This window comes from Bradyrhizobium sp. Kon37, from assembly GCF_055807535.1.
Genome location: NZ_JBVVOY010000001.1, coordinates 109,732 through 164,547, shown reverse-complemented (window position 1 = coordinate 164,547; position 54,816 = coordinate 109,732). Strand labels below are relative to the sequence as shown.

Here is a 54,816-nt window from a genome sequence, read left to right as displayed (position 1 = left end):
CGGTGCAGCGGATTCCGGATTCTTCGAGGATCTCGCGGCGCACCGCGTCCTCGATGGTTTCGGCCGCCTCGACGAAGCCGGCGAGGCACGAATACATGCCGGACGGAAACTGCTTCTGGCGGCCGAGCAGGCACTTTTCGCCGGAGGCGACGTGCATGATCACGACAGGGTCGGTGCGCGGGAAATGCTCGGCCTTGCAACTCGGGCACTCCCGCTTCCAGCCGCCTTCCTTCATCCCGGTCCGGGTGCCGCAATTGGCGCAATAACCATGGCGCTGATGCCAGCTCACCATCGACTTCGCCATCGCGATCGCCGACAGCTCCTGTGGCGGCACCGCGCCCTGCATCGCCATGCCGCGCAGCTCGTTGAGGGCGTAGTCTTCGCGCCCGATCAGCTTCTCGGACGCGGCCTGCGACAGGCCCATCCCGAACATCGCGGCGCCGTCGCGCAAGCCTAAGAAGATCGTGCCGGGATTGGCGCCGCATTTCAGCGCCTCGTCGATTCCGAGCAGCGCGCGCACTTTGTCGCCTTCGCGCTTCACCAGTAGCGAGTCGCGGTAGACCACATAGGCGCGCGAGGTCGGCTTCTGCTCCAGCGCGAACAGCTTTTCGTCATCGCGGCGCAGATGCGCGGCGCGGTCGAGAATGTTGGTGACGAAGGCCGGCTGCCCCAGCGGAAACGAGTCGAATGCTGACATGTCTTGTTCTTTCAACCCAACCAGATCTTGCGGCGAAGCGCGCTGATGAAAGTCTGCACCTCGGTGGCGTCGTGCGCCAAGGGCTGCATCACGCCCCAGACCGGCCGCGGCCAGGCGGCGTCACTGGTGCGGCGCGCGATGACGTGGACGTGAAGCTGCGGCACGAGGTTGCCGAGTGCCGCGATGTTGAGCTTGTCGCATCCGGTGATCTCCTTCAGCGCGCGCGAGACGCGGGAGATCTCCGTCATCAACTGCGCCTGCTGCACCTCGTCGAGATCAATGATCTCGACCGCATCCGCGCGTCGCGGCACCAGCAGCAGCCACGGATAATGCGCGTCCTTGATGACCAGCACCTTGGACAGCGGCAAATCGCCGATGTCGATAGTGTCCTCTTTCAGGCGGGAGTGCAGCGACCAGGCGGGTTCGGACATGAAGGTTTCCGGATGGCCCATTGGGAATCGGGCATGGCGGGGCGGAACCCCTGAATATTTGCGCCGACCATACGATACGGAATCTGATTGGGGAAGGATGGCGCTCCGCAGAGGCGGCATACGCGATCGTCGTCCTGGACAAGCGCAGCGCAGATCCAGGACCCATTACCACAGGATTGGGTTTGGCGAAGATTCGGGGTTACCGACTTCGTGCCACAAACTTCTCCTTGGGGTAATGGGTCCTGGCTTTCGCCAGGACGACGGTGGGGGCTTAGGCCTCCGCCAGCACCCGCGCATTGGCGCGGACCGAGGCTTCGCTGACGCGGATGCCGAGACCGGGGCCGTCGGGCACCACGACGTGGCCGCCGCGATTGGCGACGCGCTCTTCCAGCACGTCCTCGGTCAGCACATGATGCGGCATGTAGAATTCGCAGCCGAGCGAGATACCGGGCGTTGCCGCGATCAGCTGCGTGCCGGCGGCGAGCCCGATGCCGCCCTCCCACAGCGTGCCGCCATAGCCGGGCAGGCCGGCGATGTCGGCGATCGCCATGATCGCTTGCGCCTCGAACAGGCCGCCGGCCTTCATCAGCTTGATCGAGACGGCATCTGCCGCCTCGCGGCGCACCACCTCCATCATGTCGCGGCGGTCGAAGCAGCTTTCGTCCGCGAGCACGGGTGTCTCAAGCGCCGCCGTGAGCTGCGCCATCACGTCGAGAAATTTGCGCGGCACCGGCTGCTCGATGAAGGTCGGTGCAAACTGCTCGACGTCGCGCAGGATCTTGATGGCGCCGAATGGCGCTAAGGCCTGGTTGTAGTCGACGCGAAGGTCGACCTTGTCGCCGAACTCGTTGCGGATCGCTGCGAGATGATCGAGATCCTCGCGATGCGGCTTCACGCCGGTCTTGACCTTGTAGATGACATTGCCGTCCGGAACCATCTTCCGCATGCGTTCGAGATCGGCGGCGAAATCCGGATCGGCGATCGAGAACGACAGCGGGATCGTGTCGCGCACGCGGCCGCCGAGCAGGTCGGCGACCGAAAGTCCCGACGATTTGCCGACGATGTCGAGCAGCGCCATTTCGATCGCGACCTTGGCTTCGGCATGTCCGACCAGCGCGCGATCAAGCTCGGCCATCAGCGCGCGGATGCGGCGCACCGGCTTGCCGAGCACGATCGGCCGCAAATAGATGTCGAGCGCGGAGAAGGCCGCTTCCGGCGTTCCCGTGAACACTTCCCACGGTGCGGCCTCGCCCCAGCCGATCACGCCGTCGCTGGAAGTGAGCTCGATCAGCACGCGCTTCACCGTGCCCTTGACGTTACCGACGCCTTGCAGGCGCGCCATCTTGATCGGGCTCTCGATCAGGAACAGCCTGATGCGTTCGACGGTTGCTTCGGTCATGTCAGGCCCCCATTGACGTGCCAGACCTGGCCGGTGACGTAGGATGCTTTCGCGGACGCCAGGAAGGCGATGATCTCGGCCACTTCCTCCGGCCGCCCGCGGCGGCCCATCGGGATCAGCGCCTCGGTCGCGGCGATCTGTTCGGGTGAAAGCCGGCTTTCGCTGGGCTTGTCCTTGACGATGAGGCCCGGCGCGACTGCGTTGACGGTGATGCCCTCCTTGGCGAGCTCGACTGCGGTGAGCCGTACCAGCGCTTCGAGCGCGGAGCGGCTCGCGGCCGTCGCTGCGAAGGGCGCGAACTCCGGCCGGATCGCGTGCGCGACGAAGGACGACACCGCCACGATCCGCGAATCTCGCCCTGCACGCAGCAGCGGGAGCGCCGCGTCCACCAACCGCGTGAACGCCAGCGCCGATTCGTCCATCGCCTTGCGGAACTCATCCGCCGGCGTACCGATGGCGCTGCCGCGGCGGGCATGGCCGCCGACGAGGATCAATCCATCGAGTCGGCCGAAGGCGCTTTGCGTAGCGGCGACGGCGTCGGTGACCGCGGCCTCCTCGGCGAGGTCGCCGAGGCATTTCGCGACGATCGCGCCTTGCGCTTCGGCTTCCGCTGCGGTGGCGTCGAGACCGGCTGCGTTGGAGCGCGTGTGCAGCAGCAGCGCGGTGCCGGGCTCCGCGAGCAGTTTTGCAGTGGCGCGGCCGATGCCGCTGGCGGCGCCGGTGACAAGATAGACGCGGTTGATTTCAGGCATCACGGTACTGCGTTGGTCGGCGGCAATGCGCCGGTGCGGTGGAAATGGCTGAGGAAGGCGCGCGTCGCTGCTTCCTGCGGATTGTCGATCACCTGCCGCGCCGGGCCTTCCTCGACCACGACGCCGTCGCGCATGAAGATCAGACGGTCGGCGACTTCGCGGGCAAAGGCGATCTCGTGGGTCACGATCACCATGGTCATGCCCTCCGACGCCAGCTGCTGGATCACGGCCAGCACCTCGCCGACAAGCTCGGGATCGAGCGCGGAGGTGGCCTCGTCGAACAGCATCACGTCCGGCTCCATGGCCAGTGCGCGGGCAATCGCGACGCGCTGCTTCTGTCCGCCGGAGAGCGTTGCCGGATATTGGTCGGCCTTCTCTGCAAGGCCCACCTTGGCGAGCTGCGCGCGCGCGAGCGTCGCGGCGTCCGCCTTGGCCATGCGCCGCACGGTGACCGGCCCCTCCATCACGTTCTGGAGCGTCGTCATGTGCGGGAACAGATTAAAATGCTGGAACACCATGCCGGTGGTGGCGCGGAATCTGGCCAGCGTCTTCACATCGGGAAGCTTCGTACCCTCGCCGAACGAAAAGCTCGTGTCGCCAACGCGGACGCTGCCGCCGTCGGGCGTCACCAGGAGGTTGATGCAGCGGAGCAGCGTCGACTTGCCGGAGCCGGATGGGCCGATCAGCGCCACGACGCCGCCCTTGGTGACGTCGAGGCTGATGTTCTTCAAGACCTCGTTGCTGCCAAAGCTCTTGCGCAGGGCACGGATCTCGATCTTGGAAGAGGTGTCGCTCATTCGCCGACCGCCAGTCGCTTCTCGCCGCGCCGGACCATGATGGTCAGGGGAATCAGGATCGCCGCATAGGCGACCGCGACGGCGGTGTAGGTTTCCAGCGGACGGTAGCTGTCATGGGCGGCGACCTGGCTCTGGTAGACGAGGTCCGGCACGGCCAGCACCGAGACTAGCGAGGTGTTCTTGAACTGGATGATCGACTGGTTCATCAGCGCCGGGATCATGCGCTTGATCGCCTGCGGCAGCACGATGCGCCGCATGCTCTGGCCCGGCGTCATGCCGAGCGCGGCGCCGGCTTCGGACTGGCCGCGATCGATCGAGATGATGCCGCCGCGGATGATCTCCGAATAGAACGAGCCGCCATACAGCGAGAGCGCCAGCGCCGAGGCCGTGATCGGCGTCATCTCGACACCCGCCAGGATCGGCAGCGCGTAATAGAACCAGATCAGCTGCACCAGGATCGGCGTGCAGCGGAACGCCTCGATGAACGTGAGCGCGAGCAGGCGCACCGCGCGAAATCGCGACAGGGTGCCGAACGCGCCGAACAGGCCGAAGACGAGGCCGAGCACGACGATGACCACGGTAAAGCCAACGGTAACGCCGAGCCCGTTGAGAAAGAGCCAGCGATAGCTCCAGAGGATGCCGAAGTCCCACTGATACATGCGTGCTTAACTCATACCCGAAACTTGTCGTCATGCCCGGGCTTGTCCCGGGCATCCACGTTCTTGGTGGCGCGGGTCAGACGTGGATGGCCGGGACAAGCCCGGCCATGACGTGCGGAGACTCAGGCGCTCATCACACCTTACAACGAAACGCCCGGCGGAATGTCCGCCTCGGTCACGCCCACCAGCTCCATGTTGGTGATGATCGCGTTGCGGATGAAGCCGAGGCCCTTGTTGAAGTCGATCCAGGTGTTGACGTAGTCGCGCCAGGTCTTGTCGGTCTCGCGGCGGAAGCCGGCGTTCGACGTGGTGGCGAAGATCGGCGTCGGCAGCACGAACTGGCCGAGCGAAGGGTTTTTCTTCAGCACGGTCAGCGACAGCATGGTGATCAGGCACTGCGCGTCGACGCGGCCGGTCTGCAGCGCGGCGGTGGCGTCGTCAGCGGTCTTCAACCGCGAGATCTGCGCCTTCGGCGTCAGGCGGCTGACGACCTGGTCGTGCGAGGAGCCCTGGTCGACCGCGATCTTGACGTCGGGCGAGTTCAACTCGGCCCAGCTCTTCGGCTTGAAGTCCTTCTTGCAGAGGATGCCGAAGGCGTTGTTGAAGACCGGCACCGAGAAGTCGACCACCAGCGCGCGCTTCGGGGTCGGGTTGAGGCCGAAGAAGATGTCGATCTTGTTGGACTGCAGGTCGAGCACCGAATTGCCCCAAGTGGTCTCGGTGATCTCGAGCTCGGCCTCCATGTCCTCGGCAAGCGCCTTGGCGATGTCGACGTAAAAGCCCTTCCACTGGCCGGTCGAAAGATCCTTCATGTAATAGGGTGCGCCGCCGCCGACCGCGCCGATCCGCATCTTCTTGGTGCGGCGGATGCGGGCGAAGGTCGATTCGTTGGTATCGGCGGTCTGCGCCACGGCCGGGGAGGCCAGCGTCGCCGCAGCCATCGCGCCAAGTCCGACAATCGATGCAACATCACGACGTGTAACCATTGGGATCAATCGCTTTTCTGTTGGAAGGAGTTCCGGCAGCGTTCTTACCAAGGCGCCTCCGGCAGTGAAAGCACAGCCTATCGGCTGTGCAGAGCGGGAATTGCCCGGATGCTGGGCAAGCCACTACGAAGCCCAGCCCGTTCAAGCCGATACCCGCTTGCTTTCCGGGCCTTTTGGCCCCAAATAGGGACCGGGAGATTGGCGGTGGACGAGCCACTCGCCAACCGGGTCAGGTCCGGAAGGAAGCAGCCCTAACGAGGTCCGGATCGGGTCGCTCGTCAGTCTCCTACCTGTTTTTCCGAGCGAATTGCGCCGGCGGCTCGGGCCGCCAGCGCGCTCCTTTCCGCAAAGCCGGCCGAAAGACACTTCATTGCGGATCGACCGATGACCGACGCTGGCGCCCCTCCCAACCCTGATAGCGCCGGCCAGGCCAGCACGCCCTACCGGGTGCTGGCGCGGAAATACCGTCCCTCCAGCTTCGACGATCTGATCGGCCAGGAAGCCGTCGTCCGCACCGTCTCCAATGCATTCGAGACCGGCCGCATTCCGCAGGCGTGGATCCTCACCGGCGTCCGCGGCGTCGGCAAGACCACCACCGCGCGCATTCTTGCCCGTGCGCTCAACTACGAGATGCCGGATGGCTCGGTGAAGGGCCCGACGGTCCAGATGCCGACGCTCGGCGTGCATTGCCAGGCGATCATGGAAAGCCGGCACATGGACGTGCTGGAGATGGACGCGGCCTCGCATACCGGCGTCGACGACGTCCGTCAGATCAATGACAGCGTCCGCTACGCCCCGGCCAGCGCCCGCTACAAGGTCTACATCATCGACGAAGTCCACATGCTGTCGACGGCGGCGTTCAACGCCTTCCTGAAGACGCTGGAGGAACCGCCGGAGCACGCCAAATTCGTGTTCGCCACGACGGAGATCCGCAAGGTTCCGGTCACGGTGCTGTCGCGCTGCCAACGTTTTGACCTGCGCCGCGTCGAGGCCGACGTGCTGATGAAGCATCTCGCCAACATCGCGGCCAAGGAAAACGTCGAGATCGAGCCTGAAGCGCTCGGCATCATCGCGCGCGCCGCGGAAGGCTCGGTGCGCGATTCGCTCTCGCTGCTCGATCAGGCGATCGCGCATGCGGCGGGCACCGTGAAGGCCGATGCCGTCAGGCAGATGCTGGGGCTTGCCGACCGCACCCGTGTCATCGATCTTTTCGATTCTCTGGCGCGTGGCGACATCGCGTCCGCATTCAAGGAGTTCCGTGACCAGTACGACGTCGGCGCCGATCCGATCGTGGTGCTCTCGGATCTCGCCGAGTTCGTCAATTTCGTCACCCGCGTGAAGATCGTGCCGGCGACCGCCGACAACGTCGCCTATGGCGAGACCGAGCGCGTGCGCGCGCGGGATTTCGCCTCGAAGATCTCGATGCGCGTGCTGTCGCGGATGTGGCAGATGCTGCTCAAGGGCATCACCGAGGTGCAGGCCGCGACGCGGCCCGCCGCGGCCGCCGAGATGGTGCTGGTGCGCATCGCCTATGTCGCCGACCTGCCGACGCCGGACGAAGCGATCAAGATGCTGGAGCAGAACGGCGGGGGTTCGCCGGTCGTGAGCGGTGGCAGTGCCGCGCGCAACGCGCCGGCGGGGCCGACGGCGTCCGCGGCTCCGGTTCGCATGCCGACATCGTCGCCGTCCTCGTTCGGCGGCGGTGGTGCCCGTCCGCAGATGGCAACGCCCGCGCCGGATCCGCAAGCTGCTGCGCCTGTATTGCGCGTCACGAGCTTCACCCAGCTCGTCGCGCTGGCCGGGCAGAAGCGCGACCTCCTCACCAAGGGCGCGCTCGAAGGCGACATGCGCCTCGTTCGCTTCGAGGAGGGCCGGCTCGAAGTCGCGCTCGAGCCCAACGCCTCCAAGACCATGATTTCCGATCTCGCGCGCAAATTCGAGCTCTGGACCGGGCGCCGCTGGACCGTGATCGTGTCCAACGAGCCGGGCCAGCCGACGCTGCGCTCGGTGAGCCAGGCGGCCAAGCAGGAACATGCGCGCACCGCCGAGGCCGATCCGCGCGTGCGCGAGGTGCTGTCGCGTTTTCCGGGTGCGAAGGTCGTCGAGGTCCGCAGGCTTGCCCCCGAGGCGCCGGAATCCGATATTAACGCCGACTATGGCAGTGACGATCCGCCCGACGGTTCCGACGGCGACGATCTCTAGAGCCAATTTTCCAAGGACAGCACCGATGGTCGATATTTTCGGCATGATGAAGCAGGCGCAGCAGCTGCAATCCAAGATGCAGGAGATGCAGGACCAGCTCGCCAACGTCGAGGTCGAGGGCATCTCCGGCGGCGGTCTCGTCGCCGTGCGCATGACCGCGAAGATGGACGTCAAGGGCGTCAAGATCGATCCTTCGCTGATGAAGGCGGAAGAGCGCGAGGTGCTCGAGGATCTGCTCGTCACCGCGTTCGGCGAGGCCCGCCGCAAGGCGGAAGCCGCCATGCAGGAGAAGATGCAGTCGCTCACCGGCGGGCTCGGCCTGCCGCCCGGGCTGTCGGGGCTGTTCGGCCAGTAATATGGGCGCTGTTGCGGGTCCTGAGATCGAGCGGCTGGTCCAGCTTCTCGCGCGGCTGCCGGGCCTCGGCCCGCGCTCGGCGCGGCGCGCGGCGCTGCATCTGATCAAGAAGCGCGAAGCGCTGATGATGCCGCTGTCCTCGGCCATGCAGGTCGCGCTCGAGAAGGTCCAGGTCTGCAAGACCTGCGGCAACATCGACACGCAAAGTCCCTGCACGGTCTGCACCGATCCGAAGCGCGATCCCTCGATGATCGTCGTCGTCGCCGACGTTGCCGATCTCTGGGCGCTGGAGCGGGCCAATGCCACTCAAGGGCGTTATCACGTGCTGGGCGCGACATTGTCGCCGCTCGACGGCGTCGGCCCGCAGGACCTCACCATCGAGGCGCTGGTCGCGCGCGCGCATGAGGCGCAGGTGAATGAGGTCATCCTGGCGCTGAATGCCACCGTCGACGGCCAGACCACGGCACACTACATCACCGACCTGCTTCAGGACGCCAACGTAAAAGTAACCCGGCTCGCTCATGGTGTGCCGGTCGGCGGCGAGCTTGATTATCTCGATGAAGGTACGCTATCGGCCGCGATGCGGCAGCGCACCCTGTTCTAGCCATCCAGACTTACGGAACGGACGACATGACGAAACTTTTCGCCACACGATGGGCTTTGGTCGCGACGCTGACGATGCTGGCGACGCCGGCCATCTCCGCGCAGCAGGACGACGGGGCTCCGCCGCCGTCGAAGCCCGGCAAGCCGATCAATGCCGGCGAGGTGCTCTCGGGCGAGCTGAACACGATGAAAGTGCGCGACGTCAAGAACGTCGGCAAGCGGGTTGCGACCTACCAGATCACCTCCGAGCCGCGCCGGCTGCCGCCGCCGAACGGGCTGTGCAATCTCGAGACCGGCCCCGAAACCTTCCAGCTCGTTCCCAGCGGCGACGCGCAGGCCGCACAGTTGAAGACGTTCGCCGGCAAGGAGATCTCGGTCAAGGTCGACGAGATCGCCTGCGCCAGCGACCCCGGCCAGATGAGCGAGGCCGTGATCACGAAGTGGAGCCTGATCAAGAAGCAGTAGGGGGGCAGCAGATTGGGATGCCGTAGGGTGGGCAAAGCGAAGCGTGCCCACCACCTCCTCTAACTGTTAGCGCGATGGTGGGCACGGCGCGTCGCGCCTTTGCCCACCCTACGGCAGTGTCAAACCCTCACCGGCCCCAGCGCATCGAAATGCCCGCGCTTCTGCAGCCAGGCCAGCAGCACCAGGCTCGGGATCGCCACCAGCATGCAGATCACGAAGAACAGCGGCCAGCCGGTGGTATCAGCCACGAAGCCAGCGCCTGACGAGAGATAGGTCCGCCCCACCGCGGCAAGTGCTGTGAGCAGCGCATATTGCGTCGCCGTGTGCAGCGGGTTCTGGCAGAGCGCCGAAAGATAGGCGACGAAGATCACCGTGCCGATGGCGCTAGTGAAGTTCTCACAGGTGATGGCGAAGGCGAGCGCCCATTGGCTGGTGCCGACGAAGGCCAGCCAGGAGAAGGAGAGGTTCGCGAGCGCCTGCACCACGCCGCCGATCCAGAGGCTGGTCGCAAGCGAATAGCGCCGGGCGACGAAGCCGCCGGCAAAGCCGCCGATCAGCGTCGCAGCGAGGCCCACCCCCTTCACGATCGCCGCATAGTCGTTGCGGGAGAAGCCGAGGTCGATCACGAACGGTGCGGTCATCGTGCCGGAGAAGGCGTCGGTGAATTTGAACAGCACGACGAAGGCGAGTGCCGCAAGCGCGTCCTTGCGCGTCAGGAATTCCGAGAAGGCGCCGACCGCCGCGTGCAGCACGCGCGCGAACGCGGTCTGCGTCTGCGTCGCGGCTTCCGCCCGCAATGACTGCTCGGGCTCGGTCGCGACCAGCGCCGTGATCGTCCCGATCAGCACCATCGCCGCCATCACCACATAACCCCACATCCATGCGGACGTGCGGGTGATGCCGGTGCTCTCGAAGCCCGAGACGATGAACAGCGCGCCGGCGGTCGAGACCAGCATGCCGATGCGATAGGCCGCGACATAGGACGCCATGCCGGCGGCCTGCTCGCTTTCCGGCAGGCTCTCGACGCGGAAGGCATCGACCACGATGTCCTGCGTCGACGAGGCCGTCGCCACCAGCAATGCGCCGAGCGCGACGTAGAACGGCGAGCGGGCGGGATCGGTCAGCGCCAGCAGCAGGATCGCGATGATCAGCAGCAATTGCGAGAACAGCAGCCAGCCGCGCCGCCGCCCGAACGCTCGCGTGAACAGCGGCACATGCATTGCATCGACCAGCGGCGCCCACAGGAATTTCAGCGTGTAGGGCGTGCCGACCAGCGCAAACAGCCCGATGGTCTTGAGATCGACGCCCGATTCCCGCATCCACACCAGCAGCGTCGAGCCCGACAGCGCCAGCGGCAGCCCGGACGAGAAGCCGAGGAACAGCACGATCAGCACCCGCGGCTGCAGGTAAACGGCAAGGCTGTCACGCCAGGAGGTGGGGGCCGTGCCGGAGCCGGCAGGGGAGGTCGCGTCGGGTGCGGTCATGGCGGGGTGTTAGCAGATTCTGGGAGCGCTGCCTCTTCTCCCTCTCCCCGTTCTGACGGGGAGAGGGTCGGGGTGAGGGGCCTCTCTCCACAAATGAGATGGTTGTGAGACCTGTACCCCCTCACCCGGATCGCAAGGGCGATCCGACCTCTCCCCGCAAGCGGGGCGAGGTAAGGAAAGTCACTCCCCCGCCTGGAGCTTCCGCGGGAACAGCTCGGCAGCGCCGGTCGCGACCAGATGCGGTGCTTCCGGCGCATCGCTCTTGCTGAAATCGAGCTCTTCGATGCGCCCGGCGCGCTTCTCGATCTTGTCGGCGGAGATCAGTACCTGCCGCACGTCTTCGTTGGCGTCGGCAAAGTGCTTCTGCAGCTTGAGCACGCGATCGCGCAGGCGGCCGAGGTCGTCGCCGAGCTTGATCACCTCGGTGCGGATCTGGTCGGCGGCGTCGCGCATGCGCGCGTCCTTCATGATCTGCTGCATCACCTGGATCGCCAGCATCAAAAGCGACGGCGACACCAGCACGACGCGGGCGCGATACGCCTTCTGGATCACGTCGTCGAAACCGTCGTGGATTTCGGCGTAGACCGATTCCGACGGCACGAACATCAGCGCCATGTCCTGGGTCTCGCCGGCGACGAGATATTTTTCGGCGATGTCGCTGACATGCTTCATGACGTCGCCGCGCAGCCGCTGCGTGGCGATCCGCTTTTCCTCGTCGCTGCGCGCGTCATGCAGCGCGGTCATCGCCTCCAGCGGAAATTTCGCGTCGATGCAGAGCGGCCGCTGGTCGGGCAGGAACACGACGCAGTCCGGACGCTTGCCGGTCGAGAGCGTGAACTGGAACTCGTAGGCGCCCTTCGGCAGACCGTCCTGGACGATCGCCTCCATCCGCGCCTGACCGAAGGCGCCGCGCGACTGCTTGTTGGCGAGCACGTCGCGCAGGGTCGTCACCTGCGTGGTGAGGTCGGTGAGGTTCTTGTGCGCGCTGTCGATGATGCCGAGCCGCTCGTGCAGCGCGCGCAGGCTCTCCATGGTGTTGCGGGTGGTGTGCTCCATGGACTGGCCGACGCGGTGGGTCACCGAATCCAGCCGCTCGTTGACCGCGCGTGCCATGTCGGCCTGGCGGCCGGCCAGCGTCTGGGTCATGGCGTCGACCCGCCCCGAAGCCTCGCTCTGGGCATGCAGCATCTGGCTGATGCGCTCCTCGAGTTCGTCGGCGCGGATGGCGTTGGCCATCGCGAGTTCCGCCCCGCGCCGCCCGGAGCGCGCGATCACGACGGCGATCACCACCATCAGGATGAGGACCAGGGCGCCGAAGCCGATCAGCGCGTCCACGGTGCGCACCGACCAGTCGCCGAGCATGAAAATGATCTCGTTCATGCCCCTGCTTCTAGCCGATTCGCTCGGCGGCACGAACGAATAGCGAACATTTAGGGTAAATGCCCCGTTAATTTTTATGGTTAACGAAACCCGAAGTTTTATGGTTAGCGGAGGGTTAACGGGGTTCCCGGCCGGATTGACCGCATCGAACGCCCGGCTTAAATCGCGGCCATGGCCCTCAGAGAAATCATCATCCTGCCCGACAAGCAGCTGCGTCTGGTCTCCAAGCCGATCGAGAAGGTCACGCCGGAGATCCGCAAGCTTGCCGACGACATGTTCGAGACCATGTACGACGCGCCCGGCATCGGGCTCGCGGCGATCCAGATCGCGCAGCCGCTGCGGCTGATCACCATGGACCTCGCCAAGCCCGACCAGGACGGCGAGACCAAGCCCGAGCCGCGCGTCTTCATCAATCCGGAAATCCTCTCCTCCTCGGAGGACCTGTCGGTCTACGAGGAAGGCTGCCTGTCGATCCCCGAATATTACGAGGAGGTCGAGCGTCCCGCGAAGGTGCGGGTGCGCTACATGGATCTGGACGGCAAGGTGCACGAGGAGGACGCGGAAGGCCTCTACGCCACCTGCATCCAGCACGAGATCGACCATCTCAACGGCGTGCTGTTCGTCGACTATCTGTCAAAGCTCAAGCGCGACCGCGTGCTGAAGAAGTTCGAGAAAGCCGCCAAGCGCGCGGAGTGAGTAGGGTTCTCTCTCGTCGTCATGGCCGGGCTTGACCCGGCCATCCACGCCTTGCTTGCTTTGTCGCCAAGACCGTGGATGCCCGGGATAAGCCCGGGCATGACGGAGAAACCATCCTTACCGAGCGCCGCCACATGCCCCTCCGCCTGATCTTCATGGGCACGCCCGATTTCTCCGTGCCGACGCTGCTCGAGCTCGTCGCGCATGGCCACGAGATCGCGGCCGTGTATACGCGCGCGCCCAAGCCCGGCGGCCGGCGCGGCCTGCAATTGCAGCCGACCCCGGTGGAAGAGGCCGCGCGAAAGCTTGGCGTGCCCGTGCTGACGCCGAAGACGCTGAAGACGCCGGAGGCGCTGGAAGAATTTCGCGCCTTCGACGCTGATGCGGCCGTCGTCGTCGCCTATGGCATGATCCTGCCGCAGGCGATCCTCGATGCGCCAAAGCTCGGCTGCTATAATCTGCACGCCTCGCTGCTGCCACGCTGGCGCGGCGCCGCTCCCATCAACCGCGCGATCATGGCCGGCGATGCCGAGAGCGGCGTGATGGTGATGAAGATGGATGTCGGGTTGGACACCGGCGACGTCGCCATGGCGGAACGGCTCGCGATCACGGACAATATGACCGCGCTCGATCTGCACGATCGTCTGTCCCGGCTCGGTGCCGATCTGATGGTGCGCGCCATGGCCGCGCTCGCCCGCGGCGGGCTTCAGCTCAAGCAGCAGAGTGAGGACGGCGTCACCTATGCCGCCAAGATCGACAAGGCCGAAGCGCGGATCGACTGGACCAGGCCCGCGCGCGAGGTGCTGCGCCATATCCACGGCCTGTCGCCGTTTCCCGGCGCCTGGGCCGAGCTTGAGAATGCGCGGGTAAAAATCCTGCGCTGCGAGCTGGCGAAAGGCGCGGGCGCACCCGGCGAGGTGCTCGACGATCACCTCACCATCGCCTGCGGCGAGGGCGCAATCCGCCTTCTCGAGCTCCAGCGCGAAGGCAAGGCGCGCATGCAGGCCGCGGACTTCCTGCGCGGCGTGCCGTTGAAGCCCGGCGCCAAATTCACCTGACGCTGTCATACCCCGCGAAGGCGGGGTATCCAGTACGCCGAGGCTTCTCGGTCGAATGGATAGGCTGCGGAGTACTGGATCGCCCGGTCGAGCCGGGCGATGACAGCGAAACTGGACAAGATGCCCCGCTACAAGCTCATCATCGAATATGACGGCGCGCCGTTCTTCGGCTGGCAGGTGCAGGAGACGCTGCCCTCGGTGCAAGGCGCGCTGGAAGCTGCCGTCAAGGCGATGATCGGCGCCGATGCACGCGTGCACGGCGCGGGCCGCACCGATGCCGGCGTGCATGCGCGTGGCCAGGTCGCGCATGTCGATATCGACAAGCAGTTTCCGCCGGGCCGCTTTCGCGACGGCTTGAACGCGCATTTGCGCCCGCATCCGATCGCTGTGCTCGAGGCGGACATCGTGCCTGATAGTTTCGAGGCGCGCTTCTCGGCCATCAAGCGCCACTATCGCTACCGCATCGTCAACACCCGCGCCAATCTCGCGCTCGACGCCGGCCATGCCTGGCGCGTGCCGCGCCGGCTCGACGCCAATGCGATGCATGCGGCGGCACAACGTCTGCTCGGCAAGCACGATTTCACCACCTTCCGCGACACCGAGTGCCAGGCCAAATCGCCGGAGAAAACTCTCGATCAGCTCGACGTGCTGCGTGATGGGCGCGAGATCACGATTCTCACCTCGGCACGCTCGTTCCTGCACAGCCAGGTGCGCTCGATGGTGGGATCGCTGATGTGGGTCGGCGAAGGCCGCTGGACTGCCGACGATCTCTCCGCAGCGCTCGCCGCGCGCAACCGCGCCGCCTGCGGCATCGTCGCCCCGCCGGACGGGCTGTATCTGATGCAGGTGGATTACTAGAGATTGATGCCGCCACAGGCGTCATGGCCGGGCTTGTCCCGGCCATCCACGTGCGTCAACATGCGACCATGCATGGGGGATGGGTGTACATCCTGGCGAGCGCGGCCAACGGCATTTTGTATGTCGGTGTGACGAATGACATTATTCGTCGCGTGTACGAGCATCGAAATGGACTCGTGCCAGGCTTCACCAAGAAGTACGGCGTCAAGCTGCTCGTCTATTTCGAGCGCTATGAGGACATCCAAACCGCAATCCAGCGCGAGCACAACATCAAGCATTGGTCGCGGACGTGGAAGGTGAGATTGATCCTGAAGGACAATCCCGAATGGAAGGATCTGTACGATACGATTGTCCAGTAAGGCGGGCCTGAGCTCCCGCCACTGCCGTCATGGCCGGGCTTGTCCCGGCCATCCACGAACTTTGTTTCGCGGTCGCAAAGAACGTGGATGCCCGGGACAAGCCCGGGCATGACGGCGGAGTGATTGGCGGCAGCGAGATAGCCTCACAGCCTACCCAAAATACCTCGCCAAAATCCCGCGATACACCTTCGTCAGCTGCTCCAGATCCCTGACCGGCACGCGTTCGTCGACCTGGTGCATGGTCTGGCCGACCAGGCCGAATTCGATCACCGGGCAATAGCTCGAGATGAAGCGTGCGTCCGAGGTGCCGCCTGAGGTCGACAGCTCCGGCTTGCGGCCCGTCACCTCCTCGATCGCGGACACCGCGAGCTCGGTGAACGGGCCGGGCTTGGTCACGAACACGTTCGAGTTCGAGGGCTCCCAGACGATGCGGGCGCGGATGCGGTTGCCGCAGGCTTTGGTCAGCCGCGTCTCGACCAGCTCGCGCAGGCTCGCCTGGGTGTGGTTGTCGTTGTAGCGGATATTGAATTTTGCGCGGGCTTGTCCCGGGATGACGTTGTTGGCGGTGTTGCCGACGTCGACCGAGGTGAATTCGAGATTGGAGGCCTGGAACTGCGCGCTGCCATGGTCGAGCGGCTCGTCCGAGATGGCCACGATCAGCCGGGCGATATCAGGCACCGGATTGGCGGCGCGGTGCGGGTAAGCGACGTGGCCCTGCACGCCGTCGACATACAGCGTGCCGGATTGCGAGCCGCGGCGGCCGACCTTGATGGTGTCCCCGAGCGCCTCGACATTGGAGGGCTCGCCGAGCACGCAATGGTCGAATGTCTCGCCGCGCTCGGCCGCCCACTTCAAGAGCTTGATGGTGCCGTTGATGGAGACGTCTTCCTCGTCGCCGGTGATCAGAAAGGAGATCGAGCCTTTGCCATCGGCGCGCGGCTTGCCGTCGTTGGCGGCAAGATGCTCCAGCACCGCGGCGACCGAGCAGGCGATGCCGCCCTTCATGTCGACCGCGCCGCGGCCATGCAGAAAGCCGTCCTTCACCTCGCCCGAGAACGCGCCGACGCTCCAGGCGCTCTCGTCGCCCGGCGGCACCACGTCGGTGTGGCCGGCAAAAGTGATGTGCGGCCCGTCAGTGCCGATCCGCGCATAGAGATTGTCGACGTCGGCGGTGCCGGGCTCACTGAAGGTGACGCGGTGGCATGTGAAGCCTGCCGCGTTGAGGGCTTTTTCAAGCACGCCCAGCGCACCGGCATCTTCAGGGGTTACCGAGGGGCAGCGGATGAGATCGCGGGCAATCGAGAGAGCATCGGTCATACGCCCCGCTTAACATGCATGCCGCCGGGTGGGCTAGCACTGGGCGGGACAAATTCGATCTCGCTCTGCTGGTCCCAGCTTTTCGCCGCAGGCGAGGCGGGCGCGGAGCCATCTTCAACCTCGGCCAACGGATCGGCGCCGAACCGGTTGTCGCCGGAGGTGCCGGGCACAATGAACATTTCCACGAGGCCCCAAAACCACGGAATGTGCACGGCCCAGGCGAGGGCAATAACCCAGTTTGATTCGGTCGGCAGCAGGTCCGAGAACTGGTCGAACAACGCGGGCACGAGGAAGAACGGAACCAGCCACCAGCCGCTCCGGTCGCGATCGTGCAGCCGCTTGGTCGCGGTTGCGAGATAGATCCACAGGAATAGCGAGCTGCCGAGCACCTTGAGGATGAGGGTCGGACGATCAGTCGTTACCAGCAGACGGTAGGCCCTGGGATCGACCACGTTGAAGATGTCGTCGACACCGAAATCGAAGTCGAGCTTGAAGTTGAAAGCGAAAGTTGCGGCCCCGTTCTGCACCTTGATGGCCTGGTCGATCATCCCGAGCATGCAAACCAGCACCATCACGATCAACAGCGCCTGCCACAGCAGTGCGCGGTTGATGCGGCCGTCGAAGCGGAACAGATACCAGGCCCAGTCCATGCCAAAGGCTCCGGGCGGAAGAGGTCGCCCGGATGTTGGTCGTGCTGGAAGGAGGATGGGTTCGATGGACCCTCGGTGTCGTCCCGGCGAAGGCCGGGACCCATACCGCGGAATCTCTCGATTGTGGATGGTCGGCGTACCGGACGACCAGTCTTCGCCAAACCGCCGCTTGGGGTTATGGGTCCCGGCCTTCGCCGGGACGACGTCGGAGAGGTAGACGTACGCGCGGATCAGTCCCGCAGCAGCTCGTTGATGCTGGTCTTGGAGCGCGTGCGCTCGTCGACGCGCTTGACGATGACGGCGCAGGCGGTGCTCGGGCCGATCTGGCCGTTCTTCATGGGCTTGCCGGGCAGCGCGCCGGGAACGACGACCGAATATTCCGGCACCTCGCCGATGAAGATCTCGCCGGTGTCGCGATCGACGATCTTGGTCGAGGCACCCAGGAACACCCCCATCGACAGCACCGCGCCCTTGCGCACGATCACGCCTTCGGCGACCTCTGAACGCGCGCCGATGAAGCAATCGTCCTCGATGATCACAGGCTCGGCCTGCAGCGGCTCGAGCACGCCGCCGATGCCGACGCCGCCGGAGATGTGCACGCGCTTGCCGATCTGCGCGCAGGAGCCGACCGTCGACCAGGTGTCGATCATGGTGGATTCATCGACATAGGCGCCGAGATTGACGAAGGACGGCATCAGCACGACGTTGCGGGCGATGAAGGCCGAGCGGCGCACGATGGAGCCGGGGACGGCGCGGAAACCGGCGTCGCGAAAGCGGTTCTCACCCCAGCCGTCGAACTTCGAGGGCACCTTGTCCCACCAGGCCGCCTTGCCGGGGCCGCCGGGAATGGCGCCCATGTCGTTGAGGCGGAACGAGAGCAGCACCGCCTTCTTCAGCCATTGATTAACCTTCCACTTGCCGTCGGTCCCGCGCTCGGCAACGCGGGCCTCACCCTTGTCCAGAATCTCCAGCGCGTGATCCACGGCGTCGCGGACCTCGCCCCTGGTCGAGGTCGAGACGCCGTCGCGCGCGTCGAAGGCGCCGTTGATGGTGGATTCGAGGGCGGACAGGGACATTTGGCGATCCTTGAGCGGTATTTGCGGGAATTTGGATCGCTTTTTCGGGACTTGGAGCGAGAGAGTCAAGAACGCAGTCGGCCATGTCCCGGCGCGTTCGGATGCGCCCGGGACATGGCCAGCGGCTATTTTGATGTGCCCGCGAGATCGATGCCGTTCACGATACCCTCGCAGAGGCCGGCGAGCTCATTTCCGAGTTCAGTCAAGGCCGGCGAGCGGTAGCGCGCGAAGGCGATAGCCGGATCAAGCCATCGCAGTTCGGCTTGACCGTCGGGAAAGCCGATCACGGCGAACTTCAGGGGGGCCTCGAGCAGCGCCGCACTATCGGCGGTCAGCAGGCGCGACATCAGCCGTGGGTGGAAAAAAAGGAGCTGACGCGCGGGGCCGATGGCGAAGCCGCCACGACTGAGCAGCATTTGCGGGTCGATCTCGTGCAGGATCCAGAGGTCTGCCGCGATAATTCCCTGCTTCAAGCGGGCGACCACCTCTTCGACGGTCAGCGAAGATGAGACCGACCGTTGAAACGAGCTTGCGGCCGAACCGCATCCGGAGAACGCCACGGATTGCAGTGTTTGCGACATCGGATCAGCCTTCGTTCAGCCTTGGTGCCCTGCTCGCATCGAACGCTTCGAGCGTCCGTGCAGAGTAGACCAACGAAGCACCCGCACCGATCGCAATTGCAACGCCGAGGGCCTCCGCGAGCTCCTCGCGGCTTGCGCCGTAACGTGCGGCGGCGTCGGCGTGAACCGCAATACACCCGTCGCAGCGGGCGGTCACGGCCGCCGCCAGTGCGATCAACTCGCGCGTCTTGTCGTCCAGCTTTCCTGTCTGGGCGCCAGCCGCCCCAAGTTCGCGATAGCCCTTCAGCGTCGCCGGGCTTAGGGCGCCAATGTCGCCGATCCGCGCCAGCAAGTCGCTGCGATAGGCGCTCCAATCCATCATCATTGTCTCTCTCCTCGAACGGCAGGGGTTGCCGAGCTCGAGAGATAGACGTGCGGTCTCGCCGGAGCCATCAGCTATGGGCGTATGGCCGCCATACAGCTTGCCGAAGCGTCAGGCGAATTGACGGAATTCTCCAGCGATGAAGTCCACCACGGCGCGAACCCGCCGGACCTTGCCGGCGTCGCGATGAAATCCCAGCCACAGCTCGCGGCTCGGGACGGGCGCCGGCGTCTTGATGGAACGAAGCGCGGGATAGGCTGAGGCCAGGCGCGTTGGCAAGCAAACCAGCCCCGCGCCGGCGGCGGCTGCCGCGGCCTGACCATCGCGGCTGTTGCTGCAGAATCCAACATGTGCCAGCGGCAGATAGCGACGCAGCCATTTCGTCTCCGCAACGCTTTCGGCGAGCGCCGCGTTCATCGTGATGAGCGCAGCGTCGGCGCCACCGCCCGAAAAATCGGGCGGTCCCTTTACCTTGAGATACGCAGCAGCAGCATAAAGCTCGAACGGAATGCTGCCGATCTTCCGCTGCATCAGTCCGTCCTGCTGGAAGCGCCCGAAGCGCAGGGCGACATCTATCTCCCGCCGCGTGAGGCTCAGGGCCTCGGCGTCAGTAACCAGCTCGACGGTGACGGTCGGATGCGCCGCGCAGAACTTCGCCAGCAAAGGCGAGAGGATCCGTGCCCCGAGCCATTCGGGCGAGGTCACGCGCACCGTTCCGGTCAGTCCAGCGCTGCTGCCGACTGCGATCCGCTGCGCTGCCAGCGCTGCGTCCTCCATCCTCTCGGCATAATCAAGGATTTGTCGTCCGGTGTCGGAGAGTCGAAGTCCGGACGGAAGGCGGTCGAACAGGATCGCACCGAGCTTGCTTTCGAACAGCTCGAGGCGCCGGCTCATTGTCGGCTGCGTGGTGCCCAGCTTTCGTGCGGCACCCGAGAGGCTTTTTTCGCGAGCCAGGTACAGGAAGTAGCGCAGATCTTCCCATTCGATCGCAGCCAAATCTGTCGGCTTCTGGGGCACGGTCGCTCCTGCGTTGCTGCGGGGCTCAGCCGATCGCGAGCGACTGCAAAAACCCCGCCAGATCATCCGTGACGTGGTCGACATGGGCGGCGTCACGGCCCGCCAGCTCCCAGTCCTCGCGCACGACCTCTTTCGTCCCGTCCGGTATCACCAGCACGGTAGTCATGCCGAGCTCGTGCGGAACGGTGAGGTTGCGGGCGAGGTCCTCGAACATCGCGGCGCGGGTCGGATCGACCGCATGGTCGGCGAGAAACTTTCGGTAGGTCTGCGGCGCCGGCTTCGGCTCGAAGTCGGCGGCGATGATGTCGAACACGCCGTCGAAATGCCCAGCAAAGCCGAGCCGCGCCAGCACCGCATCGACATGATCGACCGAGCCGTTGGTCAGGATCAGCTTTCGCCCCGGCAGTTTTGCAATGGCCTCGCCCAGCGCCGGGTTCGGCTCCAGCGGCGAGTGATCGATCTTGTGGACGTAGGCGAGATAGTCGTCAGCGCGGACGCCATGCAGGGTCATCATGCCGCGCATGGTGGTGCCGAAGCGCTGGTAATAATCCTTCTGGATCTTGCGGGCTTCCACCGGTGTCAGGTTCAGCCAGTTGCAAACGAACTCGGTGATCCGCGCATCGACCTGCTGCCACAGATTGATGTGGTGCGGATAGAGCGTGTTGTCGAGGTCGAACACCCAGGTGTCGATGTGGGCGAAGGCGCGGGGAGATTTCATTTTCACTCTCTGTCCGTTGACCGCGGCGGCGCCCCACCCTCAATCGTCGTCCTGGCGAAAGCCAGGACCCATACGCCGTGACCGATCATTGGGCCACCCTGGTTGTCGTTCTTCGCCAAACCCAATCCCGGGGTAATGGGTCCTGGCTTTCGCCAGGACGACAGCGGAATGCATCGCACCGGTACGATCACGACACCACCATCACGGCATCGCAAACCGCAGCGTTTTGCCGCCGCTCGACATGTCCACCGCGCCAAAGCCCGTCGCCGCGAATCCGCGCGCGCCGCAGTCGGTCTGCTCGTTGGTTTCGAACTTGGTCTCGCGCGTGCAAAGCTGCTTGTCGCCGCCCCAGTTCAGCGGCTTGTCCTTCAGCTTGACGATTCGGTTGTCAGCGTCGATGGCTTCCGCGAAGCTGAAGATCTGCTTCGGCTGACCGCTCACATCAGGGTGCAGGCAGGTCTTGGGGTCGATGCGATACCAGCCGCGGCTCGTCACCGCCTTGCCGTCGTCGGTGGCGACCGCCGCCATCACCTTGTGCGTGGTGTCGTTGCACCAGGTCAGGCCGGTCGCAGACGGCGTCTGCACGGCATCGACCATGGTCTTGAAGAAGTTCGGCGACGACAGGATGTCGGACGACAATCCGCGGCTCTTCAGGAAAGCGGCCAGCGCGCCTTGCGTCTTCGGTCCGTCGACGCCGTCGATCGGCGCGGCGTCGTAACCTGCGATCACCAAGAGCCGCTGGATGCCGGCAAGGCGGGCCTGCTCGTCGTCATATTCGGAGTCCTCGGCGAGATAGGCGACGAAATTGCCGTCCGCGCCTTGTGTCGGCGTGATCTGGGTGAAGGCGGCCTGGGTCTGGCCGCTGCGGCACTGTCGCGCGGCCGCGATGACGAAATTGTCCTGCGCGACGCACAGCGTGTCGCTGCCGCTCTGCGGGATCGGGGATGCGCCGTAGACGCCGAGCGCGCGGGCGTTGAGCAGGATGCGGTCGGCGGAGAGCGTGCCCTGCACCACCACGCGACAGGTCGCGGGGTCGATCCTGAACCAGCCGCGCGTCGCGGTCGCCGCCTTGTCGTCGATACCGATCGCGGCCTCGACGACATAGGACATGCGATTGCAGATTTTCAGGTCGGCGAAAGTCGGTGCGGAGGAGAACACGAACGAGATGGCCGCGGCAGGGAGCGTCATCAGGAAACGGGTCAAGGTCGAGCGGCGGTGTCGCCGAGTCCTCAACTCGTCATGCCCGGGCTTGTCCCGGGCATCCACGTTCTTGGCGCGGGATAAAAGATCGTGGATGGCCGGGACAAGCCCGGCCATGACGGCTTTCTTTGGCCCGCTCTTCATCACTTGTGGATCAGCGTGCCCGTGCCGGTGTTGGTGAAGAGCTCGAGCAACACCGCGTGCTGCATCTTGCCGTCGATGATGACGACGCCCTCCACGCCCTGTTCGAGCGCGTAGATGCAGGTCTCGACCTTCGGGATCATGCCGCCGGAAATGGTGCCGTCGGCGATCAGCTTTCGTGCGTCCTTGACCGAGAGCTGCGGGATCAGCTTCTTGGACTTGTCGAGCACGCCCGGCACGTCGGTGAGCAGCAGCAGCCGCTTTGCCTTCAGCGCGCCGGCCACGGCACCTGCGAATGTGTCGGCGTTGACGTTCAGCGTCTGGCCCTCTTTCGAGGTCGCGAGCGGCGCGAGCACGGGGATCAGCTCGTAGCCGATCAGCTGGTTGAGCAGCGTGAGGTCGACCTTCTCGGGATCGCCGACGAAGCCGAGATCGACCGCCTTCTCGATGTGCGAGTCCGGATCCATGATGGTGCGCGTCGTCTTCGACGCCTTCACCATGTTGGCGTCCTTGCCTGATAGCCCCACTGCCTTGCCGCCGGCCTCGTTGATGTAGCCGACGATCTGCTTGTTGACGGAGCCGGCGAGCACCATCTCGACGATCTCGATGGTCGCGGCATCGGTGATGCGCAGGCCGGCTGCGAATTCCGAGACGATGCCGAGGCGCTTGAGCATGGTCGCGATCTGCGGGCCGCCGCCATGCACCACCACCGGATTGATCGCGGTCTGCTCGAGCAGCACGATGTCGCGGGCAAAATTCTTCGCGGTCTCCTCGTCGCCCATGGCATGGCCGCCATACTTGATGACTATGGTTTCCTCGTCATACTGCTGCATGTGCGGCAGCGCTTCGGACAGGATGCGGGCCTGGTCGAGCGGGGAGATTTCGGTCATGAGGCGGATCTCGCTGGCGGGATACTCGGGCCGCGTTCTATCCGATTGGCGGGCGGGGCGCAAAGTGTGGCTGGCATGCCGCTGAGTAGCCCGGATGGAGCGAAGCGTAATCCGGGTTGGTGCGGCGGGTGCGGTCCCGGATTGCGCTTCGCTCCATCCGGGCTACGGACTGCGCTTCTCCACCACCGCCGCGAGCGTCACCGCCAGCCAGCTCAAGATCATCACCGATCCACCGGTCGGCGCCGCGTAGGGAAACAGCGAATGGCCGGCATATTGCCGCAAGGTCAGGTCCCCCGCGAACAGCGCCGCGCCAGCTGCGAAGCCGGACGCGGCGACGATGCCAATTCCGCCGTGCAGAAGGCCGCGGCCGAGCAGGGCGACGGCCGCTAGCACGGCCGTTGCATGAAACAGCAGCATGGCGCTTGCGGCGGCGAGCCGGCTCGCGTCGCCGCCATGCGCGGAAGCCGCGGCCAGCGCGACGCCGGCGGCGCCCATCAGACCGGCAAGCCCGATCAGCAGGCGGAACGCCGCCATCACGAGGTCCGCTCTTCCAGCAGCTTTGCGATCGCGGCGCGCAGCTCGGCCATGCCGGTTGCGCTGCGCGACGAGGTCGCGAGCACGTTCGGGAACGCGGCCGGACGCTTGGCGAGCGCGGCCTCGGTCTCGGCGATGCGCGATTGGAGCTCGGCGGCCTTGATCTGGTCGGCCTTGGTCAGCACGAGCTGGTAGCTGACCGCGGAGCGATCGAGAGTCTTCAGGACTTCGAGATCGACGTCCTTGAGGCCGTGCCGCGCGTCGACCAGCACGTAGACGCGCGCGAGGCTGGCGCGTCCGAGCAGGAATTTGTGGATCAGCTCGGTCCAGGACGCGACCTGACTCTTCGGCGCCTTGGCATAGCCATAGCCGGGCATGTCGACGAGGCGCAGCTCGCCTTTGCCGGGGACCTCGAAGAAGATCAGCTCCTGGGTGCGGCCCGGCGTATGCGAGGTGCGCGCGAGCGCGTTGCGGCCGGTCAGCGCGTTGATCAGGCTGGACTTGCCGACATTGGAGCGGCCGGCAAAGGCGATCTCCAGCCCCGCCATCGGCGGCAGCGTTTCAGTCGAGGGCGAAGCCCAGATAAACTGCCAGTCGCGCGTGAACAGCTTTCGCCCGACCTCGATCAGCTTCGCATCTTTGTCGTCGGTCATGCGAAGGCCTCACCTCTCGTCATGGCCGGGCTTGTCCCGGCCATCCACGTCTATCCACACAGTATCCTCCAAAACGTGGATGCCCGGGACAAGCCCGGGCATGACGATGTGGAGGCATTTGCGCCCGGCAATGGCGACCGCTACGTCGCCTTCTTCGCGAACGTGGCCTTGAGATTGTCGAACAGCTCCACCTTCACGCCGTTGCGGCGCATGATGAAACTCTGCTGCAGCACCGAGAGCGTGTTGTTCCAGGCCCAGTAGATCACGAGGCCCGCCGGGAAGCCCGCCAGCATGAAGGTGAAGATCAGCGGCATCCAGTTGAAGATCATCTGCTGGGTCGGATCCGGCGGAGTCGGGTTCAGCTTCATCTGGAACCACATCGTGATGCCCATGATGATCGGCCAGATGCCGAGCGCGAGGTAATGGCCGAACAGCGGCAGCGTGGTCGGGTCGAACGGGATCAGCCCGAACAAGGTGAACAGATTGGTCGGGTCCGGCGCGGACAGATCCTTGATCCAGCCGAAGAACGGCGCGTGCCGCATCTCGATGGTGACGAACAGCACCTTGTAGAGCGAGAAGAACACCGGGATCTGGATCACCACCGGAAGACAGCCGGCGACCGGATTGATCTTCTCCTTGCGGTAGATCTCCATCATCTCCTGCTGCTGCTTCACCTTGTCGTCGGGGAAGCGCTCCTTCAGAGCCTGGAGCTGCGGCTGGACCGACTTCATCTTCGCCATCGAGGCGTAGGACTTGTTCGCCAAGGGGAAGAACAACAGCTTCACGATCACGGTCACGAGCAGGATCGAGATGCCGAAATTGCCGAAGAAGCGGTAGAAGAAGTCGAGGCCCAGGAACATCGGCTTGGTGATGAAGTAGAACCAGCCCCAGTCGATCAGCAGGTCGAAATGGTTGAGGCCGAGCTCCTTGTTGTAGCCGCCATGGCCGGCGAGCGGGAAGTTGATGCCGACCACGCCGGCTTCCTTGGCGCCCGCGAACAGCCGCGCGTTCGTTGTCGTCGTGCCACCGATCGGGACCGTCTGCTCGCTTTGCAGATAGTCGGTCTGGTATCGGATCTGGGTGCCGGGTTCGGCGACGAAACGGGCCTTGAGCGTTGCCGACGTGTCGGGAAGGAGCGCAGACGCCCAATATTTGTCGGTAATACCGAGCCAGGCATTGGTGACGTTGTTGAATTCGAACCCGTGTCCGCCGTTGCCGATCGCGGGCGCTTCGCCGACAGCCTTATAGGCCTTCTCCTGCAAGCCCTGCTCGCCCAGGTAACCGATCAGGCCTTCATGCAGGATGTAGTAGCCCGAGACCTGCGGCGTGCCGTGGCGCGAGATCAGTGCGAAGGGAAAGAGTTTGACCGGCGCGTTGCCGACATTGGTCACCTCGTCCTTGATGCTGAAGAGGTAGTGGTCGTCGATCGTGACGGTGCGGCGGAAGGTGAGGCCTTCGCCATTGTCGTATTTCAGCATGACCGGCGTGGACGGCGTCAGGCTGTTGGTGCCCTCCTGCTGCCAATCGGTGGTCCGGTCGGGCACCTTTGCGCCAGCTGTTCCGGCCACCCAGCCAAATTCGGCGTAATAGGGCTCTGCGGTGCCCGACGGCGAATAGAGAATGATCGGCGGTGACTTCGGGTCGACCGTTTCGCGAAACTGCACCAGCGCAAGATCGTCGATGCGCGCGCCCTTCAAGGCAATGCTGCCGGTCAAGCGGGGCGTATCGATCTTGACGCGCGGAGAGGCGGCAATCGCCGCCTCACGGCTGACGGTCGGCTGGGCCGGTTGATTGGCGATCTGGGGAGCGGAGGGCGCGCCTGCGCTGCCGGGCTGCGGCGTGGCGCTCGGCGTCCCGGAAGCCGTCGGCTGCGGCGTGGACTTATGCAGCTCGGCCTGCGTCTGTTGCAGGGCGCGTTGCTTCTCCATCGCCGGCATGTTGTAGAAATATTGCCAGGCGATCAGCACGAAGCCCGACAGGATGACGGCGAGGATGGTATTGCGGTTGTCGGTCATCATTCTCTCGTCATCAATCCGGTTTGCGGCTGGTCGCAGGAGCGGGGCCGGGCTTTGAGCCGTCGGTTCTTGAGTCGGTTTTTGGGCTGCTTTTTGGGCCGCGTCCCTTGTGCGTATGCCGCGTGGGCTTCGCGAACGCTATGCGCAGATCGTCGAGCATGGTGGCGAAGTCGCGCGAGAGCGCGTCCCTTCGGCCGACCAGCACATAATCATGATGGGGCTGCATCGACACCGGATCGAGCCGCTTCACCAGTTCGCGAAGCCGGCGCCGGATGCGATTGCGCTGGGGGGCGTTGCCGTTCTTTTTGGTGACGGTGAAGCCGATCCGGATCGGGCCGCTGTCCTCACGGTCAAGGCTTCGGCGGTCAAGGCTTTGCAGGACGAACGCGGGGCTATTCACCCGCGCGCCATTGGCAACGGCGAGGAAATCCGCCCGCTGCCTCAGCCGATCCATGATGAAATCCCAAAAAGGGGGTCCGGCTCAGGCGCTCAGACGCTTGCGGCCGCGGGCGCGGCGGGCGGCGAGCACCTTGCGGCCGCCGGCCGTGGCGAGACGGGCACGGAAGCCGTGACGGCGCTTGCGCACCAGTTTGCTGGGTTGATAAGTCCGCTTCACGGGTTTTTCTCCGCTGACCGGGCAATTTGCCTGTAGAATTGATGATAAAGTCCGGAAGATGCTGCCCAAAATGGGCCTTTTTCGGCCCCAAGAGAGCCGCTCCCGGCGGTCACACCGGGTCATCGCGGACAATTGGCCGGCTTATAAGCGAGCGCCTTCTTTTCGTCAACGCCGCACAAGCGCTCAATTCCGGCGAATATCGCTGTTTGTGCGGGGTTTTTAACCCTTGAGGTGGCGACTCGCCAAATCTGCGCTTACATCCGACCTTGGCAGATTGACGATCTGTAATTTGACCGCGCTGGGGGCGGGCCGCATCTTGATACGCGCCAAGACCCTTCACCCGGCGACATCTTTCATCCGGTAAAGGCAGCGAGGGCGAATTTCGTGGCAGCGACAGACCTCCAGCCGATCCAGGATGGGGATCAGCGGGACCCGCCGGCGGCGCTGCCGCGGGGGACGCGCGGGCTTGGGCTGTCCGGCAAGCTGCTGCTGCTCACCGTTCCCCTGGTGATGATCGCGGCCATCCTGCTCTACGTGCCCGCCATCGCCAATTTCTGGGTCAACCGGCTCAACGACCGCGTCGCCGCGGCCAACACGGCGGCGCTGGTGCTCGATGCGGCGCCGCTCGGCATGGTCCCCGACTCGCTGTCGCGCGAGATCCTGAAGAGCATCAATGCCCGCGCCGTCGCCATCAAGATGGGCCAGCAGCGCCGTCTGCTCGCCAGCGACAATCTGCCGGCCGCGATCGAGCACGACATCGACCTGCGCGACATGACGGCGTGGGAGGCGATCACCGGCTCGTTCCGGATGATGCTGGAGACCGGCAACCAGGCCATCCGAATCGTCGGGCCCGGCGTCGGCACCGCCCAGTTCATGGAGATCGTCACCGACGAGCTGCCGCTGCGGCAATCGATGTACCGCTTCTCCCGCAACGTCGTGGTGGTCGCGCTGATCATCGCGGTGCTGACCGCCGGCCTCGTCTATCTCGCCATGCATTATCTCTTCGTGCGCCCGATGCGGCGGCTGACCGCGAGCCTGGTCGGCTTCCACGAAAATCCCGAGAGTTCGGCGGGGATCATCGTGCCGAGCCAGCGCAGCGACGAGATAGGCGTTGCCGAGCGCGAATTGTCGGACATGCAGCGCGACCTGATGTCGATGCTGCATCAGAAGAGCCGGCTCGCCGCCCTCGGCCTCGCGGTGTCCAAGATCAATCACGATCTGCGCAATCTGCTGGCCTCGGCGCAACTCCTGTCGGACCAGCTCGCCAGCGTGCCGGATCCGCGGGTGCAGCGCTTTGCGCCAAAGCTCGTGCGCTCGCTCGAGCGCGCCATCGCCTTCTGCCAGTCGACATTGTCCTACGGCCGCGCCCAGGAAGCCGCGCCCGACCGGCGCATGATCATGATCGAGCCGGTGGTGCTGGAGGTGCGCGAGACCGCCGGCCTTGCCTCCGACGCTTCGATCTCCTGGGTCGCCGCAATCGAGCGCGGGCTCGCGGTCGACGCCGATCCCGACCAGCTGTTTCGCGTGCTGCTCAACCTGGTCCGCAACGCCGCCCAGGCGCTGGAAAGCCATGCGTCGGCCGAGGGCGGCGCGCAGCAGATCCGGATCACGGGAAAACGCGAGGGCGCGGTCGCCATCCTCGAGGTCTCCGACACCGGCCCCGGCGTGCCCCAGAGGACCCGCGATCACCTGTTCGAGGCGTTCCAGACCTCCGGCCGCCCCGGCGGCAGCGGCCTCGGCCTTGCCATCGCCGCCGAGCTGGTCCGCGCCCATGGCGGCGACATCCATCTGGTCGAAGGCACCATCGGTGCCACCTTCCGGATCGTCATCCCCGACCGCCCCGTGGAACTGCTCTCCGTCCGCAACGAGCGGGCGCGGGCATAGAGCATGATCCGGAAAAGTGCGAAGCAGTTTTCCGAAAAGATCATGCTCAAACCAATAGTCGGCTCGCGGTTGGGTGCGGAAACTCTCATTTCCCAGCAAAATCTCCCCAATCCGGACCTTGCCAATCGGGGCAAGAGCGGTTAGTCAGAGCGCTCTTTCGCACCCCTCCGGCGTCGCCGGGGGCTGCCTGCGGGCCACGCCCGCACTGTCAGCGAAAAACGCGCCCGTAGCTCAGCTGGATAGAGCATCAGACTACGAATCTGAGGGTCGGACGTTCGAATCGTTCCGGGCGCGCCATTTCGAATACGCGATCAAAACCGATCTTCCCCATCCGGTCGTTTCGTCCGCAGGCGGCGCACGCCGTTTCCGGCGCGCTCGCGATGACAATCAATTGCGCTGTTCGGGATTCCGCGTGCCGTAACAAAGCCCGATCTAGCGCCGCGCAACATCACGCGCCGTCGGATCCGAACCGAGCCCCTTGCTCGTCAGCAAACGGTTGAACTGATCGGCTGAAAAAAGCTGCCCGTTCGGAGCCGTGATCGAAACCACATAACCATTCACCGCGTGTTTGCGGGCCAGGATCACCGCAACGATCGCGCTGTCACGGAAATCCACGGTACGGCAGTCGTCTTTAATAGCTTCGATGATAAATGTCATTTGGCCCATGACCACAATTGGCACGCGCCAATTGCGCGCCCGGCAACTCAACCTCGTATCGGTGAAAATGATATTGCCGACAAGCCAGCTATTGACCCGATGGAACAGCGACCATACCCATATTGGGGGAAACAGCAGACCGGTCCTGCCTCGCGCGCGGTGCGCCACGGATACATAGAACCGGCTTGTGGGCGTCGAACCGGACATCCGTAGAAGCGGGCACTGGCCATGGTTGGTACGACTGAAGGCGAGGACATCGCGGCGGATTTGATCCGAACCGTCTCTCGCCACTCGTTAGCCTACATGCTGTGCGCAGCCAGCGAAATGTTCCGCCACTACGATTTCGATCCGCTGGACTTGATGATCATTCATGCGGTCTTGAACGCCAACGTTCTCAAGATCATGAAGAACCCCGAACTGGACCGGCAATTTGGCAGTATCCAGGCGGTTGAGCCGGATAAGATCAAGCAGGGCGTTTCCCGTGCCGCCCTGTCCCGCTTTTTCGGTCTGCCGATCGAAACCGTCCGGCGGCGCGCCGATCGCTTGAAGAAGCAAGGCATTTTCCGCGAGACCGACCAGGGACTGATCGTAACCGAAGCCAACCAGTTCAAGTTCGGCAACAATCACGAGCTGCAGAGAACCAACATGCTCCTGGTGCGGAAATTCCTCCGTGACCTGACGGAAGCGGGCGTTGAGCTTCCCGGCGGGATTTGACGGACCATTGCCTTGAGCCTCCGAACCGCGACCGCACCGAGCGCAGCATTCATGCGCTCTTCGGCCGAAAGGCGACGATGGATCCGGTTGGCTCGTCTTCGCGCATTGCCGCCTCGACGGCCTTCGCCAACGCAGCCTGGTCGAATGGCTTTGATAAACGCGGCAGGCTGGATCGTTCGTCGCTGGGAATCTCTGCGTATCCCGTGCTCAGGAGGATGACTGTCCCGGGGCGCTCCGCGGCGACAGCGCTGGCCAGCTGCAGTCCAGTCATCCCAGGCATGGCATAGTCGGTCACGACCAGGTCGACGGTACGGGTGCGGCGGAGCAAAGCCAGTGCCTCGTCGCCCGAGCGCGCCTCGACCACGATGTGCCCAAGATCGTCCAACATCGCTGCCGTGTTCTCGAGCACCAGGAGGTCGTCGTCGACGACAAGCACGGAAAGCTGTCGGCTGGCCCGCGGTACCGGCGCCGGAGCTTCCGCGCGCGGGTCTGGCACCGCGGTCTCCCCGGCCATCGGCAGCCAGATTTCGGCGGTCGTGCCCTCTCCTGGAAGGCTCCTCAGAGCGAGCTTGCCGCCGGACTGCTCGGCAAGTCCGTGAACCATAGACAGGCCGAGCCCGGTGCCTTTGCCGACGCCCTTGGTCGTAAAGAACGGCTCCTGGGCGTGCCTGAGGGTCTCGTCATCCATGCCGCAGCCGGTGTCGCTCACCGAGAGCGCAACGTAGTCGCTCGTCCGAAGGCCGCCATCGCCCCGCTCTTCGCGAGCGGCAATGGTAATCAGGCCACCGCCCGGCATCGCATCACGGGCGTTGACCGCCAGGTTGAGGACAGCCAGTTCGAGCTGGTTCGCGTCGACCCTCACCTTCGGCAGGTCCATCGGAAACAGCGTCTCGACACGAATTCCGGGCTCGAATTTCAGCAATGAGGCCATGCCGTGCACCAATTCGCGGATATCGACGACCGCCGGCCTGAGATCCTGTTTACGCGCAAACGCGAGCATACGCTGGGTCAGGGACGCGCCCCGCTGCGCGCCCAGCATCGCGTTGTCCACCAGGCGCTGGACCTTCGCATCGCCCGGCGGCAGGCGCCTCTTCAGAAGTTCGAGGCTGCCGATAACGGCTGCGAGCAGGTTGTTGAAGTCGTGGGCCACGCCGCCGGTAAGCTGGCCGATGGTTTCCATCTTCTGCGACATCATCAGTGCTTCGCGCGCCCGATCCAGCGCATCCTGGGCCCGTCGCTTTTCGCTGACGTCGCGCAGGATCTTCGCAAAGCCGGCGATCGCGCCGCTCTCGTTCCGTACCGCAACGATCGTTGCTTCCGCCCAGAAGCGGCTGCCGTCCTTGCGGACACGCCAGCCTTCGATTGCCGACTTCCCCTCCCGCTCGGCTTCGACAAGGGCGTGCGCGGGGGTCCCGGCCGCGCAATCTTCCTCGGTATGAAAGATCGTGTAGCTCGACCCTACGATGTCATCGCCATAGCCCATCAGCCGGTGCGCGCCGAGATTCCAGTTGCCCACGCGCCCGTCCGGATCGAGCATGAAGATCGCGTGGTCGACGATACCTTCGACAAGGAGCCGAAAGCGTTCTTCGCTGCGCCTCAGGGCGTCGGCCTCGCGTTGAGCGCGCTCCGCGGAAGCCCTGTCATAGACGGCAGCCGCGATTCCGATGCTCAGGATCACAATGGTGATGCCGGCGAGCAGGAACGCGAGCGGCGCCTGACCGACGCTGAGATGTCCTGCCTGCCGGGCCATGGTGTTCGTCGGCAGGAACATGGCGCCTTCCATCGCGGCGTAGTGCATGCCGGAGACCGCAAGGCCCATCACCAGGCCTGCGAACAGCCGCTGGACCGCGTTGGTGTTGCGAAAGGCGAGCCAGAGCGCCACGACCGAGGCGCTGATCGCGATCAGGATCGAGAGCACAACCCATCGGGGCTCGTACTCCATGAGGGCCGCCATTCGCATCGCGGCCATGCCTGTATAGTGCATGCCGGAGATACCAAGTCCCATCGCGAAGCCGGAGGCGAGCAGCGCCCGTGGGCGTCGTCCGACGACGGCAAAGGCGGCAGCGGCGACGACGATCGGAATGACAAGCGAGAGGAGAGTCAGGAATGGATCGTACGAGATCTCGATTCCAGGCAGGCTGAAGGCCAGCATGCCGACGAAATGCATGGACCAGATACCGCCGCCCATGGCGATTGCAGCGGCTACCAGCCAGGATCGGCGGGCCCTTCCCGAAGCAGCTCGCATTCGGGTCGCCAGGTCCAATGCCGTATAGGAGGCGAGTGCCGCGATCAGAATCGATAACGCGACCAGAACGGGATCGTGAAAAGCCGCATGATGATGCATTTCGGCCGACGCTAGCCGAACTTACGTTCGCGTTCGCGGTCCCGCAAATTGTCCTCCCCCGACGACGCCGAATCATCCTCGGCACCAAGATCGTTTCCGCCTGACAGGACCGCGCCGATGACCGGCCGCGGCATCCCTACCCCGTCAGACGAGAATCAGTTGAGAATGGTACCGCCGCGAGCCTGCATCGCAAAGATGGCAGCAAGTCGGCTGGTTCCCGCGCAAAGTGCATGACGATCAGACGCCCGTCATGCGCGAGGGCAATTTCACGCGCTGCTACGCCGGCACGAGCGTGGTGCCCTATCAACGGTAAGATCCAGGCACGCTCGGCCGGCGTGTGAGGTGCAGCACGCGAGATCACCTGTAATCTGCTTCACACGCAAACGCGCTCAATCACGCTAGATGGAAAAGGTCGCGCCTCCGCGCGGCCTGTTCGGAGCTGGCGATGATGGCTGCACTGGCAAAGGCGATATCCCGCGCGACGACAACCAACGTTGACGTCGAAACTCTGAAAGTCCTCGTGATCTTTTCGGGCGCGGGCTTGCTGCTCTCTCTCGTGGTCGCAATGATCTACGGACAGGCTGCCAGCGCCGCCTTGTTTTGAAAGCGCGCTTCGCCAAGCCGACGGTTCACCTCAGCGCCACCCAAGCGCCGGCGCCACATGCGTGAGGATCGCCTCGATGGCGTGCGCGCAATAGTCGACACCGAGCTGGTTCGGGATCGTCAACAGCAACGTGTCGGCCTCGGCGATCGCCTCGTCCGCCCGGAGCTGCTCGATCAGCACATCCGGCTCCGCCGCATAGGAGCGGCCGAAGATCGCACGGGTGCGCGGGTCGATGAAGCCGACCTGGTCCTCGCTGCCGCGCTCGCCGCCGAAATAGGCCCGGTCGCGATCGTCGATCAGCGCGAAGATGCTGCGGCTGACGGACACGCGGGGCTCGCGCGGGTGGCCGGCCTCTTTCCAGGCTGCGCGATAGGTGCGGATCTGCGCGGCCTGCTGCACATGGAAGGCTTCGCCGGTTTCGTCGTTCTTCAGGGTCGAGCTCTGCAGATTCATGCCGTGCTTGGCGGCCCAGACCGCCGTCGCGTTCGAGCCGGCACCCCACCAGATCCGTTCGCGCAGGCCTTCCGCATGCGGCTCGAGCCGCAGGAGGCCCGGCGGATTTGGGAACATCGGCTGCGGGTTGGGTTTTGCAAAACCTTCGCCGCGCAAGATGTCGAGAAAGACCTCGGCATGACGCCGGCCCATGTCGGCATCACTCTCGCCGTCGGCCGGTTGGAAACCGAAATAGCGCCAGCCGTCGATCACCTGCTCGGGCGAGCCGCGGCTGATGCCGAGCTGGAGGCGCCCGCCGGCGATGAGATCGGCAGAGCCTGCGTCCTCCGCCATGTAGAGCGGATTCTCGTAGCGCATGTCGATCACGGCCGTGCCGATCTCGATCTTGCTGGTCCTGGCGCCGACGGCCGCGAGCAGCGGAAAGGGTGAGGCAAGCTGCCGCGCGAAATGGTGCACGCGAAAATAGGCGCCGTCAGCGCCGAGCTCTTCCGCCGCAACCGCAAGCTCGATCGATTGCAGCAGCGTGTCCGCGGCCGAGCGGGTCTGCGATTGCGGCGAGGGCGTCCAGTGCCCGAAGGAGAGGAATCCGATCTTTTTCATGGAGGCAACATATGGATGATGGGAAGAGTTTGCGACACCTCGGATCGAGGAAAAAAATGGCAACATGGGAAGGCGTGTACGCGTAAGTGCCGTTCCTCGAGGGGGAAGCGGACCGAAGCAGGCAACGCTGCAAGCGCCCCTTTTCACCCAACTGAGACAGCTGCGCCGCAGGATTATTGCGATGCAGAGCGCGCGGATGTAAAAGGACTGCGGCGGCAAGATCGTCTGAAACGCCAGCTGCGCTACGCCCCTCTCCAGCATGCGGTACCTGATCCCATGACAAAAGCGCGCGCCGTACCCATGCCCAGCAGCAGCGTGCTTGCGCCGCTTTACGCGGGCGCGGACCTTTTGGACGCCTTTGCAATTCAACTGCCGGCGGGCGCCAGCGATGATGTAGAGGTGCTGGCACGCGCCGCGCTCGAGCGACAGGCGTGGTGGATTCGTGCGCTCACGCGTGTCCGCGACGTGGTGATGGCGACATTCGCTGTCAAATCGTCGCGCGCCGTCGGTCTTGCCGCGGCGGCGCGTGGGCCGGTTATCGGCTTCTTCCCTGTGCTGTCAAAGACTGCGACGGAGTTGGTCGTGGGCGCGGATGACCGGCATCTCGACTTCCGCGTCACCATTCAACTTCGCGCCGATGCAGCAAATGGGCGCGAGCTGGTCGCGGGCACGGTGGTGCATTGCCATAACCGACTGGGGCGCATCTATCTTGCGACGATAGCACCGTTTCATCGCGTGATTGTGCCGGCCAGTTTGGAACAGGCGGCAAGAGCAATGAAGAATTGAGCATGCTTTGGTGGTCGTGACCGGCTGCGGTCGACGAACGAGCCGGCTTCTGGCCCTCGCTGACTTGCCGCGCGCAATTTGTCGAGGGCCGCTTGTGACCCGCAGCTGACCTCAAGTGTTTCTGGAGAGCTTGGCAAAACAATGCAAGGCGCCAACTCGCGCCAGCTATTTCCGGCTTAGCAGGAAGGGCCAGCCCGTATGGCTGGCCCTTAAGGATATTATGTAAGCCGTCAGTAACGAGAAGCCGACGCGGCACCCCAATTGAACCGGTAGTTCAGGCCGGCCTTGATGGTGTGCTCGTCATTGCGGAAGCCAACGGCGGTAACAACACCACCGGCGCTGGTGAAGAGAGCGTTCCGCGTGCCAAAGTCGTAGTACTGGTATTCGACCTTGCCCGACCAGTTCTGGGCGAACATGTATTCGAGACCACCGCCCACGGTGTAGCCGTCGCGACCACCACCGTTGTTGGTGAAGGTGCCGCCGCCAAAGCCGTTAGTAAGGCGGGAGTCAGCCCAGGCATAACCACCTTTGACGTACAGCAGCGCCGGACCCCAGGTGTAGCCGAGGCGACCGGTGACCGAACCGAGCCCACGGTTGACGAAGGCATTGTCATTGGTGTCGAGGAAGCTGTAGTTCGCTTCAATGCCCAGCACCCAGTTCGGCGAGAACTGATGGTCGTAACCGACCTGCACGCCGCCCATGAACACACCGTCGTTGCTGCTGGTGCCGGTGAAGCCGGGGGCCAGAATGTTGTTGCTGCCACCGAATGCGCCGCCGACGTGACCGCCGATGTAAAAGCCGGTCCAGTTGTAAATCGGCGAGGCCTCGATCGGTGGGGCTTTGGTGTAAGGACGCGCGGCCATATCAGCCGCAGATGCTGTACCCGCTAGGGCAGCGAAAGCGACAGTAGCGAGAAGGAACTTTTTCATTTCGAGTCTCTCAGGTTTAAATAACGTGTGCCAAACGCTACCCCAACTCACTGAATTTGCTGTAGCGCGCCAGACACACGTGGCCGATCTGCTTGAGGAGCGCTCTGGTCATTTGTTAATTGAGGAACCATGTTGCCCGGAACCGGGCGTCTGAGCTACGAGTTCCGTGGTCCGCCATCGCGAAGGACTTATCATTGTGCATTCCAAAGCCCCGGCATGATCCAGAACTTGTTGTGCAGTTCATACTGGAAGCTCATCGCCCCGGGATGTCGCATCTTGTCCGCTAGCTGACTTGCCGCACGCAGCCGGTGGGGACCCCTGATGACCCATTGCGGACTTCCGAATGCCGGCCGATGGTGTCGCATGACAAGCCGTCCACCTGTGCTGATAGTCTTTGGCGGCCTTCCCGGCACGGGCAAGACAACAGTTTCTCGGGAGCTGACCAGACGTCTCGCGGCCACGTACCTTCGTATCGATGCCGTTGAGCAGACGCTACGGACCGCAGGTCATACGGTCGGCGCGATGGGCTATGTGGTAGCCGCCGCACTCGCGGCTGAAAATCTCGAGCTTGGTCGCATCGTTGTTATAGACTGCGTTAATCCAGTCCTGGCAAGCCGTGTCGGATGGCGACAGATCGCCGCTCAGAAGGTGGCATGCGTCGTTGAGATCGAAGTGGTTTGCAGCGACCCGATCTTGCATCGACAACGAGTGGAAACGCGCACCTCAGACATCAGCGGCCTCAAGCTGCCAACGTGGGCTGAGGTAGTGAACCGAGACTATGAACCGTGGGATCGAGAACACCTGGTGCTCGATACGGCCGTTAGCTCGCTCGATCACCTGCTCGAACAGGCGGAGACGTATGTTCGCGCCCAGACTGGTGAGTCTCCTCTTGGCCCATAGCTGACCTGCCGCGAGCAGCCGGTGCAGGACCGCTTGTGACCCAAAGCGGTCTTCGACACTTCTGTGCTAAGGTCGTCTCACAGACCTTCGATCCGGCTTGGATTTCGTTGATTTTGGACCCTGCGGCTATGACAGACGATAAAATCCAAAGGGGAGTTCTCAAGATCAACGCGCTTGGCAAAGCGGCGCGTGAGCCTCCGCCGATCACACGAGTGCCGATGCGCTCGGGGGAGGAACTTGATCCCGTGGCTCGTCAAATATCATTGGATCGCCACCTCATGCAGAGATTTTGAGAAGTTATGGGGTGCGGGGACGAGGAGCGCGCGCGGGCGATGGTCGATGAAGTCCGGCTTATCGCCCAAACAATCGACCCGAGCATCAGCTACGCCGAGGGTGCCCGTGTAACTGTCTGCTTGATGCAGATCGATCACGATCAAGACAAGGATGGATAGGCCCGGTGCTGTCCGGTTGTGGCCCAAACCGGACGGATGAGCTTACCCGCATTTGGGCCCCATTGTGGGAGTTCACTTGCGCGGTTCTCCTATCAATGGATGCGCAAATGAGAATTGCGGTAACGCTGTTGCTTGCAATCGTGCCTTGGTCGGCTTCGGCAGAGATAGGGCAAAACGAGAAGCTGCGCGAGATCATTACCAATCTCAAAGCTTGTGTCCGAACGCACGCACCTGAGGTTCAGGAGCCCGCCGACAAGGTAAGCGGCAATGCCCTCGACTACTTCATCAAAGTGTGTAGTCCTCCCCTAGCTGATCTTGACCCAGCAAAAGTGGGCGCTGCCCCTCCTGGCGTACTTCGAGTGACGATTACAGAAGAGTGGAACACCATCGCGGGAGAGACACGCACACGCTGAGGGTCAACGGCTTCGCTCTTGAATGTCGCCTTTTGGCCCGTAGCTGACTCACAAAGTCGGACTGGCCATATCCGGTTTCGCGGACAGAGCGGACACCGCCTACCCCGCGATCGGCTTTACGACTACGCTCCCCGGCGCATCAGGGTGCACCGATGCCTGCTGTGTTGAATGGATTCAGTCGGGAGACCGATCGCTTCGAGCCTGCGCGCGGGACGCGGTGTGAAGCTCGAGGAAATCGATACGGAGTAGCGGTTGGGGCTCGCCCTGCCACGCGTGCCGCGACAATGGCATCTTGCGCCTGTTTTGCCCGACGAGTCAATATTTCGTTAAAAGCTAATTTTCGTTTTCCGTTGTCTCATCCGGCGGATTCAACGGATTCGTCAACCGCCTAAGCCATTGATCCCGCTTATGCCGGCTACTGTGCATGGGGTTGTTTTGAGTGTTTTTGTTTGAGGGCACACAGTGCGAGGCTGAACCGGACCTGGTCCGGCTCGCCCGCTACTTCATCACCCGCAGATTCTTGGTCGTGAACCGCTGCGTCTTGCCGCCGGGACGAACCGGCCGCCGCGTGCCGGCGGCCTTGCCGGTGCCGGGTGGCTGGTGCGCGGGGACCAGCTGGTCGGGGCGCGAGCCGATCAGATCGGCGCGGCCCATCTCTTTCAGCGCTTCACGCAGCACCGGCCAATTGTCGGGGTCGTGGTAGCGCAGGAACGCCTTGTGCAAGCGGCGCTGGCGCAGGCCCTTGATCGCCTCGACCTTGTCGCTGCCGCCGCGCCGCACGCCGCGCAGCGGGTTGACGCCGGTGTGGTACATCGCGGTCGCGGTCGCCATCGGCGAGGGCAGGAAGGTCTGCACTTGATCCGCGCGGTAGCGGTTCTTCTTCAGCCACAGCGCGAGGTTCATCATGTCCTCGTCGGTCGTGCCCGGATGCGCCGCGATGAAATACGGGATCAGATAATATTTCTTGCCGGCCTGTTCGGCCGCAGCATCGAACATCCGCTTGAACTGGTTGTAGGCGCCGATGCCGGGCTTCATCATCTTGTCGAGCGGCCCGCGCTCCGTATGTTCAGGCGCGATCTTCAAATAGCCGCCGACGTGATGGGTGACGAGCTCCTTGATGTATTCGGGGCTCTCGACCGCGAGGTCGTAGCGCACGCCGGAGGCGACCATCACCTTCTTGATGCCCTTGGTCTCGCGCACCTTGCGATAGAGCCGAATCAGATCGTCATGCGAGGTGTTGAGGTTCGGGCAGATCTCCGGGAAGACGCAGGAGGGCCGCCGGCACGCGGCCTCGACCTTCGGGTCCTTGCATGCCATCCGGTACATGTTGGCGGTGGGACCGCCGATGTCCGAGATCACGCCGGTGAAGCCGGGCGTCTTGTCGCGGATCTTCTCGATCTCGCGCAGGATCGAGCCCTCGGAGCGGTTCTGGATGATGCGGCCCTCGTGCTCGGTGATCGAGCAGAAGGTGCAGCCGCCGAAACAGCCGCGCATGATCGTCACCGAGAACTTGATCATGTCCCACGCCGGGATCTTCGCGTCGCCGTAGGACGGATGCGGAGCGCGCGCGTAGGGAAGATCGTAGACCGCGTCCATCTCCTCGCTGGTCAGCGGGATCGGCGGCGGGTTGAGCCAGAGATCGCGGTCGCCGTGACGCTGCACCAGCGGCCTCGCATTGCCCGGATTGCTCTCACGGTGCAGCACGCGTGACGCGCGGGCATAGGCCTCCTTGTCCTGCTCGACCTGCTCCAAAGCGGGCAGCCGGATCACCGTCAAGCCTTTCGTCCGCGATGCGCCCTCGTCGGCGGAGTCGATATCGTCGGCGTGCAGTTCGACGTAGTCCTCAGGCACGCGGCGGAACAGCGCGACGCCCCTGATGTCGTCGAGTTCGCGCGGCGCCTCGCCGGCGGCAAGACGGTTCGCCACTTCGACGACGGCGCGCTCGGCATTGCCGTAGAGCAGCAGGTCCGCCTTGGCGTCGGCCAGCACCGAGCGGCGCACCTTGTCGGACCAGTAATCGTAATGCGCGATCCGGCGCAGCGAGGCCTCGATGCCGCCGAGCACGACCGGGACGCCCTTGAACGCTTCGCGGCAACGCTGGGCGTAGACGACGGTGCAGCGGTCCGGCCGCTTGCCGCCTTCGCCGCCCGCGGTATAGGCATCGTCGCTGCGGATGCGGCGGTCCGCGGTGTAGCGGTTCACCATCGAATCCATGTTGCCGCCGGTGACACCGAAGAACACCTTGGGCTTACCGAGTGCCTTGAACGGTTCGGCCGAATGCCAGTCCGGCTGCGAGATGATGCCGACGCGAAAACCCTGCGCCTCCAGCAGGCGGCCGATGATGGCCATGCCGAAGCTGGGATGGTCGACATAGGCATCGCCCGTCACCAGGACGATGTCGCAGGCGTCCCAGCCGAGCGCATCCATCTCGGCGCGGCTCATCGGGAGGAATGGCGCCGGCTTGTGCGGGCGTGCCTGCGCCATCAGGGGCTTTTCGGCGGCGATGATCTGGATGTCCATGGTGCATACGCATAGGACTCCAGGGCGGCGAATACAACCGACGGGCCCATGAAAGATCCGGTTCCGTGGCCGGCCGCCCGGGCGTGCGACCGCGTTAACCGTTCGCGGGCGCCGCCATCAGCTGTGTATACCTTCTCGGATCACGCGCAGGAACCAACTGCCCTCGCGAACATTCTGATGCAGGGTTTGCGCCGGCCCGGCTGGCGCGCGCTCGCGCCCGGGGTTTAGTATCGCCTCGATGTTCGCCTCTGGCGGATGGGGGAGCCGTGAGTACAGTCATAGAGAACTTGCTGCTTCGAAAGCAGAAGCTGGTTGAGCAGCTCGAGAAGGCGCCCACGGTCGAGGACCGCGACAAGATCGAGCACCAGCTCGAACAGATCAACACCGCGCTGGATTTTCTGGACAGGCCCGGCACGAAAGGCGCGCGGTAGCAGCGCTCAAACGATCTGCAGCGCTTTGGCGTAGACCACGCCCGAATTGGTGATGTGCGTGGTCATCAGCGTCGCGAAGGCGGCGAACTCGCCGCGCGCGAACAGATCGAGCAGCTTGCGATGCTCGTCGAAGGATGTGCGCGTGCGCACGTCGATCGGCGAAGTCAAATTGGTGCGGAGTGCAGCGACGCGGCTGGATGCGAGCTGATAGGATTCTGCGAGATAGCGGTTGCCGCAATGGGCGAACAGCGCCTCGTGGAAAGCGGCATCGGCACGCCCGTAGGCGATATTGTCCCTGGCCGCAATCGCCGGCTCCATTGCCGCGATCGCCTCGCTCATCGTCGCGGTCGCACCGGCGCGATCATGGTGGAAGGCGAGCTCGGCGGCCTTGGGCTCCAGCGCGATTCGGAACGTGCAGAGCGCGGTGATGTCTTCGGCGCTTGGCGTAAAGACAAAACTGCCGACCTGCGGGCGGATCACCACGAGGCCCTGCGCCTGCAGCTGACCCATCGCCTCGCGCACCGGCGTGCGGCTGACGCCGAAGGAGTTTGCCACCATCTCCTCCGAGATGGCGGCGCCGAGCGCGAACTCGCCGTCGATGATGGCCTGGCGCAGCCGCTGCATCACCCGCTGCGACAGCGATTTCGGTGCATCGAGCTTGAGCGATCGCATCGGCTCTCTCAGATCACCTTGCCGGGGTTGAGCAGATGATCGGGATCGAGCGCGGCCTTCAGCGTCCGCATCAGCGCGATCTCGGCCTCGCTGCGGGCATGACCCAGCCACTTCTTCTTCAGCGTGCCGATGCCGTGCTCGGCCGAGACGCTGCCGCCCATCTCGCGCACGAGGCCGTAGATGATCGCGTCCATCGCTTCCTTCGGCTGCCGCTCGACGGCAAGGCCGGTCACCCAGGAGACGAGATGCAGATTGCCGTCGCCGATATGGCCGTAATAGACGCTCTCGCAGCCCTCGATGCCCTCCGCGAGCGCGGCCTTGCAGCGCGTGACGAACTCGTCCATCCGCGCCACGGCGAGGCCGATGTCGTAGGAGATGTGCGGCCCCAGCACCTGGCCGAACTCGGCGCAGATGTCGCGCACGCGCCAGAAGCTCTGTGTCTGCGCCAGCGATTGCGCCACCGCTGCGTCGGCGAGCAGCCCGCGCTCCATCAGCTCTTCGAGCCAGCTTTGAAAGCGCGGCGCGTCGAGGCTCTCGTCGGTGCCCTGCGCTTCGACCAGCACGTAGAGGCCGTGGCCTGCGGCGACCGGCGGCTTGACGCCGGCGCGAGTCGTGATGACGTCCCAGTAATCCGGCCACATCACCTCGAATGCCGACAGCAGCGGGCCGAGCCCGCTTCGCGCGGCGCCGAGCAGCGCAATTACCGCGGCATAGTCCTCGAGCGCGCAGAGCGCGGCCATGGTCGAGCGCGGCTTTGGAAACAGCCGCAACACCACGCGGGTGATGATGCCGAGCGTGCCTTCCGAGCCGATGAACAGATGCTTCAGATCATAGCCGGCATTGTTCTTCATCAGCTTGTTGAGGCTGGTGATGATGGTGCCGTCGGGCAGCACGACTTCGAGCCCGAGCACCAGCTCGCGCGTCATGCCGTAGCGGATCACGCGGTTGCCGCCGGCATTGGTCGAGAGGTTGCCGCCGATCGCGCAGGAGCCGCGCGAGCCGAGATCGAGCGGAAAGAAGAACCCGGCCTCGTCGGCCGCCATCTGGATCGTCTGAAGCGGCGTGCCTGCTTTCACCGTCATCGTCATCGAGGCATGATCGATCTCCTCAATGCCGCTCATGCGCTCCAGCGAGATCGCGACCCAGCCTGCTTCAGGCGATGCGCCGCGGCACAGCCCGGTCAATCCGCCCTGCGGCACGAACGGCAGATGCGCCTGTCGGCAAGTCAGAATCGCATCCGCAACGCCTTGCGCGTCGACCGGGCGGATCACCGCGAGCGGCGTTTGCGGCAGGCTCGCGCTCCAGTCGTTGCAATTGCGCGCGGGCACGTCGGTGCCGACAAGCACGGCAGCCGCGCCGAGCCTGTCGCGCAGGGCGCCGAGCAGTCGGTCGGGCCGCTCGATGGGGGTCACCATGTTCATGCGAGACCTCCTCGGAATCTGGCTGCGTGTTATGTCCGCCATGACGGCGGAAAGGGTTTGCGCGTTTGTTGTATGTAAGGTACAAGGCGGAAAGTAAAGCAAAAACAAGGCTGGTGTGATGACCGAGGCAATTCGCGGGTTCTGGGTGGCGTCGGCGACGCCGCTGGCGACGGACGGCAGCGTGGACTCCGCAAAGCTCGCCGCCCACGCCAAGCAACTCTTCGATAAGAGCGTCGACGGTGTCGTGCTGTTCGGCACCACCGGCGAGGGCACCTCGTTCAATGTCGCCGAACGGGTCGCGACCATCGAAGCCGTGCTCAAGGCCGGCGTCGCGCCGGACCGCATTGGAATCGGCGGCGGCTTCCCCGCGATCAGCGACAGCATCGCGCTGACGCGCGCCGTGCTCGGTCTCGGCCTGCGTCACGTGCTGTATCTGCCGCCCTACTTCGACCGCAGCGTCAGCCCTGAAGGCATCGAGGATGCGTTTGCAGCGATCCTTGACGGCGTCGCCGACGATCGCCTGCGTGCCTACCTCTATCATATCCCGCAGATCTCGGGTGTCGCGATCCCGACCGCCGTCGCCGCGAATTTGCGCAAGCGCTACGGCAAGGTCGTTGCAGGCCTGAAAGACTCCAGCGGCGACTTCAAGCAGTTCCAGGCGTTCCGCGCCGCGGCCCCCGAGCTCGCCATCACCGTCGGCAACGAGGTTGACATCAGCCGCGCGATCGCTGTCGGCGGTGCCGGCACCATCTGCGGCATGGCCAACATCGCGCCGGAGCTGGTCAAGGCAATGATCGACGGCAAGGATGTCGAAGCACGCATGCAGGCTGCCGTGGACATCGTGGTGAAATCACCATCCTTCCTCACGACGCTGAAAGCCATCCTCGCGGCACAGACGGGCGATGCGAGCTGGCTGCGCGTGCGGCCGCCGCTCCGGGCATTGTCCGACGGCACCGCGCTCAAGCGGAAGCTCGACGAGCTGACGGCTCCCGCCGTCGCGTGAGATCGCACAAAGCCGCGACAGGTTGCCGCGAATTCGCGCGCTGCGTGTCGCGCTCGCTGCGCAATCAATCGAGGATTGCCGAATAGCGCGATCGGAATCTAGAACCATTCAACACTAGAGCGATTCAAGTCCGCTTGCGGTTCTCTTCACGTACAGCGGCTGTTAGACGCGCCAACTCCTGCGTCTGACTTGGAAGTGAATCGAAAGTGCGTGTCTACCTGGACGGCCAGCGCGTCAGCGGTCGTCGAACGCCTGCCGGCGACAGCCGCGCGGCTCTTCTCATCGGAGCGGCCGTGCTGCTCGCTGAATGTCCCTCCAGCACGACGAGCGCGCAGGCGCAATCGGCGCTGCCGCCGGTGACGGTGGAAGCGCCGGCGCCGCGGCCGAAAACGGCGCGCGCATCGGAAACATCTCAACGCCGGACGCAAGCGGCCGCACGTCAGCGCAGCCGCAATACCATCACCCCCGCGGCTCCGACGCCATCGGAACGCGCCGCGGCTGACGCCGCCGCGCAACAAGCCGCAAAGCTCGGCTACCGCGCGATGCCGAGCGCGACGACTCTGCGCAGCGGGGCCTCGCCGCTCGACACCTCGCAATCCGTCAATGTCGTGCCCGCGCAGGTTCTGAAGGACCAACTGCCGCGCAATATCGACGACGCGCTGGTCAACATCAGCGGGATCACCCAGACCAACACGCTCGCCGGCACCCAGGATGCCGTGATCCGCCGTGGCTTCGGCGACAACCGCGACGGCTCGATCATGCGCAACGGCATGCCGCTGGTGCAGGGGCGCAGCCTGAACGCCGCGGTCGAAAGCGTCGAGGTGCTGAAGGGGCCGGCATCGCTACTTTACGGCATCATGGACCCCGGCGGCATCGTCAACACCATCAGCAAGCGTCCGGAGCTCTACCAGCACGGTTCGGTCACGCTGCTCGGCTCGACCTTCGCGAACAATCGCAACGGCGCCGACGGCACGCTCGACATCACCGGCCCGATCGGCGACCAGGGACTTGCCTATCGCTTCGTCGGTTATGGTGTCAGCGAGGACTATTGGCGCAATTTTGGCCGTCACAGGGAAATGCTGGTGAACCCGTCGCTGGCCTGGTACGGCGACACCACGACGGTCCAGCTCACCTACGAGCACCGCGAATTCATCAGTCCGTTCGACCGCGGCACCGCGTTCGTCAACGGCGCTCCGCTGGCGATCCCGAAGACGCGCCGGCTCGACGAGCCCTTCAACAACATGTGGGGCACCTCCGACCTGGTGCAGGCCTCGGTCGAGCAGAAGCTCGACGACAATTGGAAGGTCACGGCGGCCTACAGCTACAACACCGAGACCTATAGCGCCAACCAGCTCCGCATCACCAGCGTCGACGCTAAAACCGGCGTCGAGAAACGCAGCAACGATGGCACCCAGAACTCGCTAAGCAACGCCAGTTACGGCACCTCCTATCTCCAGGGTGATGTCTGGGTGGGCGGCTTCCGCAACGAGATCCTGTTCGGCGGCGAAGCGCTGTATCGCACCATCGATCGTCGCGACCTGATCCGCCAGGCGACCGCCAACTTCAATTTCTACAATCCGGTCTACGGACTGATCTCGCCGGGCACGGCTGTTTCGCCAACGGACAGCGAACAGACCGACAAGCTCGGCACCCGCGGCTTCTTCGCTCAGGACACCTTCCATCTGACCAACTGGCTGTCCGTGGTCGGAGGCGTGCGCTGGATGGAATACGAGCAGCTCGCCGGAAAAGGCCGGCCCGTCTTCGTCACGAACACCAATTTGTCAGGCGATAAGGTGCTGCCGCTCGGCGGCGTCGTCGTCAAGCTGAACGAGCAGCTCTCCTACTACGTGAGCTATACGCAGTCGTTGAAGCCGACATCGGTCATCGCAGCGTTCACCTCCGGCTTTGTCGTCGACTCCACCATCGCGCCCGAAGAAGGAACGCAATGGGAGACCGGTCTGAAGTTCGATGTCAACAAGCGGCTGTCGGGCACCTTGGCCGTCTACGACATCCAGAAGAAGAATGTCCTGGTGCTGGATGACATCGGTGGAGGCAAGTCGGCGGCGCGCGCCTCCGGCGCGGCCAAGTCGCGCGGCGTCGAATTGGACGTGACCGGCAAACTGACTGATCAATGGAGCCTGATCGGCAGCTACGGGTATACCGATGCACGTTTGGTCAACGACCCCGTCGTCGGCAACGCCAAGTTGTTCAACGCCGCCATGAACACGGCTTCGCTCTATCTCGTCTACGATTTCGGCGATGCGCTGCCCGGACGTCTGCGGCTCGGCGGCGGCGCGCACTATGCCGGCGACCGGCCGGGCGACTCCCTCAACACGTTCTTCCTGCCGGCCTACACCGTCGCAGACGTCTTTGCGACCTACGACACGAAAATCGACAATCTGCCGGTGACCTATCAGTTCAACGTCAAGAACGTGTTCGACAAGCTCTACTATACGTCCAGTACCGGCAACGCCTTGAATGTCGCCATTGGCGATGCCCGACGCTTCTCGCTGTCGGCGACGGTGAAGTTCTAACGATGGCCGCGCTGCTGGGGCGTCACATCAAGGCCGCCCTCCACCAGATCCATTCCATCGCCGGCCTCATGCTCGCGCTGCTGCTTGCCGTGATCGCGTTGACCGGCGCGATCATGAGTTTTGAGGATGAGATCGTCGATCATCTCAACGCCGGCATCATGCAGGTCGCGCCGCGCCAGGCACCGGCGCTGATGCCGGACGAACTGGTTGCGCGCCTGACTGCGGCGCAGGATGTCGGCAAGGTCTCCGCCGTGACGCTGGCAAGTGATCCGTCCGCCGCGGTGCATGTGCGCTTCGCCCGCGACGAACGAGGCGCGCGGCCGTCCTCGCTCTATGTCGATCCCTATGACGCGCGCGCGTTGGGCGCACCGCGCGGCGAAGAGTTTTTCGCGACCGTGCGCAAGCTGCATCGCTGGCTGTTGGTTCCCGGCGACGCCAAGGGCTGGGGGCGTCAGATCACGGGCGTGGCCGCGCTCGGCTTGATCGTGATGCTCATCTCGGGCCTCGTGCTGCGCTGGCCGCGGCGTGCAGGCAGCGTGAAGATGTGGCTGAAGCCGAATCTCGGCCTCAGCGGACGCGGCCTCCATCGCTCGCTGCACGCGGTGATCGGCACCTGGGTCCTGCCGGTCTATCTGGTGATGACGCTGACGGGACTCTGGTACTCGTTCGACTGGTACAAGGACGGCGTCGTCTGGCTGCTGTCGCGCCCGCATGTCGCCGCCGCTAAGATGCAGCCGAAGATGCCTGCAAAGGCATCGCGCGCAGCCGGCGTCAGCGAGACGGCACAGCCGATCGGCTTTGATCGCGCGTGGGCCGCCTTCCTGCACGAAGAGGGCAACCGCTTCTCGAAGGCTCTGTTGACGCTGCCGGCCGGTTCGGGGACGGCGATCCGGATCCGCTCATGGGGGAAAGACTCCTCCCTCGACACCACCCGTGACGAATTCCGCATCGACGCCATAACCGGTCAGCTGGTCTCCGCGGAACGCTACGCCGACAAGACGTTCGGGGAGAAGATCATCGCGAACGTGCTCGACATCCACCGCGGCGCGATTCTGGGTTGGCCCGGCAAGCTCGCTTTCATGGTCGCCGCGGCGCTGATGCCGCTGTTCGCGGTCACCGGCGTCCTGCTCTATCTGTCGCGCCGCAAGCTGCGGCGCCCGGCGCAGCCGCGGCTCGGGCAGCTTGTTCCCGGCGAGTGAACGGGCAGCCGCAAAGGCTAGCCAACACTTCTGCAATCGTTCAAAAGCCCATGGCCAATCTTCGTCAGGGTTCACGCCATGAAGCTCACCTCCGTCACTCCCGCCGACATCCGCCGCGCATTGCTACTCCGCGAGGAGATCGCGCTGCTCGATCTCAGGCACGAGGCTGGTTTTGCGACGGGACATCCGCTGTTTGCCGCCAACATGGCCGCGGACCGGATCGGGATCGAAGCCGAGGTGCGGCTGCCGCGCAAGGACGTGGCGATCGTGCTCTATGACGACGGCGAGGGCCTCGTCACTGCCGGCGCCGAGCGGCTCGCCGCGCTCGGCTATACCAACCTCCGTGCGCTCAATGGCGAGCTGAAGGCCTGGCGCGACGCGGGTTATCAAATCTTCGAGGACGTCAACTCCTACTCAAAAGCCTTTGGCGAGCTCGTCGAGTCGCGCCGGCACACGCCCTCCTTCAGTGCCGACGAGGTGGCAAAACTCATCGCGGACAAGGCCAACATCGCCATCCTCGACGTTCGCCGCTTCGACGAATATGCCACCATGAACATCCCGGGCTCGGTCAGCGTGCCCGGCGCGGAGCTGGTGCTGCGGGCAGGGCAGGCGGCACCCGATGCCGACACCACCATCATCGTGAATTGCGCCGGCCGCACACGCTCGATCATCGGCACCCAATCGCTGATCAATGCCGGCGTCCCGAACAAGGTCCGGGCGCTGCGCAACGGCACCATCGGCTGGACGCTGGCGCGGCATACGCTCGGCCACGGTGCTAACAGGCGTGGCGCGATCGGATCGTTCGAAGGCGGCCCGGCTAATGCGCGCGACGTCGCCTATCGCGCCGGTGTGCGCCACATCGACGCGAGCGAGATGTCTGCGCTTGTCGCGCAGACCGATCGCACGCTCTATCGCTTCGACGTGCGTGACGCCGAGGAATATGCCGCCGGCCATCTTCCGGGGTTTCGTCACTATCCCGGCGGACAGCTCGTCCAGGAAACCGATATGGCCGCACCGGTGCGCGGCGCGCGCATCGCGCTGACCGACGACAAGGGCGTCCGCGCCGACATGACGGCGTCCTGGCTCGCGCAGATGGGCTGGGAGGTCTATGTGCAGGAAGGTGGCTATGACGGCGCGCTCGAAATCGGTCCGCCGCACGTCCTGCCCCGGCCCGACCCCGCCCACCGTTACCGCCGCCCCTATGAAGGCACCGGCGTCGACGAGCGCGCGATGCAGGCCTATCTCGACTGGGAATATGGCCTGGTCGAACAATTGCGTCTTGACGGCACGCACGGGTTTTACGTGATCTGACGACCGCCCCGCCATGTTCTCCCCGTATCCAAACCCTATTGTGCTGCGCATCCCCCGCGGTCTATGAGCTGCGGCGAAGCTGTAACCCACGGAGATTTCATGCCAGCCCCAGGCCGAAGCCCTGAGCGGAACGCGAAGGCGCTGCTGCTCGAAGGCGTCAACGACAGCGCCGTGGACCTGTTCAGGACTGCGGGTTTCACCAATGTCGAGCGCCTGACCAAGGCGCTGGACGGGGAGGATTTGCGGCGGGCGCTCAAGGGCGTGTCGCTGCTCGGCATTCGTTCGCGGACCCAGATCACCGATGAGGTGCTGGAGGCGGCCGACCAGCTTCTCGCCGTCGGCTGCTTCAGCGTCGGCACCAACCAGGTCGATCTGCTGGCGGCGCGCAAGCGCGGCATTCCGGTGTTCAACGCGCCGTTCTCCAACACGCGCAGCGTCGCCGAGCTCGTGATCGGCGAGATCGTGATGCTGCTGCGGCGCATCTTCCCGCGCTCGGTGTCGGCCCATGAGGGCGGCTGGGACAAGTCGGCGACCGGCAGCCGCGAGGTGCGCGGCCGCACCCTCGGCATCATCGGCTACGGCAATATCGGCTCGCAGCTCTCGACGCTGGCCGAGGCGATCGGCATGCGCGTGATCTATTTCGATCGCACCGACAAGCTCCGCCACGGCAACACCGAGCCGGTCGAGAAGCTGGAAGAGCTGCTGGCGCAGAGCGACGTCGTCAGCCTGCATGTGCCGGAGACGCCGGAGACATCAGGGATGATCGGCGAGAAGGAGTTGCGGGCGATGAAACCCGGCTCCCTCTTGATCAACAACAGCCGCGGCACCGTCGTCGATCTCGACGCGCTGGCGGGAGCTCTGCGCGACGGCCATCTCGCGGGTGCCGCGATCGACGTGTTTCCGGTCGAGCCGTCCTCGAATTCGGACCGTTTCAAGAGCCCCGTGCAGGGCCTCGGCAACGTCATCCTCACCCCCCATATCGGCGGCTCGACCGAGGAGGCGCAGGAGCGCATCGGCGGCGAGGTGGCACGCAAGCTGGTCGACTTTTTCATCACCGGCTCGACCACGGGGGCGGTGAATTTCCCGGAGGTGCAGTTGCATCTGCGTCCCTCCGGCGCGCGCTTCAGCCACGTCCATCGCAACGTGCCCGGCATGCTGCGCCGGCTCAACGAAGTGTTCCTCCAGCGCGACATCAACATCGCCGCGCAATATCTGGAGACCTCCGGCGACCTCGGTTACGTCGTGCTCGACGCCGACCTCGGCGGCCAAGATTCAGGCGCGCTGCTTGCGCAGATTCGTAGCCTCGAGGGCACCGTCGGCGCGCGCCTGGTGTTTGAGCACTAGCGTCATTGACGGCCGGTCGGAAGGCGCCTTGAATACAGCCTCCTGGCGGAACGAACGAGAACAGAAAGTGCAGGGGGAAACGATGGCGAAAGTGCGTGCGAAGCTGTGTGTATTGCTCGTGGGCGCAGTGACTGCACTGAGCGCGAATTCCGCTTTAGCAGTGACATTGCCTGAGGATGCGGACGCCGTCTGCAAGGGCCTGGTCGGCAGCACTGACGCCGTGAAGATCGATGCGGCGACGTTGCTGGCGCCATCGCAAATGGCCGTCGCCGAACGCGGCCCGACGCCGTCGGGGCGCGTCACGCCCGCCAATCCCGGCTTCTGCAAGCTGCTCGGCCATATCGATCCCACCGATCCCAAGGCGCCGCCGATCAGATTTCAGGTCAATTTGCCCGTCGAATGGAACGGCCGCTCGCTGCAATATGGCGGCGGCGGCTTCAACGGCGTGCTGATCACGGGCCTGACGCTGCCGCCGGCCTATCCCTTCGACAAGCCGTCGCCGCTAGCGCGCGGCTTCGTCACCTACGGCACCGATTCCGGTCACGAGTCCAAGCCCGGCGAGCCGCCGCAACTGTTCGCGCTCAACGACGAAGCCTTCGAGAATTTCGCCCATCGCGCCTACAAGAAGGTGCGCGATGCCGCCGTCGCGCTGATGCAGCGCGCTTACGGCAAGAGACCAGAGAAGATGTACTTCATGGGTTCGTCCGAGGGCGGTCGCGAAGGCCTCACCATGGCACAGCGCTACCCTGATGATTTCGACGGCATCTTTGCCCGCGTGCCCGTCATCAACTGGGTCGGCCTGCAGCATGCTGGCACCCGCTCGGGTCTCGCGACCATGGGTGACGGCTGGATTAATCCGGCGCAGGTGAAGCTCGTGGGCGATGCCGTGCGGGCCGCTTGCGACAAGGCGGACGGCTCCGATGACGCGCTGGTGCAAGATCCCGTGTCCTGCAAGGCGGCGTTCAAGGCGGAGACGCTGCGTTGCGCGAGCGGCAAGACGGGCGATCAGTGCCTCACCGACGCACAGATCAAGGCGATTGACACTCTGCATGCGACCTACAAATTCCCGTTCGCGCTTGCCAATGGTCTCGATGATTATCCGGGCTGGGGCGTGTCGGGCGAGGACACGCCGGCGGTTGGCCCGACCGGCGGCTGGGTCGCGTGGTGGCTCGGCACGGCGCCCCCGGCGCAGCCGCCCGCGCCCAATAACGGCATCGCCTGGATCTACGGTGCCGGCGGCATCCAATATGTGTTCGCGCGCGATCCCAAGCTCGACGTGACGACGTATAAGCCCGAACAGCACAAGGCGCGGCTGCTCGAGGTCTCCAGCCTGATGGATTCGACCGACCCCGATCTCAGCCGCTTCCGCGCTCGCGGCGGTCGGCTGATCATGCTCGAACATATGGCGGACTACGCGCAGAGCCCCTATGCCGGCATCCGTTATTTCGAGAACGTCGAACGCAAGCTCGGCAAGGCCGAGACCGCCGAGTTCGCGCGGCTCTACACCGCGCCCGGGGTCGACCATGTCGGCTCCGGCGCGCCGGCCAATGTCGACATGCTGAGCGCGCTGGTCGATTGGGTCGAAAAAGGCAAGGCGCCCGGCGATTTGGAAGTCGCCGAGCAGAAGGTCGAGGCGCCGTCCTTTGCGACGCTTCGCGCGCTGCCGCTGTGCCGCTGGCCGGCGTGGCCGCACTACAAGGCGGGTGCGGTAACGGAGGCGTCGAGCTTCACCTGCGCGCCGTAGCAGGCGCGCCACTTCGCAGCGTCACCCGGCGGCCATTGCCTGCGCGCCGCCGAGCAGCTGCGCGTTGAGCCGGCCCCCGGAGAACAGCATGTCGTCAAGGGCTTCGTCGATATCGGCGGAGATCACGGTGTTGCCGCCGTCCCGTGCGATGCTTCCTTGCGCTAGCCGCCGCATCAGCTCCTTAATGAAGGCGCAGCTCGTGCCCTCGCTGCGCCGGGCAGCCTCTGCGATCACTGCCCCCTCAAGCGGCAATCCCCTGCCGTAGAGACGGACCAGCTTGCCGCGGCCGGTCTCGTCGGGCAGCGGCACTTCGATGGCTTGATCGATGCGGCCGGGGCGCCCCGCGAGAGCTCCTTCGAGGTCCTCCGGCCGGTTGGTGGTCAGGACGAACAGGATGTCGGCATCTTCCTTCAGCCCGTCCATCTCATTGAGCAGCTTGTTCAGCATGGATTCCTCACACGGCCCCATGTCATCGCGGTCGCGGGCGATGAGATCGACATCCTCGATCACCACCATCGACGGCTGGAGCAGCCGTGCCAGGCTCATATAGGCGCCGAGCAGACCGATCTGCTCGGCCGTGATGATCAGCGTCGTATGCCCGGGCAAATGCGTTGCGAGATAGCGGATCGTGGGTCTTGCCAGTGCCCGGCGGCCCGTACAGCAAGATGCCTTTGCGTGTCGATTGACCCAGCCGGCGCAATTGGTCTCGGGTGTTGACGAAGGTCAGAACGTTGCGATCGAGCAGCCGCAGGGTCTGCTCCGGCAGGATCACCTCGTCGCGCGCGACCTGCGGCAAGCGATGCACCGTGATGCCGCGCGAGCGACCGCGATAGTCGGAGTCGGCATCGAGCGACAGGATCTTGCCGCGATAGGTCCGCGCAGCCTGTACGGCTTCTTCCAATTCATTGAAGCATTGCTGGACCAGAGCCGCGCCTGCGGAACCTGAAGGCACCAGGATCTCGATCCGAATTCCGGGCTCGCGACTGTATTCGCGGTGTGCGCAGAGCAAAACCGCATAGCGGAGATGATCCTGCTCACACAGCCATAGTCCGTTATCCAGACACTTGACCGGGCTCTTCTCGCCGACATCGACGTCGGAATATTGCAGCGGGGCAATCGCGATCGCATAGCGGCCCTCCTTGAGCAGTCGTGGAATCGACAGCGTTTCGTAGCGCTGCTCCTCGTTCAGTCCCACCAGCCGGATGGCCTTGCTGAAGAGCCGGTCGACCGCGGCTTGAAGATCGACCCGCATGTGGCCGGGAAATTGGCGGATCGTGGTCACGAGTTTGCTGCGCGCGGTGCTGGCAAGGTGCCAATCGAGAACATCGCAAGCAAAGTCGAAATCTTCCTCTTGTTCGTTCGAGGGTTCATCCGCCGCACGCATGCAGTCGCTGCACAGCCAGACCGTTCGGTCGCCGATACGCACGTCGGTCTGTCCCTCCGGCTTGCCACAGAGTTCGCAAGGAGTCTTGACCGCCTCTAGCGTGACCTGCAGTTGGTGGCCGGCCAATTCGATGGATTGTTGCGCAGATTTGAAAAGGGCTGCGGCAACCGATTGCGGGTAAGGTCCGCAAACCGCTTTTTCCTTCTGCTCGATCTGGGTGATGAGCGCGGTCGCTTCACGGTCTGATTTGCCGAAAACCTGCCGAAGCAGATCCATCACGAACTGGTCCGGCGTATCATCGTCATTATGAATTACGAGCTGGGTCGGCTGGTTCTCGCCACGCATACTGTTCATCACGAAAGGTCTCCGGGACAATCTATGATTGAATAGAACGAATAGGGAACATAAAAAGGAACGGCCGTCAAGCGGGACGGACGCGATAAATTGCGATCGACGGGCAGGGTCATCGGCCTCGCCGCCGTCCTTTGACAATCTGATCCGCTTCAATTATCTATTTCGTATGCGAAATAAAAAAGCCGGCGCGGGGCATCATCGGCTGATCTACCTGTTGAGCGTGGCCCAACGGCGCGTGCAGCGCTGGATGGCGGCGCAGCCTTCGAGCGAGGTCACGCCGGCGCAAGCGGGCCTGCTGTTCATCCTCGGCAAGCAGGACGGCGTCCTGATGGGCGAGGCCGGCGCGGCGCTCGACATGGGGCCGGCCGGCATCTCGGGGCTGGTCGACCGTACGGCGGCGGCTAAACTGGTTGAGCGGCGCGCGGATCACGAGGATGGTCGCGCCTGGCGCGTCTGGCTGACGCCGAAGGGCCGTGCGGCGCTCGCCCAGGCAAAGGCCAACGCGGCACAGGTCAACGCGGCGTTGACGGAAGGATTCACCAGCGCGGAGATCGATATCGTCGCGCGCTGGCTGACGAGCATTCAGGATAAATTCCCAAGAGGAGCGAACGAATGACTGACCAAGTCCGGATTGAGCACAACGGCGGAATTCTCACGCTCACGCTGGCGCGCCCCGACAAGAAGAACGCGCTGACGGATGCGATGTACGGCAAGCTCGCCGATGCCATCGAATCCGCCGAGTCCGATGCGTCGGCCCGTGTGATCCTGATCCGCGGTGAAGGCGATATGTTCACTGCCGGCAACGACGTTGGCGAATTCGCCGCGGTCGCAGCGGGCAAGTCGGAAGGAAGCCGCAACGTCGTGCGCTTCATCCAGTCGCTGGCGCGCTGCACCCGGCCCTTGGTTGCGGCGGTGCAGGGCCGCGCCGTCGGCGTCGGCACCACGATGCTGCTGCATTGCGACCTCGTCGTACTTGCCGACAACGCGCAATTGTCGACGCCCTTCGTCAGCCTTGCGCTGGTGCCGGAAGCCGCCTCCAGCCTGCTGATGCCGGCGCGCATCGGCTACGCGCGGGCCTACGAGATGTTCGCGCTGGGCGAGACCGTGCCGGCCAAGTCCGCGCTGGAATGGGGGCTCGCCAACCGCGTGGTGCCGCTCGACAAGCTCGATGCCGAAGCGCTTGCGCTGGCGCAGCGTCTTGCCCGTCAGCCGG

The 54,816-nt window shown here is 64.5% G+C and carries 55 protein-coding genes, 1 tRNA gene and 1 other RNA gene (2 of these 57 cut by a window edge); 25 read left to right on the top strand and 32 right to left on the bottom strand.

Annotated elements, in window-relative coordinates; genetic code table 11:
* From nudC to AC0L3J_RS00865, 7 genes are all read right to left on the bottom strand, one after another.
* Nucleotides 1-697: the 5' portion of an NAD(+) diphosphatase gene (gene nudC, locus AC0L3J_RS00895; RefSeq protein WP_473345542.1), read on the bottom strand. Its footprint begins 242 nt before the window's first position; only the first 697 of its 939 coding nucleotides appear in the window; it begins with the start codon at nucleotides 695-697; its stop codon lies beyond the left edge, outside the window.
* Nucleotides 698-708: 11 nt separating this feature from the next.
* Nucleotides 709-1,128, bottom strand: a complete 420-nt coding sequence (locus AC0L3J_RS00890; RefSeq protein ID WP_473345541.1) for an HIT domain-containing protein — start codon at nucleotides 1,126-1,128, stop codon at nucleotides 709-711.
* A gap of 271 nt (nucleotides 1,129-1,399) precedes the next feature.
* Entirely contained in the window at nucleotides 1,400-2,527 is a 1,128-nt protein-coding gene (locus AC0L3J_RS00885) for a muconate cycloisomerase family protein (protein WP_473345540.1), read from the bottom strand.
* Entirely contained in the window at nucleotides 2,524-3,279 is a 756-nt protein-coding gene (locus AC0L3J_RS00880) for an SDR family NAD(P)-dependent oxidoreductase (RefSeq protein WP_473345539.1), read from the bottom strand. The genes AC0L3J_RS00885 and AC0L3J_RS00880 overlap by 4 nt, the downstream gene beginning before the upstream one ends.
* Nucleotides 3,279-4,076 (bottom strand): amino acid ABC transporter ATP-binding protein, encoded by a 798-nt coding sequence (locus AC0L3J_RS00875; protein ID WP_473345538.1) that lies wholly within the window; start codon nucleotides 4,074-4,076, stop codon nucleotides 3,279-3,281. Before AC0L3J_RS00875 ends, AC0L3J_RS00880 begins: the two co-directional genes overlap by 1 nt.
* Nucleotides 4,073-4,735 carry an amino acid ABC transporter permease gene (locus AC0L3J_RS00870; protein WP_018453014.1) on the bottom strand — a complete coding sequence of 221 codons (663 nt, stop codon included), beginning with the start codon at nucleotides 4,733-4,735 and terminating at the stop codon, nucleotides 4,073-4,075. Before AC0L3J_RS00870 ends, AC0L3J_RS00875 begins: the two co-directional genes overlap by 4 nt.
* A 140-nt stretch (nucleotides 4,736-4,875) precedes the next feature.
* On the bottom strand, nucleotides 4,876-5,721 hold the full coding sequence (locus tag AC0L3J_RS00865; RefSeq protein WP_473345537.1) for a transporter substrate-binding domain-containing protein: 846 nt from the start codon (nucleotides 5,719-5,721) through the stop codon (nucleotides 4,876-4,878).
* 193 nt (nucleotides 5,722-5,914) lie between these two features.
* On the opposite strand from AC0L3J_RS00865, the gene ffs reads away from it, so the two are divergent.
* The 5 genes from ffs to AC0L3J_RS00840 all read left to right on the top strand — a co-directional run bounded on the left by ffs (nucleotide 5,915) and on the right by AC0L3J_RS00840 (nucleotide 9,346).
* Nucleotides 5,915-6,011, top strand: an RNA gene (gene ffs / locus AC0L3J_RS00860) — signal recognition particle sRNA small type.
* 94 nt (nucleotides 6,012-6,105) lie between these two features.
* Nucleotides 6,106-7,923, top strand: coding sequence for a DNA polymerase III subunit gamma/tau (locus AC0L3J_RS00855; RefSeq protein ID WP_473345536.1), 1,818 nt, complete (start codon nucleotides 6,106-6,108; stop codon nucleotides 7,921-7,923).
* Between the two features lie 25 nt (nucleotides 7,924-7,948).
* On the top strand, nucleotides 7,949-8,278 hold the full coding sequence (locus tag AC0L3J_RS00850; RefSeq protein WP_007597704.1) for a YbaB/EbfC family nucleoid-associated protein: 330 nt from the start codon (nucleotides 7,949-7,951) through the stop codon (nucleotides 8,276-8,278).
* Between the two features lies 1 nt (nucleotide 8,279).
* Nucleotides 8,280-8,882 (top strand): recombination mediator RecR, encoded by a 603-nt coding sequence (recR, locus tag AC0L3J_RS00845; protein WP_473345535.1) that lies wholly within the window; start codon nucleotides 8,280-8,282, stop codon nucleotides 8,880-8,882.
* Between the two features lie 26 nt (nucleotides 8,883-8,908).
* Complete coding sequence (locus AC0L3J_RS00840; RefSeq protein WP_106941196.1) at nucleotides 8,909-9,346, top strand: hypothetical protein; 438 nt, start codon at nucleotides 8,909-8,911, stop codon at nucleotides 9,344-9,346.
* Nucleotides 9,347-9,465: 119 nt separating this feature from the next.
* On the opposite strand, the gene AC0L3J_RS00835 is transcribed toward AC0L3J_RS00840, so the two are convergent.
* Both AC0L3J_RS00835 and AC0L3J_RS00830 read right to left on the bottom strand, forming a co-directional pair.
* On the bottom strand, nucleotides 9,466-10,830 hold the full coding sequence (locus AC0L3J_RS00835) for an AmpG family muropeptide MFS transporter (protein WP_456767311.1): 1,365 nt from the start codon (nucleotides 10,828-10,830) through the stop codon (nucleotides 9,466-9,468).
* 180 nt (nucleotides 10,831-11,010) lie between these two features.
* Nucleotides 11,011-12,210, bottom strand: a complete 1,200-nt coding sequence (locus AC0L3J_RS00830; protein ID WP_473345534.1) for a DNA recombination protein RmuC — start codon at nucleotides 12,208-12,210, stop codon at nucleotides 11,011-11,013.
* 171 nt (nucleotides 12,211-12,381) lie between these two features.
* Between AC0L3J_RS00830 and def the strand changes: the two genes are divergently transcribed.
* The 4 genes from def to AC0L3J_RS00810 all read left to right on the top strand — a co-directional run bounded on the left by def (nucleotide 12,382) and on the right by AC0L3J_RS00810 (nucleotide 15,181).
* A complete protein-coding gene (gene def, locus AC0L3J_RS00825) occupies nucleotides 12,382-12,906 on the top strand; it encodes a peptide deformylase (RefSeq protein WP_473345533.1) in 525 nt (174 codons plus the stop codon).
* Between the two features lie 134 nt (nucleotides 12,907-13,040).
* On the top strand, nucleotides 13,041-13,964 hold the full coding sequence (gene fmt, locus AC0L3J_RS00820; RefSeq protein WP_473345532.1) for a methionyl-tRNA formyltransferase: 924 nt from the start codon (nucleotides 13,041-13,043) through the stop codon (nucleotides 13,962-13,964).
* Between the two features lie 120 nt (nucleotides 13,965-14,084).
* Entirely contained in the window at nucleotides 14,085-14,822 is a 738-nt protein-coding gene (truA, locus tag AC0L3J_RS00815) for a tRNA pseudouridine(38-40) synthase TruA (protein WP_473346049.1), read from the top strand.
* Nucleotides 14,823-14,845: 23 nt separating this feature from the next.
* Entirely contained in the window at nucleotides 14,846-15,181 is a 336-nt protein-coding gene (locus tag AC0L3J_RS00810) for a GIY-YIG nuclease family protein (protein WP_473278859.1), read from the top strand.
* Nucleotides 15,182-15,331: 150 nt separating this feature from the next.
* Here the strand turns inward: AC0L3J_RS00810 and dapE are convergent, their stop codons facing one another.
* The 14 genes from dapE to rpmH all read right to left on the bottom strand — a co-directional run bounded on the left by dapE (nucleotide 15,332) and on the right by rpmH (nucleotide 26,950).
* Nucleotides 15,332-16,498: a succinyl-diaminopimelate desuccinylase gene (gene dapE, locus AC0L3J_RS00805; protein WP_473345531.1), complete on the bottom strand. Its 1,167-nt coding sequence runs from the start codon at nucleotides 16,496-16,498 to the stop codon at nucleotides 15,332-15,334.
* Complete coding sequence (locus AC0L3J_RS00800) at nucleotides 16,495-17,148, bottom strand: DUF805 domain-containing protein (RefSeq protein ID WP_473345530.1); 654 nt, start codon at nucleotides 17,146-17,148, stop codon at nucleotides 16,495-16,497. The genes dapE and AC0L3J_RS00800 overlap by 4 nt, the downstream gene beginning before the upstream one ends.
* A 230-nt stretch (nucleotides 17,149-17,378) precedes the next feature.
* Nucleotides 17,379-18,224: a 2,3,4,5-tetrahydropyridine-2,6-dicarboxylate N-succinyltransferase gene (gene dapD / locus AC0L3J_RS00795; protein ID WP_473345529.1), complete on the bottom strand. Its 846-nt coding sequence runs from the start codon at nucleotides 18,222-18,224 to the stop codon at nucleotides 17,379-17,381.
* A gap of 125 nt (nucleotides 18,225-18,349) precedes the next feature.
* Nucleotides 18,350-18,805, bottom strand: a complete 456-nt coding sequence (locus tag AC0L3J_RS00790; RefSeq protein ID WP_473345528.1) for a DUF302 domain-containing protein — start codon at nucleotides 18,803-18,805, stop codon at nucleotides 18,350-18,352.
* Nucleotides 18,806-18,809: 4 nt separating this feature from the next.
* Complete coding sequence (locus AC0L3J_RS00785; RefSeq protein ID WP_473345526.1) at nucleotides 18,810-19,169, bottom strand: carboxymuconolactone decarboxylase family protein; 360 nt, start codon at nucleotides 19,167-19,169, stop codon at nucleotides 18,810-18,812.
* A 108-nt stretch (nucleotides 19,170-19,277) separates the two neighbouring features.
* On the bottom strand, nucleotides 19,278-20,183 hold the full coding sequence (locus AC0L3J_RS00780; RefSeq protein WP_473345525.1) for a LysR family transcriptional regulator: 906 nt from the start codon (nucleotides 20,181-20,183) through the stop codon (nucleotides 19,278-19,280).
* Nucleotides 20,184-20,208: 25 nt separating this feature from the next.
* The gene (locus tag AC0L3J_RS00775; RefSeq protein WP_473345524.1) at nucleotides 20,209-20,901 is read right to left on the bottom strand and encodes a pyrimidine 5'-nucleotidase; all 693 of its coding nucleotides are present in this window, start codon (nucleotides 20,899-20,901) and stop codon (nucleotides 20,209-20,211) included.
* Nucleotides 20,902-21,102: 201 nt separating this feature from the next.
* Complete coding sequence (locus AC0L3J_RS00770; protein ID WP_473346048.1) at nucleotides 21,103-22,089, bottom strand: DUF1036 domain-containing protein; 987 nt, start codon at nucleotides 22,087-22,089, stop codon at nucleotides 21,103-21,105.
* A 155-nt stretch (nucleotides 22,090-22,244) separates the two neighbouring features.
* On the bottom strand, nucleotides 22,245-23,132 hold the full coding sequence (gene argB / locus AC0L3J_RS00765; protein ID WP_007597683.1) for an acetylglutamate kinase: 888 nt from the start codon (nucleotides 23,130-23,132) through the stop codon (nucleotides 22,245-22,247).
* 162 nt (nucleotides 23,133-23,294) lie between these two features.
* Nucleotides 23,295-23,666 carry a DUF423 domain-containing protein gene (locus AC0L3J_RS00760; RefSeq protein WP_473345522.1) on the bottom strand — a complete coding sequence of 124 codons (372 nt, stop codon included), beginning with the start codon at nucleotides 23,664-23,666 and terminating at the stop codon, nucleotides 23,295-23,297.
* A complete protein-coding gene (yihA, locus tag AC0L3J_RS00755; RefSeq protein ID WP_473345520.1) occupies nucleotides 23,666-24,319 on the bottom strand; it encodes a ribosome biogenesis GTP-binding protein YihA/YsxC in 654 nt (217 codons plus the stop codon). The genes AC0L3J_RS00760 and yihA overlap by 1 nt, the downstream gene beginning before the upstream one ends.
* A 140-nt stretch (nucleotides 24,320-24,459) precedes the next feature.
* Complete coding sequence (gene yidC, locus AC0L3J_RS00750; protein WP_473346047.1) at nucleotides 24,460-26,334, bottom strand: membrane protein insertase YidC; 1,875 nt, start codon at nucleotides 26,332-26,334, stop codon at nucleotides 24,460-24,462.
* A 13-nt stretch (nucleotides 26,335-26,347) separates the two neighbouring features.
* Entirely contained in the window at nucleotides 26,348-26,788 is a 441-nt protein-coding gene (gene rnpA / locus AC0L3J_RS00745; RefSeq protein ID WP_473345519.1) for a ribonuclease P protein component, read from the bottom strand.
* A gap of 27 nt (nucleotides 26,789-26,815) precedes the next feature.
* Nucleotides 26,816-26,950: a 50S ribosomal protein L34 gene (gene rpmH, locus AC0L3J_RS00740; protein WP_008542748.1), complete on the bottom strand. Its 135-nt coding sequence runs from the start codon at nucleotides 26,948-26,950 to the stop codon at nucleotides 26,816-26,818.
* Nucleotides 26,951-27,334: 384 nt separating this feature from the next.
* Here rpmH and AC0L3J_RS00735 point away from each other — a divergent pair, with 384 nt between their 5' ends.
* Complete coding sequence (locus AC0L3J_RS00735; RefSeq protein ID WP_456767326.1) at nucleotides 27,335-28,834, top strand: ATP-binding protein; 1,500 nt, start codon at nucleotides 27,335-27,337, stop codon at nucleotides 28,832-28,834.
* 220 nt (nucleotides 28,835-29,054) lie between these two features.
* Nucleotides 29,055-29,131 (top strand) — tRNA-Arg (locus AC0L3J_RS00730).
* A 135-nt stretch (nucleotides 29,132-29,266) separates the two neighbouring features.
* Here AC0L3J_RS00730 and AC0L3J_RS00725 read toward each other — a convergent pair.
* Nucleotides 29,267-29,698 (bottom strand): hypothetical protein, encoded by a 432-nt coding sequence (locus AC0L3J_RS00725; protein ID WP_473345518.1) that lies wholly within the window; start codon nucleotides 29,696-29,698, stop codon nucleotides 29,267-29,269.
* A 21-nt stretch (nucleotides 29,699-29,719) separates the two neighbouring features.
* On the opposite strand from AC0L3J_RS00725, the gene AC0L3J_RS00720 reads away from it, so the two are divergent.
* Nucleotides 29,720-30,205, top strand: coding sequence for a hypothetical protein (locus tag AC0L3J_RS00720; protein ID WP_007597670.1), 486 nt, complete (start codon nucleotides 29,720-29,722; stop codon nucleotides 30,203-30,205).
* A gap of 49 nt (nucleotides 30,206-30,254) precedes the next feature.
* On the opposite strand, the gene AC0L3J_RS00715 is transcribed toward AC0L3J_RS00720, so the two are convergent.
* On the bottom strand, nucleotides 30,255-32,549 hold the full coding sequence (locus tag AC0L3J_RS00715) for an MHYT domain-containing protein (RefSeq protein WP_473345517.1): 2,295 nt from the start codon (nucleotides 32,547-32,549) through the stop codon (nucleotides 30,255-30,257).
* A 445-nt stretch (nucleotides 32,550-32,994) separates the two neighbouring features.
* Here AC0L3J_RS00715 and AC0L3J_RS00710 point away from each other — a divergent pair, with 445 nt between their 5' ends.
* Nucleotides 32,995-33,153: a hypothetical protein gene (locus AC0L3J_RS00710; protein ID WP_473345516.1), complete on the top strand. Its 159-nt coding sequence runs from the start codon at nucleotides 32,995-32,997 to the stop codon at nucleotides 33,151-33,153.
* A gap of 30 nt (nucleotides 33,154-33,183) precedes the next feature.
* Here AC0L3J_RS00710 and AC0L3J_RS00705 read toward each other — a convergent pair whose 3' ends face one another.
* Nucleotides 33,184-34,206: an LLM class flavin-dependent oxidoreductase gene (locus tag AC0L3J_RS00705; protein ID WP_473345515.1), complete on the bottom strand. Its 1,023-nt coding sequence runs from the start codon at nucleotides 34,204-34,206 to the stop codon at nucleotides 33,184-33,186.
* Nucleotides 34,207-34,482: 276 nt separating this feature from the next.
* On the opposite strand from AC0L3J_RS00705, the gene AC0L3J_RS00700 reads away from it, so the two are divergent.
* Nucleotides 34,483-34,992 (top strand): DUF2867 domain-containing protein, encoded by a 510-nt coding sequence (locus AC0L3J_RS00700; protein ID WP_456767331.1) that lies wholly within the window; start codon nucleotides 34,483-34,485, stop codon nucleotides 34,990-34,992.
* A 230-nt stretch (nucleotides 34,993-35,222) separates the two neighbouring features.
* On the opposite strand, the gene AC0L3J_RS00695 is transcribed toward AC0L3J_RS00700, so the two are convergent.
* The gene (locus tag AC0L3J_RS00695; protein WP_473345514.1) at nucleotides 35,223-35,921 is read right to left on the bottom strand and encodes an outer membrane protein; all 699 of its coding nucleotides are present in this window, start codon (nucleotides 35,919-35,921) and stop codon (nucleotides 35,223-35,225) included.
* 363 nt (nucleotides 35,922-36,284) lie between these two features.
* Between AC0L3J_RS00695 and AC0L3J_RS00690 the strand changes: the two genes are divergently transcribed.
* Both AC0L3J_RS00690 and AC0L3J_RS00685 read left to right on the top strand, forming a co-directional pair.
* The gene (locus AC0L3J_RS00690) at nucleotides 36,285-36,821 is read left to right on the top strand and encodes a P-loop nucleotide/nucleoside kinase family protein (RefSeq protein ID WP_473345513.1); all 537 of its coding nucleotides are present in this window, start codon (nucleotides 36,285-36,287) and stop codon (nucleotides 36,819-36,821) included.
* Between the two features lie 559 nt (nucleotides 36,822-37,380).
* On the top strand, nucleotides 37,381-37,686 hold the full coding sequence (locus tag AC0L3J_RS00685) for a hypothetical protein (RefSeq protein WP_473345512.1): 306 nt from the start codon (nucleotides 37,381-37,383) through the stop codon (nucleotides 37,684-37,686).
* Nucleotides 37,687-38,184: 498 nt separating this feature from the next.
* Here AC0L3J_RS00685 and AC0L3J_RS00680 read toward each other — a convergent pair whose 3' ends face one another.
* A complete protein-coding gene (locus tag AC0L3J_RS00680; protein ID WP_473345511.1) occupies nucleotides 38,185-40,206 on the bottom strand; it encodes a YgiQ family radical SAM protein in 2,022 nt (673 codons plus the stop codon).
* A 266-nt stretch (nucleotides 40,207-40,472) separates the two neighbouring features.
* Here AC0L3J_RS00680 and AC0L3J_RS00675 point away from each other — a divergent pair, with 266 nt between their 5' ends.
* Nucleotides 40,473-40,637, top strand: a complete 165-nt coding sequence (locus AC0L3J_RS00675; RefSeq protein WP_007597654.1) for a hypothetical protein — start codon at nucleotides 40,473-40,475, stop codon at nucleotides 40,635-40,637.
* Nucleotides 40,638-40,643: 6 nt separating this feature from the next.
* On the opposite strand, the gene AC0L3J_RS00670 is transcribed toward AC0L3J_RS00675, so the two are convergent.
* Together AC0L3J_RS00670 and AC0L3J_RS00665 are read right to left on the bottom strand one after the other, a co-directional pair.
* On the bottom strand, nucleotides 40,644-41,309 hold the full coding sequence (locus AC0L3J_RS00670) for a GntR family transcriptional regulator (protein WP_456767337.1): 666 nt from the start codon (nucleotides 41,307-41,309) through the stop codon (nucleotides 40,644-40,646).
* A gap of 8 nt (nucleotides 41,310-41,317) precedes the next feature.
* A complete protein-coding gene (locus AC0L3J_RS00665) occupies nucleotides 41,318-42,730 on the bottom strand; it encodes an FAD-binding oxidoreductase (RefSeq protein ID WP_473345510.1) in 1,413 nt (470 codons plus the stop codon).
* 118 nt (nucleotides 42,731-42,848) lie between these two features.
* Here AC0L3J_RS00665 and AC0L3J_RS00660 point away from each other — a divergent pair, with 118 nt between their 5' ends.
* The 6 genes from AC0L3J_RS00660 (at nucleotide 42,849) to AC0L3J_RS00635 (ending at nucleotide 51,865) form a co-directional block, all read left to right on the top strand.
* Nucleotides 42,849-43,733: a dihydrodipicolinate synthase family protein gene (locus tag AC0L3J_RS00660; protein ID WP_473345509.1), complete on the top strand. Its 885-nt coding sequence runs from the start codon at nucleotides 42,849-42,851 to the stop codon at nucleotides 43,731-43,733.
* Between the two features lie 206 nt (nucleotides 43,734-43,939).
* On the top strand, nucleotides 43,940-46,267 hold the full coding sequence (locus AC0L3J_RS00655; RefSeq protein WP_473345508.1) for a TonB-dependent siderophore receptor: 2,328 nt from the start codon (nucleotides 43,940-43,942) through the stop codon (nucleotides 46,265-46,267).
* A gap of 2 nt (nucleotides 46,268-46,269) precedes the next feature.
* A complete protein-coding gene (locus tag AC0L3J_RS00650; RefSeq protein WP_473345507.1) occupies nucleotides 46,270-47,466 on the top strand; it encodes a PepSY-associated TM helix domain-containing protein in 1,197 nt (398 codons plus the stop codon).
* 78 nt (nucleotides 47,467-47,544) lie between these two features.
* A complete protein-coding gene (locus AC0L3J_RS00645; RefSeq protein WP_473345506.1) occupies nucleotides 47,545-48,777 on the top strand; it encodes a rhodanese-like domain-containing protein in 1,233 nt (410 codons plus the stop codon).
* A gap of 99 nt (nucleotides 48,778-48,876) precedes the next feature.
* Nucleotides 48,877-50,121 carry a phosphoglycerate dehydrogenase gene (gene serA / locus AC0L3J_RS00640; protein WP_473345505.1) on the top strand — a complete coding sequence of 415 codons (1,245 nt, stop codon included), beginning with the start codon at nucleotides 48,877-48,879 and terminating at the stop codon, nucleotides 50,119-50,121.
* A gap of 82 nt (nucleotides 50,122-50,203) precedes the next feature.
* Nucleotides 50,204-51,865, top strand: coding sequence for a tannase/feruloyl esterase family alpha/beta hydrolase (locus tag AC0L3J_RS00635; RefSeq protein ID WP_473345504.1), 1,662 nt, complete (start codon nucleotides 50,204-50,206; stop codon nucleotides 51,863-51,865).
* Between the two features lie 21 nt (nucleotides 51,866-51,886).
* On the opposite strand, the gene AC0L3J_RS00630 is transcribed toward AC0L3J_RS00635, so the two are convergent.
* Together AC0L3J_RS00630 and AC0L3J_RS00625 are read right to left on the bottom strand one after the other, a co-directional pair.
* Nucleotides 51,887-52,411, bottom strand: a complete 525-nt coding sequence (locus tag AC0L3J_RS00630; protein ID WP_473345503.1) for an AAA family ATPase — start codon at nucleotides 52,409-52,411, stop codon at nucleotides 51,887-51,889.
* Nucleotides 52,335-53,603 (bottom strand): ATP-dependent Clp protease adaptor ClpS, encoded by a 1,269-nt coding sequence (locus tag AC0L3J_RS00625; protein ID WP_473346046.1) that lies wholly within the window; start codon nucleotides 53,601-53,603, stop codon nucleotides 52,335-52,337. The genes AC0L3J_RS00630 and AC0L3J_RS00625 overlap by 77 nt, the downstream gene beginning before the upstream one ends.
* Nucleotides 53,604-53,769: 166 nt before the next feature.
* Here AC0L3J_RS00625 and AC0L3J_RS00620 point away from each other — a divergent pair, with 166 nt between their 5' ends.
* Together AC0L3J_RS00620 and AC0L3J_RS00615 are read left to right on the top strand one after the other, a co-directional pair.
* Complete coding sequence (locus AC0L3J_RS00620) at nucleotides 53,770-54,219, top strand: MarR family winged helix-turn-helix transcriptional regulator (RefSeq protein ID WP_473345502.1); 450 nt, start codon at nucleotides 53,770-53,772, stop codon at nucleotides 54,217-54,219.
* Nucleotides 54,216-54,816 carry the 5' portion of an enoyl-CoA hydratase gene (locus tag AC0L3J_RS00615; RefSeq protein ID WP_473345501.1) on the top strand. 170 nt of this gene lie beyond the right edge of the window, so only the first 601 of its 771 coding nucleotides appear in the window; it begins with the start codon at nucleotides 54,216-54,218; the stop codon falls past the right edge of the window. Before AC0L3J_RS00620 ends, AC0L3J_RS00615 begins: the two co-directional genes overlap by 4 nt.

Excerpts from the sequence above, each read along its gene's own strand:
- AC0L3J_RS00810 (WP_473278859.1), top strand. The coding sequence starts at position 14,846 with ATGGCCGGGCTTGTCCCGGCCATCCACGTGCGTCAACATGCGACCATG.
- serA (WP_473345505.1), top strand. The coding sequence starts at position 48,877 with ATGCCAGCCCCAGGCCGAAGCCCTGAGCGGAACGCGAAGGCGCTGCTG.
- def (WP_473345533.1), top strand. The coding sequence starts at position 12,382 with ATGGCCCTCAGAGAAATCATCATCCTGCCCGACAAGCAGCTGCGTCTG.
- yidC (WP_473346047.1), bottom strand. The coding sequence starts at position 26,334 with ATGACCGACAACCGCAATACCATCCTCGCCGTCATCCTGTCGGGCTTC.
- rnpA (WP_473345519.1), bottom strand. The coding sequence starts at position 26,788 with ATGGATCGGCTGAGGCAGCGGGCGGATTTCCTCGCCGTTGCCAATGGC.
- argB (WP_007597683.1), bottom strand. The coding sequence starts at position 23,132 with ATGACCGAAATCTCCCCGCTCGACCAGGCCCGCATCCTGTCCGAAGCG.
- truA (WP_473346049.1), top strand. The coding sequence starts at position 14,085 with ATGCCCCGCTACAAGCTCATCATCGAATATGACGGCGCGCCGTTCTTC.
- AC0L3J_RS00715 (WP_473345517.1), bottom strand. The coding sequence starts at position 32,549 with ATGCATCATCATGCGGCTTTTCACGATCCCGTTCTGGTCGCGTTATCG.
- AC0L3J_RS00855 (WP_473345536.1), top strand. The coding sequence starts at position 6,106 with ATGACCGACGCTGGCGCCCCTCCCAACCCTGATAGCGCCGGCCAGGCC.
- fmt (WP_473345532.1), top strand. The coding sequence starts at position 13,041 with ATGCCCCTCCGCCTGATCTTCATGGGCACGCCCGATTTCTCCGTGCCG.
- AC0L3J_RS00890 (WP_473345541.1), bottom strand. The coding sequence starts at position 1,128 with ATGTCCGAACCCGCCTGGTCGCTGCACTCCCGCCTGAAAGAGGACACT.
- AC0L3J_RS00775 (WP_473345524.1), bottom strand. The coding sequence starts at position 20,901 with ATGAAATCTCCCCGCGCCTTCGCCCACATCGACACCTGGGTGTTCGAC.
- AC0L3J_RS00870 (WP_018453014.1), bottom strand. The coding sequence starts at position 4,735 with ATGTATCAGTGGGACTTCGGCATCCTCTGGAGCTATCGCTGGCTCTTT.
- AC0L3J_RS00695 (WP_473345514.1), bottom strand. The coding sequence starts at position 35,921 with ATGAAAAAGTTCCTTCTCGCTACTGTCGCTTTCGCTGCCCTAGCGGGT.
- AC0L3J_RS00710 (WP_473345516.1), top strand. The coding sequence starts at position 32,995 with ATGATGGCTGCACTGGCAAAGGCGATATCCCGCGCGACGACAACCAAC.
- recR (WP_473345535.1), top strand. The coding sequence starts at position 8,280 with ATGGGCGCTGTTGCGGGTCCTGAGATCGAGCGGCTGGTCCAGCTTCTC.
- AC0L3J_RS00865 (WP_473345537.1), bottom strand. The coding sequence starts at position 5,721 with ATGGTTACACGTCGTGATGTTGCATCGATTGTCGGACTTGGCGCGATG.
- AC0L3J_RS00760 (WP_473345522.1), bottom strand. The coding sequence starts at position 23,666 with ATGGCGGCGTTCCGCCTGCTGATCGGGCTTGCCGGTCTGATGGGCGCC.
- AC0L3J_RS00770 (WP_473346048.1), bottom strand. The coding sequence starts at position 22,089 with ATGACGCTCCCTGCCGCGGCCATCTCGTTCGTGTTCTCCTCCGCACCG.
- AC0L3J_RS00660 (WP_473345509.1), top strand. The coding sequence starts at position 42,849 with ATGACCGAGGCAATTCGCGGGTTCTGGGTGGCGTCGGCGACGCCGCTG.
- AC0L3J_RS00690 (WP_473345513.1), top strand. The coding sequence starts at position 36,285 with ATGACAAGCCGTCCACCTGTGCTGATAGTCTTTGGCGGCCTTCCCGGC.
- dapD (WP_473345529.1), bottom strand. The coding sequence starts at position 18,224 with ATGTCCCTGTCCGCCCTCGAATCCACCATCAACGGCGCCTTCGACGCG.
- AC0L3J_RS00705 (WP_473345515.1), bottom strand. The coding sequence starts at position 34,206 with ATGAAAAAGATCGGATTCCTCTCCTTCGGGCACTGGACGCCCTCGCCG.
- AC0L3J_RS00685 (WP_473345512.1), top strand. The coding sequence starts at position 37,381 with ATGAGAATTGCGGTAACGCTGTTGCTTGCAATCGTGCCTTGGTCGGCT.
- AC0L3J_RS00650 (WP_473345507.1), top strand. The coding sequence starts at position 46,270 with ATGGCCGCGCTGCTGGGGCGTCACATCAAGGCCGCCCTCCACCAGATC.
- AC0L3J_RS00645 (WP_473345506.1), top strand. The coding sequence starts at position 47,545 with ATGAAGCTCACCTCCGTCACTCCCGCCGACATCCGCCGCGCATTGCTA.
- AC0L3J_RS00885 (WP_473345540.1), bottom strand. The coding sequence starts at position 2,527 with ATGACCGAAGCAACCGTCGAACGCATCAGGCTGTTCCTGATCGAGAGC.
- AC0L3J_RS00875 (WP_473345538.1), bottom strand. The coding sequence starts at position 4,076 with ATGAGCGACACCTCTTCCAAGATCGAGATCCGTGCCCTGCGCAAGAGC.
- AC0L3J_RS00830 (WP_473345534.1), bottom strand. The coding sequence starts at position 12,210 with ATGAACGAGATCATTTTCATGCTCGGCGACTGGTCGGTGCGCACCGTG.
- AC0L3J_RS00665 (WP_473345510.1), bottom strand. The coding sequence starts at position 42,730 with ATGAACATGGTGACCCCCATCGAGCGGCCCGACCGACTGCTCGGCGCC.
- AC0L3J_RS00725 (WP_473345518.1), bottom strand. The coding sequence starts at position 29,698 with ATGTCCGGTTCGACGCCCACAAGCCGGTTCTATGTATCCGTGGCGCAC.
- AC0L3J_RS00850 (WP_007597704.1), top strand. The coding sequence starts at position 7,949 with ATGGTCGATATTTTCGGCATGATGAAGCAGGCGCAGCAGCTGCAATCC.
- AC0L3J_RS00670 (WP_456767337.1), bottom strand. The coding sequence starts at position 41,309 with ATGCGATCGCTCAAGCTCGATGCACCGAAATCGCTGTCGCAGCGGGTG.
- yihA (WP_473345520.1), bottom strand. The coding sequence starts at position 24,319 with ATGACCGACGACAAAGATGCGAAGCTGATCGAGGTCGGGCGAAAGCTG.
- AC0L3J_RS00700 (WP_456767331.1), top strand. The coding sequence starts at position 34,483 with ATGACAAAAGCGCGCGCCGTACCCATGCCCAGCAGCAGCGTGCTTGCG.
- AC0L3J_RS00880 (WP_473345539.1), bottom strand. The coding sequence starts at position 3,279 with ATGCCTGAAATCAACCGCGTCTATCTTGTCACCGGCGCCGCCAGCGGC.
- AC0L3J_RS00835 (WP_456767311.1), bottom strand. The coding sequence starts at position 10,830 with ATGACCGCACCCGACGCGACCTCCCCTGCCGGCTCCGGCACGGCCCCC.
- AC0L3J_RS00630 (WP_473345503.1), bottom strand. The coding sequence starts at position 52,411 with ATGAGCCTGGCACGGCTGCTCCAGCCGTCGATGGTGGTGATCGAGGAT.
- AC0L3J_RS00635 (WP_473345504.1), top strand. The coding sequence starts at position 50,204 with ATGGCGAAAGTGCGTGCGAAGCTGTGTGTATTGCTCGTGGGCGCAGTG.
- AC0L3J_RS00620 (WP_473345502.1), top strand. The coding sequence starts at position 53,770 with ATGCGAAATAAAAAAGCCGGCGCGGGGCATCATCGGCTGATCTACCTG.
- AC0L3J_RS00785 (WP_473345526.1), bottom strand. The coding sequence starts at position 19,169 with ATGATGATGGATTGGAGCGCCTATCGCAGCGACTTGCTGGCGCGGATC.
- AC0L3J_RS00800 (WP_473345530.1), bottom strand. The coding sequence starts at position 17,148 with ATGGACTGGGCCTGGTATCTGTTCCGCTTCGACGGCCGCATCAACCGC.
- AC0L3J_RS00625 (WP_473346046.1), bottom strand. The coding sequence starts at position 53,603 with ATGAACAGTATGCGTGGCGAGAACCAGCCGACCCAGCTCGTAATTCAT.
- dapE (WP_473345531.1), bottom strand. The coding sequence starts at position 16,498 with ATGACCGATGCTCTCTCGATTGCCCGCGATCTCATCCGCTGCCCCTCG.
- AC0L3J_RS00720 (WP_007597670.1), top strand. The coding sequence starts at position 29,720 with ATGGTTGGTACGACTGAAGGCGAGGACATCGCGGCGGATTTGATCCGA.
- AC0L3J_RS00790 (WP_473345528.1), bottom strand. The coding sequence starts at position 18,805 with ATGTCGCAAACACTGCAATCCGTGGCGTTCTCCGGATGCGGTTCGGCC.
- AC0L3J_RS00840 (WP_106941196.1), top strand. The coding sequence starts at position 8,909 with ATGACGAAACTTTTCGCCACACGATGGGCTTTGGTCGCGACGCTGACG.
- AC0L3J_RS00680 (WP_473345511.1), bottom strand. The coding sequence starts at position 40,206 with ATGGACATCCAGATCATCGCCGCCGAAAAGCCCCTGATGGCGCAGGCA.